The organism is Pseudomonas vancouverensis, from assembly GCF_004348895.1.
Classification (GTDB): Bacteria; Pseudomonadota; Gammaproteobacteria; order Pseudomonadales; family Pseudomonadaceae; genus Aquipseudomonas; species Aquipseudomonas vancouverensis.
Genome location: NZ_RRZK01000017.1, coordinates 115343 through 172334, shown reverse-complemented (window position 1 = coordinate 172334; position 56992 = coordinate 115343). Strand labels below are relative to the sequence as shown.

Annotated in this window: 53 protein-coding genes (2 of these 53 cut by a window edge); 27 read left to right on the top strand and 26 right to left on the bottom strand. The window is 59.5% G+C overall.

Features of this window, described 5'->3' with window-relative positions; genetic code table 11:
• Window positions 1–606 carry the 5' portion of a LysE family translocator gene (locus EIY72_RS13780; RefSeq protein ID WP_093216608.1) on the bottom strand. Its footprint begins 9 nt before the window's first position, so only the first 606 of its 615 coding nucleotides appear in the window; the start codon lies at window positions 604–606; the stop codon falls past the left edge of the window.
• Between the two features lie 101 nt (window positions 607–707).
• Entirely contained in the window at window positions 708–977 is a 270-nt protein-coding gene (locus EIY72_RS13775) for a hypothetical protein (protein ID WP_093216605.1), read from the bottom strand.
• 235 nt (window positions 978–1212) lie between these two features.
• Here EIY72_RS13775 and EIY72_RS13770 point away from each other — a divergent pair, with 235 nt between their 5' ends.
• From EIY72_RS13770 to EIY72_RS13725, 10 genes are all read left to right on the top strand, one after another.
• The gene (locus tag EIY72_RS13770) at window positions 1213–1671 is read left to right on the top strand and encodes a VOC family protein (RefSeq protein ID WP_093216602.1); all 459 of its coding nucleotides are present in this window, start codon (window positions 1213–1215) and stop codon (window positions 1669–1671) included.
• A gap of 142 nt (window positions 1672–1813) precedes the next feature.
• Window positions 1814–2689, top strand: a complete 876-nt coding sequence (locus EIY72_RS13765) for an alpha/beta fold hydrolase (RefSeq protein ID WP_093216598.1) — start codon at window positions 1814–1816, stop codon at window positions 2687–2689.
• A gap of 186 nt (window positions 2690–2875) precedes the next feature.
• Window positions 2876–4078, top strand: a complete 1203-nt coding sequence (locus tag EIY72_RS13760) for a PepSY-associated TM helix domain-containing protein (protein ID WP_093216594.1) — start codon at window positions 2876–2878, stop codon at window positions 4076–4078.
• Entirely contained in the window at window positions 4075–4617 is a 543-nt protein-coding gene (locus EIY72_RS13755; RefSeq protein WP_093216591.1) for a thiamine pyrophosphate-binding protein, read from the top strand. The genes EIY72_RS13760 and EIY72_RS13755 overlap by 4 nt, the downstream gene beginning before the upstream one ends.
• Window positions 4614–4943 carry a hypothetical protein gene (locus tag EIY72_RS13750; RefSeq protein WP_093216588.1) on the top strand — a complete coding sequence of 110 codons (330 nt, stop codon included), beginning with the start codon at window positions 4614–4616 and terminating at the stop codon, window positions 4941–4943. Before EIY72_RS13755 ends, EIY72_RS13750 begins: the two co-directional genes overlap by 4 nt.
• Window positions 4940–5512 carry a DUF6162 family protein gene (locus EIY72_RS13745; protein ID WP_093216583.1) on the top strand — a complete coding sequence of 191 codons (573 nt, stop codon included), beginning with the start codon at window positions 4940–4942 and terminating at the stop codon, window positions 5510–5512. Before EIY72_RS13750 ends, EIY72_RS13745 begins: the two co-directional genes overlap by 4 nt.
• A gap of 35 nt (window positions 5513–5547) precedes the next feature.
• Window positions 5548–6474, top strand: a complete 927-nt coding sequence (locus EIY72_RS13740) for a metal ABC transporter substrate-binding protein (RefSeq protein ID WP_093216578.1) — start codon at window positions 5548–5550, stop codon at window positions 6472–6474.
• A complete protein-coding gene (locus EIY72_RS13735) occupies window positions 6471–7307 on the top strand; it encodes a metal ABC transporter ATP-binding protein (RefSeq protein ID WP_093216573.1) in 837 nt (278 codons plus the stop codon). Before EIY72_RS13740 ends, EIY72_RS13735 begins: the two co-directional genes overlap by 4 nt.
• The gene (locus EIY72_RS13730; RefSeq protein WP_093216567.1) at window positions 7307–8206 is read left to right on the top strand and encodes a metal ABC transporter permease; all 900 of its coding nucleotides are present in this window, start codon (window positions 7307–7309) and stop codon (window positions 8204–8206) included. Before EIY72_RS13735 ends, EIY72_RS13730 begins: the two co-directional genes overlap by 1 nt.
• The gene (locus tag EIY72_RS13725; protein ID WP_093216562.1) at window positions 8207–9106 is read left to right on the top strand and encodes a metal ABC transporter substrate-binding protein; all 900 of its coding nucleotides are present in this window, start codon (window positions 8207–8209) and stop codon (window positions 9104–9106) included.
• 24 nt (window positions 9107–9130) lie between these two features.
• On the opposite strand, the gene EIY72_RS13720 is transcribed toward EIY72_RS13725, so the two are convergent.
• The 4 genes from EIY72_RS13720 to EIY72_RS13705 form a co-directional block, all read right to left on the bottom strand.
• Window positions 9131–10549 carry an efflux transporter outer membrane subunit gene (locus EIY72_RS13720; RefSeq protein ID WP_231985589.1) on the bottom strand — a complete coding sequence of 473 codons (1419 nt, stop codon included), beginning with the start codon at window positions 10547–10549 and terminating at the stop codon, window positions 9131–9133.
• Window positions 10550–10665: 116 nt separating this feature from the next.
• Window positions 10666–13788, bottom strand: a complete 3123-nt coding sequence (locus tag EIY72_RS13715) for an efflux RND transporter permease subunit (RefSeq protein ID WP_093216551.1) — start codon at window positions 13786–13788, stop codon at window positions 10666–10668.
• Window positions 13778–16858 (bottom strand): efflux RND transporter permease subunit, encoded by a 3081-nt coding sequence (locus tag EIY72_RS13710; RefSeq protein ID WP_093216545.1) that lies wholly within the window; start codon window positions 16856–16858, stop codon window positions 13778–13780. The genes EIY72_RS13715 and EIY72_RS13710 overlap by 11 nt, the downstream gene beginning before the upstream one ends.
• Before the next feature lie 13 nt (window positions 16859–16871).
• Window positions 16872–18005: an efflux RND transporter periplasmic adaptor subunit gene (locus tag EIY72_RS13705; RefSeq protein WP_093216542.1), complete on the bottom strand. Its 1134-nt coding sequence runs from the start codon at window positions 18003–18005 to the stop codon at window positions 16872–16874.
• Between the two features lie 257 nt (window positions 18006–18262).
• Between EIY72_RS13705 and EIY72_RS13700 the strand changes: the two genes are divergently transcribed.
• Window positions 18263–18874, top strand: coding sequence for a TetR/AcrR family transcriptional regulator (locus tag EIY72_RS13700; protein ID WP_093216538.1), 612 nt, complete (start codon window positions 18263–18265; stop codon window positions 18872–18874).
• Between the two features lie 102 nt (window positions 18875–18976).
• On the opposite strand, the gene EIY72_RS13695 is transcribed toward EIY72_RS13700, so the two are convergent.
• On the bottom strand, window positions 18977–19270 hold the full coding sequence (locus tag EIY72_RS13695; RefSeq protein WP_003226812.1) for a hypothetical protein: 294 nt from the start codon (window positions 19268–19270) through the stop codon (window positions 18977–18979).
• A 56-nt stretch (window positions 19271–19326) separates the two neighbouring features.
• On the bottom strand, window positions 19327–19932 hold the full coding sequence (locus EIY72_RS13690; RefSeq protein ID WP_093216533.1) for an arylesterase: 606 nt from the start codon (window positions 19930–19932) through the stop codon (window positions 19327–19329).
• Window positions 19933–19942: 10 nt separating this feature from the next.
• Here EIY72_RS13690 and EIY72_RS13685 point away from each other — a divergent pair, with 10 nt between their 5' ends.
• Genes EIY72_RS13685 through greB form a run of 3 tightly spaced genes read left to right on the top strand, consistent with a single transcriptional unit; the run spans window position 19943 to window position 23662 of the window.
• A complete protein-coding gene (locus EIY72_RS13685; RefSeq protein WP_093216528.1) occupies window positions 19943–20626 on the top strand; it encodes an ABC transporter ATP-binding protein in 684 nt (227 codons plus the stop codon).
• Window positions 20626–23130: an ABC transporter permease gene (locus EIY72_RS13680; protein WP_093216523.1), complete on the top strand. Its 2505-nt coding sequence runs from the start codon at window positions 20626–20628 to the stop codon at window positions 23128–23130. Before EIY72_RS13685 ends, EIY72_RS13680 begins: the two co-directional genes overlap by 1 nt.
• A 34-nt stretch (window positions 23131–23164) precedes the next feature.
• On the top strand, window positions 23165–23662 hold the full coding sequence (greB, locus tag EIY72_RS13675) for a transcription elongation factor GreB (protein ID WP_007973570.1): 498 nt from the start codon (window positions 23165–23167) through the stop codon (window positions 23660–23662).
• A 3-nt stretch (window positions 23663–23665) separates the two neighbouring features.
• On the opposite strand, the gene EIY72_RS13670 is transcribed toward greB, so the two are convergent.
• The 3 genes from EIY72_RS13670 to EIY72_RS13660 form a co-directional block, all read right to left on the bottom strand.
• Window positions 23666–23974 carry a hypothetical protein gene (locus EIY72_RS13670; RefSeq protein ID WP_093216517.1) on the bottom strand — a complete coding sequence of 103 codons (309 nt, stop codon included), beginning with the start codon at window positions 23972–23974 and terminating at the stop codon, window positions 23666–23668.
• A 248-nt stretch (window positions 23975–24222) separates the two neighbouring features.
• Entirely contained in the window at window positions 24223–24657 is a 435-nt protein-coding gene (locus EIY72_RS13665; RefSeq protein ID WP_093216514.1) for a DoxX family protein, read from the bottom strand.
• A gap of 104 nt (window positions 24658–24761) precedes the next feature.
• A complete protein-coding gene (locus EIY72_RS13660; protein ID WP_093216508.1) occupies window positions 24762–26183 on the bottom strand; it encodes an MltF family protein in 1422 nt (473 codons plus the stop codon).
• Between the two features lie 236 nt (window positions 26184–26419).
• Between EIY72_RS13660 and EIY72_RS13655 the strand changes: the two genes are divergently transcribed.
• From EIY72_RS13655 to EIY72_RS13645, 3 genes are all read left to right on the top strand, one after another.
• On the top strand, window positions 26420–27229 hold the full coding sequence (locus tag EIY72_RS13655; protein ID WP_093216504.1) for a TatD family hydrolase: 810 nt from the start codon (window positions 26420–26422) through the stop codon (window positions 27227–27229).
• 178 nt (window positions 27230–27407) lie between these two features.
• Window positions 27408–28889: a methyl-accepting chemotaxis protein gene (locus tag EIY72_RS13650; RefSeq protein WP_093216499.1), complete on the top strand. Its 1482-nt coding sequence runs from the start codon at window positions 27408–27410 to the stop codon at window positions 28887–28889.
• A gap of 200 nt (window positions 28890–29089) precedes the next feature.
• Window positions 29090–29455, top strand: coding sequence for an Mpo1-like protein (locus EIY72_RS13645; RefSeq protein ID WP_093216495.1), 366 nt, complete (start codon window positions 29090–29092; stop codon window positions 29453–29455).
• Here the strand turns inward: EIY72_RS13645 and EIY72_RS13640 are convergent, their stop codons facing one another.
• The 3 genes from EIY72_RS13640 to EIY72_RS13630 all read right to left on the bottom strand — a co-directional run bounded on the left by EIY72_RS13640 (window position 29456) and on the right by EIY72_RS13630 (window position 31588).
• Window positions 29456–30253: an acyl-CoA thioesterase gene (locus EIY72_RS13640; protein WP_093216490.1), complete on the bottom strand. Its 798-nt coding sequence runs from the start codon at window positions 30251–30253 to the stop codon at window positions 29456–29458. It lies immediately after the preceding gene.
• A gap of 167 nt (window positions 30254–30420) precedes the next feature.
• The gene (locus EIY72_RS13635; RefSeq protein WP_093216485.1) at window positions 30421–31179 is read right to left on the bottom strand and encodes a CHAD domain-containing protein; all 759 of its coding nucleotides are present in this window, start codon (window positions 31177–31179) and stop codon (window positions 30421–30423) included.
• Between the two features lie 130 nt (window positions 31180–31309).
• The gene (locus EIY72_RS13630) at window positions 31310–31588 is read right to left on the bottom strand and encodes a hypothetical protein (protein ID WP_025113117.1); all 279 of its coding nucleotides are present in this window, start codon (window positions 31586–31588) and stop codon (window positions 31310–31312) included.
• Window positions 31589–31805: 217 nt separating this feature from the next.
• Between EIY72_RS13630 and EIY72_RS13625 the strand changes: the two genes are divergently transcribed.
• Entirely contained in the window at window positions 31806–32843 is a 1038-nt protein-coding gene (locus EIY72_RS13625; protein ID WP_093216481.1) for a patatin-like phospholipase family protein, read from the top strand.
• A gap of 42 nt (window positions 32844–32885) precedes the next feature.
• Here the strand turns inward: EIY72_RS13625 and EIY72_RS13620 are convergent, their stop codons facing one another.
• From EIY72_RS13620 to kdpF, 6 genes are all read right to left on the bottom strand, one after another.
• A complete protein-coding gene (locus tag EIY72_RS13620) occupies window positions 32886–33584 on the bottom strand; it encodes a response regulator (protein ID WP_093216476.1) in 699 nt (232 codons plus the stop codon).
• 48 nt (window positions 33585–33632) lie between these two features.
• On the bottom strand, window positions 33633–36284 hold the full coding sequence (locus tag EIY72_RS13615) for a sensor histidine kinase (RefSeq protein ID WP_093216470.1): 2652 nt from the start codon (window positions 36282–36284) through the stop codon (window positions 33633–33635).
• Between the two features lie 75 nt (window positions 36285–36359).
• Window positions 36360–36905 carry a potassium-transporting ATPase subunit KdpC gene (gene kdpC, locus EIY72_RS13610; protein ID WP_093216465.1) on the bottom strand — a complete coding sequence of 182 codons (546 nt, stop codon included), beginning with the start codon at window positions 36903–36905 and terminating at the stop codon, window positions 36360–36362.
• A gap of 111 nt (window positions 36906–37016) precedes the next feature.
• Window positions 37017–39083 carry a potassium-transporting ATPase subunit KdpB gene (kdpB, locus tag EIY72_RS13605; RefSeq protein ID WP_093216460.1) on the bottom strand — a complete coding sequence of 689 codons (2067 nt, stop codon included), beginning with the start codon at window positions 39081–39083 and terminating at the stop codon, window positions 37017–37019.
• A 10-nt stretch (window positions 39084–39093) separates the two neighbouring features.
• Window positions 39094–40788, bottom strand: a complete 1695-nt coding sequence (kdpA, locus tag EIY72_RS13600; protein ID WP_093216456.1) for a potassium-transporting ATPase subunit KdpA — start codon at window positions 40786–40788, stop codon at window positions 39094–39096.
• Between the two features lie 8 nt (window positions 40789–40796).
• A complete protein-coding gene (gene kdpF, locus EIY72_RS13595; RefSeq protein ID WP_007899818.1) occupies window positions 40797–40886 on the bottom strand; it encodes a K(+)-transporting ATPase subunit F in 90 nt (29 codons plus the stop codon).
• 459 nt (window positions 40887–41345) lie between these two features.
• Between kdpF and eat the strand changes: the two genes are divergently transcribed.
• The 3 genes from eat to EIY72_RS13580 all read left to right on the top strand — a co-directional run bounded on the left by eat (window position 41346) and on the right by EIY72_RS13580 (window position 43736).
• The gene (gene eat, locus EIY72_RS13590) at window positions 41346–42710 is read left to right on the top strand and encodes an ethanolamine permease (RefSeq protein ID WP_093216451.1); all 1365 of its coding nucleotides are present in this window, start codon (window positions 41346–41348) and stop codon (window positions 42708–42710) included.
• Window positions 42711–42849: 139 nt separating this feature from the next.
• Window positions 42850–43017: a DUF2897 family protein gene (locus EIY72_RS13585; RefSeq protein WP_093216447.1), complete on the top strand. Its 168-nt coding sequence runs from the start codon at window positions 42850–42852 to the stop codon at window positions 43015–43017.
• 161 nt (window positions 43018–43178) lie between these two features.
• Window positions 43179–43736: a TetR/AcrR family transcriptional regulator gene (locus EIY72_RS13580; protein ID WP_093216442.1), complete on the top strand. Its 558-nt coding sequence runs from the start codon at window positions 43179–43181 to the stop codon at window positions 43734–43736.
• Here the strand turns inward: EIY72_RS13580 and fabF are convergent.
• The 6 genes from fabF to EIY72_RS13550 all read right to left on the bottom strand — a co-directional run bounded on the left by fabF (window position 43733) and on the right by EIY72_RS13550 (window position 50643).
• On the bottom strand, window positions 43733–45007 hold the full coding sequence (gene fabF, locus EIY72_RS13575) for a beta-ketoacyl-ACP synthase II (protein WP_093216438.1): 1275 nt from the start codon (window positions 45005–45007) through the stop codon (window positions 43733–43735). The genes EIY72_RS13580 and fabF overlap by 4 nt on opposite strands.
• Before the next feature lie 33 nt (window positions 45008–45040).
• Window positions 45041–45835: an SDR family NAD(P)-dependent oxidoreductase gene (locus tag EIY72_RS13570; protein ID WP_093216433.1), complete on the bottom strand. Its 795-nt coding sequence runs from the start codon at window positions 45833–45835 to the stop codon at window positions 45041–45043.
• A 230-nt stretch (window positions 45836–46065) separates the two neighbouring features.
• Window positions 46066–46392: a ComEA family DNA-binding protein gene (locus tag EIY72_RS13565; RefSeq protein ID WP_093216429.1), complete on the bottom strand. Its 327-nt coding sequence runs from the start codon at window positions 46390–46392 to the stop codon at window positions 46066–46068.
• Between the two features lie 112 nt (window positions 46393–46504).
• Window positions 46505–48499 (bottom strand): polysaccharide biosynthesis protein, encoded by a 1995-nt coding sequence (locus EIY72_RS13560; protein WP_093216425.1) that lies wholly within the window; start codon window positions 48497–48499, stop codon window positions 46505–46507.
• A 108-nt stretch (window positions 48500–48607) separates the two neighbouring features.
• Window positions 48608–49636, bottom strand: coding sequence for an MraY family glycosyltransferase (locus EIY72_RS13555; RefSeq protein ID WP_093216421.1), 1029 nt, complete (start codon window positions 49634–49636; stop codon window positions 48608–48610).
• A complete protein-coding gene (locus EIY72_RS13550) occupies window positions 49633–50643 on the bottom strand; it encodes a UDP-glucose 4-epimerase family protein (protein ID WP_093216417.1) in 1011 nt (336 codons plus the stop codon). The genes EIY72_RS13555 and EIY72_RS13550 overlap by 4 nt, the downstream gene beginning before the upstream one ends.
• 258 nt (window positions 50644–50901) lie before the next feature.
• On the opposite strand from EIY72_RS13550, the gene EIY72_RS13545 reads away from it, so the two are divergent.
• The 6 genes in view from EIY72_RS13545 to EIY72_RS29925 are tightly spaced (at most 28 nt apart) and all read left to right on the top strand, a layout consistent with a single transcriptional unit that may run on beyond the window.
• Window positions 50902–51999, top strand: coding sequence for a DegT/DnrJ/EryC1/StrS family aminotransferase (locus EIY72_RS13545; protein ID WP_093216412.1), 1098 nt, complete (start codon window positions 50902–50904; stop codon window positions 51997–51999).
• Window positions 51996–52943: a glycosyltransferase family 2 protein gene (locus EIY72_RS13540; RefSeq protein WP_093216407.1), complete on the top strand. Its 948-nt coding sequence runs from the start codon at window positions 51996–51998 to the stop codon at window positions 52941–52943. The genes EIY72_RS13545 and EIY72_RS13540 overlap by 4 nt, the downstream gene beginning before the upstream one ends.
• The gene (locus EIY72_RS30210; RefSeq protein WP_093216402.1) at window positions 52936–53889 is read left to right on the top strand and encodes a WxcM-like domain-containing protein; all 954 of its coding nucleotides are present in this window, start codon (window positions 52936–52938) and stop codon (window positions 53887–53889) included. Before EIY72_RS13540 ends, EIY72_RS30210 begins: the two co-directional genes overlap by 8 nt.
• The gene (locus EIY72_RS13530) at window positions 53889–54281 is read left to right on the top strand and encodes a GtrA family protein (protein ID WP_231985526.1); all 393 of its coding nucleotides are present in this window, start codon (window positions 53889–53891) and stop codon (window positions 54279–54281) included. Before EIY72_RS30210 ends, EIY72_RS13530 begins: the two co-directional genes overlap by 1 nt.
• Before the next feature lie 24 nt (window positions 54282–54305).
• Window positions 54306–56516 carry a glucosyltransferase domain-containing protein gene (locus EIY72_RS13525; RefSeq protein WP_093216397.1) on the top strand — a complete coding sequence of 737 codons (2211 nt, stop codon included), beginning with the start codon at window positions 54306–54308 and terminating at the stop codon, window positions 56514–56516.
• 28 nt (window positions 56517–56544) lie between these two features.
• On the top strand, window positions 56545–56992 hold the 5' end (the start) of the coding sequence (locus EIY72_RS29925; RefSeq protein WP_170290046.1) for a hypothetical protein. 932 nt of this gene lie beyond the right edge of the window; only the first 448 of its 1380 coding nucleotides appear in the window; the start codon lies at window positions 56545–56547; the stop codon falls past the right edge of the window.

The following is a 56992-nucleotide window of genomic DNA, read 5'->3' as shown; positions in this document are numbered from 1 at the left end:
GCTCTCAAGCAACAGCGGATAGAGCGAAACCACCAGCAGCAACGCCATGCCCCAGTTGAACAGGCGCAACCAGCGCGGGTCCTTCAGAACATTGCGTAACAAAGTGCCACAACCGACCCAGAGGCCGACGCTCGGCAGGTTGATGATGGCGAACACGGCGGCAATCACCACCACGTTGGTGAAATAACCCTGCATCGGCGTGTAGGTACTGATGGCACCAATAGCCATGATCCAGGCCTTGGGGTTGACCCACTGAAAAGCCGCGGCGCCGAGATAACTGATCGGTTTGGCTTCACTCTGTACGCCATCGGAGACCGGCCCGGAATGAGCTATTTTCCACGCCAGATACAGCAGGTAAGCGGCGCCGGCGTAACGCAGGACCGAATAGAGCAGCGGATAGGCCTTGAACACTGCACCCAAGCCAAAACCGACGGCCACCACCAGCACGAAGAAGCCGCAGGTCACGCCGAGCATGTGGGGGATGGTGCGGTTGAAGCCGAAGTTGACGCCGGAAGCCAGCAACATGGTGTTGTTCGGACCGGGCGTGATCGAGGTGACGAAGGCAAACAGGGCAAAGCCCAGCAGCAGGTCGAGTGAGAGCGTCATGGGTGGCAGTCCATCAGGGTCGGTCAGGTATCGACCCTATCTCAGGCCCTGCGCAAAACCCATGGACAGTTGCGCAAAACTTCGGGCAGTACAGTTCTCGATCAGCTTGGACGACCGTGCAGCTGTACGGTGCGTTCGGCGTTCATTTCGCCCTGGTTGTCGAACTTGAACGACTTCTGCGGCACGCCCAGCAGTTGTGCTTTTCTGGCGTGGTACTCATCGAAAGACAGCCCGCGACGATTGAGCTCCTCCAGCGCCAGTTCCTTGCTTTCCTCGGCGCTGTAGGGCCGCAGCTCCGGTGAAACATGAGTGGCACATCCGGCGAGTACGGACACAGCGAGTAACAGCAAAGTGGCGATCAATGGTTTCATGTCTGGCATCCTGGCATCTGGGTTCGGGGCAATGAACACAGGCTACTCGTGCCTCCCAAGCGGCAGAAATCAACGCTTTCAATAGTGGCTATCAGTATTTGATGATCCATGCCGCGTGAAGGGCGCTGCTGCTCGTCGGCCACTCGGTGGCAGAAAAGTGACTGGCCTATATTTATCCGGCCAGTGAAAGGCACGGACCTTTTCCACTCACGAGACAAGAACAGGGAGATCCATCATGAGCGTCAAACCCATTCCAGAGGGTTATCACAGCATCACTCCGTACCTGGGGATCAAGCAGGCCGTCGAGGCCATCGACTTCTACAAGAAAGCCTTTGGCGCCATCGAAGTCATGCGCCTGAGCACACCCGACGGCGGCATCGGCCACGCCGAACTGCGCATTGGCGATTGCCCGATCATGCTCGGCACACCGTGCGAGCAAGGGCCGTTGCGTAATCCGGACAGCGCCCAGTCCGTGGGCCTGCACCTGTACGTGACGGATGTCGACAAGTCGTTCAAGCAAGCCGTTGATGCCGGTGCGACGGTGGTGTCCGAGGTCAAGGATCAGTTTTACGGCGACCGTTCGGGAAGCCTGAAAGACCCCTATGGCCATTTGTGGTTCCTGGCAACGCGCAAGGAAGACCTCACTCAGGAACAAATCGAACAGCGGGCTCGGGAACTGTTCGCCCAAAGCTAAGCATTACCCGTATGGCGAGGGCCTTCCCCCTCGCCATGGAGCTCTTTAAACACGATTCATGAACAGTGGTTCCACACTTTACCGCTTGCCCTGAACGCGCCGTGATTTCACGATGGCGGCATTCATCGCCAGGAGTCACCCCATGTTCGCCGGATTCAGCAAAGACCAGCGTCACGTCAATGGTGTCGACATTGCCTACCGCATCGGCGGCAAAGGACCGGGCCTGCTGTTGCTGCACGGGCACCCGCAGACCCATGTGATCTGGCACAAGATTGCCGAACAATTGGCGCAGCACTTCACGGTGGTGGCCGCCGACCTGCGCGGTTATGGCGACAGCAGCAAGCCAACCGCTGACGATCAACATGCCGCTTACAGCAAAAGGCAAATGGCCCGTGATGGCGTCGAGCTGATGGCGGCGCTGGGCTTCGCACAGTTCTCGATTCTGGCCCACGACCGTGGCGCCCGGGTGGCTCATCGCCTGGCACTGGACCATCCGGCCGCCGTGCAACGCATGGTGTTGCTGGACATCGCCCCGACCCTGTCGATGTACACCCAGACCAACGAAGCCTTCGCCCGCGCCTACTGGCACTGGTTTTTCCTGATTCGCCCGGCGCCGTTGCCGGAAACCCTGATCGAAGCGGACCCCGAAGCCTATCTGCGCAGTGTCATGGGCAGTCGCAGCGCCGGGCTCAAACCCTTTACCGATGAAGCCTTCGCTGAGTACTTGCGCTGCCTGAAATTACCGGGGGCTGCCCGTGGCATTTGCGAGGACTACCGCGCCAGCGCCAGCATCGACCTGGAGCACGACCGCGCTGACATCGACGCAGGCCATCATCTGCAATTGCCGTTGTTGGTGCTGTGGGGTGCCGAAGGCACGGTCGGTCGCTGTTTCGAGCCGTTGAAAGAATGGCAGCAGATTGCCAGCGATGTGCGCGGCAAGGCTTTACCGGCTGGGCATTACATCGCCGAAGAGGTTCCGGACCTGCTGCTAGATGAAGCGCTCAGCTTCTTGCGCTGAGTCTTCAGCGGTCTCCAGTCGTCAGATCTGCCGCTGAAACATTTTCTTTCATATACCCCTTCGGGATTTCTGATTCTCATTCGTCCTATCTAGATGCAGTCCTGTCGCGTCGGCAAAAGCCACGACCGGACCTTCACCGCCCTTGTTCCTGCGATAAGGGCTCTCATCCAGATAAGACGTTCCATCATGTCGAAGAAATCCCGTTCAAAAATCTGGTTCCTGGTGCACAGCTGGCTGGCCTTGCCCATCTGGTTTTTCGTCCTGATCGTCTGCGTCACCGGCACGCTCGCGGTGGTCAGCCAGGAAATCGTCTGGCTGGCCACGCCCTCGATGCGCGCCAATCAGCCTTCAGAGGATGCACCGCTGCTCAGCTACCAGCAGGTCCTGACGGCGGTGAACAAAGCCGAACCCCAGCTCGTGGTCGAAAGCATCAGCCGTCCTGACGAGTCGCACTTTGCCCTCGATGTCGAAGTCAGCTACCCCGACGGGCGCTCGGTGGTGATTTACGTCAATCCGTACACCGGCGTCATTCAGGGCGTCGCCCCTGAGTTCAATTTCCGCGCCTTCACCCGCGCGCTGCACGGCTGGTGGCTGGTGCCGTTCACCAATGGCTACAGTTGGGGCTGGTACCTGGTGTCGCTGCTCGGTTTGCCATTGTTGGCGTCGCTGATCACTGGACTGGTGGTCTACAAACGGTTCTGGAAGGGCTTCTTCAGCCCTACCCTGCGTTTTCGTCACGGCGCGCGGATTTTTTGGGGAGACTTTCATCGCCTCAGCGGCATCTGGTCGATCTGGTTCATTGCGGTCATTTCCGTCACGGGCACCTGGTTCCTGATCCAGGCCCTGCTGTTCGATAACCAGATATCCATCTCTACCGAGAAAATCATTCCGGCGATGTCCCGTGAGGCCGTGCCGATCTCGGCCGATGGTTCGCCGCCCCCGCGCATTGATCTTGACCGTGCCATCGACATCGCCACGCAACGGATCACCGGCCTGGAGGCGAGCTTCGTCAGCCTGCCCGGCAATGCCTACAGCCACCTGGATGTGGGGGGACGCGGCTGGTATCCGCTGATGTTCCAGACCGCCACCCTCAACCCGTACAACGGTGAAGTCGCCGCCTCGCGCCTGATCAGCGACCGCTCGGCGCTGGAGTTCGTCACCGAGTCCATGCGTCCGTTACACACCGGGGATTTCGGTGGGTTGTGGATCAAGCTGATCTGGGCCTTCTTCGGGCTGCTGCTGAGCATGATGGTGCTGAGCGGTCTGCTGATCTGGACCAAACGCACGGCATTGGCCACCGCCAACGCCCTGAAACGCAGCCACAAGAAACAGCAAGGCGTCCAGGTGCCAGTGAGCATGAGCAATCAAACGTCGGAGGCCAACCTGTGAGCAACCTCGCCACCGCCCCGTCACCCTCGCGTCTGCGTCAGTTCTGGCACAAATGGCGTTTCCATCTGAACGTTCTGCTGTTGCTGATTCCCCTCGGCTTCATGCCCAAGTACTTCGCCGACGAGGCGCTGATGCGTGGCGACAGCGGCCTCGGCGAGCGGGAAGTCGGCGAAGTCCAGGTCGGCCCCTGGAGCCTGCGCCTGGCAGAGTTGCGCAACGCTGCGCCGACTCTCGATGGCCCGGCCGGCTACATGAAGGGCTTCAATGCCGCGCTCTGCGAAAGCTGCATCGACCAGGTCAAGGCCACTTACCTGCGCGTCGGCAAACCTCGCAGTCTGCGCGCCGCCGGAGTGATTTTCTTCGGCACGCCGTACCGCATGGGCGCCTCGTTGCCGGTCCCGGAAAAGACCCGGGCGGACGCCGACCTGTGGATCACCATGGAAGGCTGGGACGGCGCCATGCATCAGGCATCCATCCCGTTGAGCCAGGCCTCTCCGGCCACCATCGCCTGGTTGAACAAACAAGGAGGCAAACCATGAACAACGCTTTTCGCCCTATGCACGCCGCGTTGCTGGTGCTGTGCGTCGGCTTCAGCGCCAGCGCCCTGGCCCACAACCCGATGTGCGAATGCAAGGCCATCGATGCCGAGCAGATCAAGTGTACCGGCGGCTTCTCCGACGGCAGCGGTGCGCCCGGCGTGACCCTGGATGTAATCGGCTACGACGAAACCATTCTGCTGCCCGGCAAACTGGGGGCTGACTCGACCGTGACCTTCAAGAAGCCCGGCTCGGAGTTCTACGTGCTGTTCGATGCTGGCCCCGGTCACGTAGTGGAAATCGACCAGGCGGACATTGAGGCCCCATGAGTACGCCAACCACGCAAATCGTCCGCCCGGCAGGCGCCGGCCACGAAACCCTCTACGTCCTGTTGCTGTGCCTGATGATTCTTGCCGTTGCCGGCTCGGTGGTGCTGTGGCACGGCGAGCCCAAGGAAGTGAGCCAGATCGGCAGCCATCAGCTGGATGCCCGGCGCGACCTCAGCGCCGCCGAGCAAGGCATCTATGCCGACTTGCGCGTGACGCTGGACGAGATCCACTTGCTGCGACAGGCCCAACAAATGCTGCCGTCACCCCAGACGCTCGCCGAAGAAGGTTTTGCGCCGTTCGCCCAGGATGCCAGTTCCGTCAGCCGTGGCGGTCATGCCTGGCAGTTGCTTGAGGCCGGGGCTTACTTCGGCCAAAGCCAATCGCCAACGGTTGCCGGTTCCTTTTTGATGCGAACGACCACAGCCAACGACGTGCCGGACATCTGGCTCAACCGTGGCCAGCCGCTCGCAGTGCCGGGCGATCTCAGCGACGCGGCGCTTGAAGGCACCGGCTGGAAGCAGATCGTTGCGCAATTCGATGCCGGTGTGACCCGCCAACATCGGCACTGAACCCTCGCCTTTTCCCGAGAGAAGACCGCTACCCCATGCCTATTCCATCTCCACGTTCTTCAATGCGCCTGCTGCTGATCGGCCTGCTCGCCTGTCTGTTGCCGACGCTGGCCAACGCCGATGTAGACAAGCGCCTGCGTATCGGCATCACCCTGCACCCCTATTACAGCTACGTGGCCAACATCGTCGGCGACAAGGCCGATGTGGTGCCGCTGATTCCGGCCGGCTTCAACCCACACGCCTACGAGCCCCGCGCCGAAGACATCAAGCGCATCAGCGGACTCGATGTGGTGGTGCTCAACGGCGTCGGCCACGACGACTTCGCCGACCGCATGATCGCCGCCAGCGAAAACCCGCAGGTGCCGGTGATCGAGGCCAACGAAAACGTGCCGCTGCTGGCCGCCACCGGTGTCGCCGCGCGAGGTGCCGGCAAGGTGGTGAACCCGCACACCTTCCTGTCGATCAGCGCTTCGATTGCCCAGGTCAACAACATTGCCCGGGCACTGGGCAAACTCGACCCGGACAACGCCAAGGCCTACACCGACAACGCCCGCGCCTACGGTAAACGCCTGCGCACGATGCGTGCCGCCGCCCTGGCCAAACTGACCCAGGCGCCGAATGCCGAACTGCGCGTGGCCACGGTGCACGCCGCCTACGACTACCTGCTGCGTGAATTCGGCCTGGAGGTGACCGCCGTGGTCGAGCCAGCCCATGGCATCGAACCCAGCCCCAGCCAGTTGAAAAAGACCATCGATCAACTGCGAGAACTGGACGTAAAGGTGATCTTCTCGGAGATGGATTTCCCCTCCACCTACGTCGAGACCATCCAGCGTGAATCCGGTGTGAAGCTGTACCCGCTCTCGCACATTTCCTACGGCGAATACAGCGCCGACAAGTACGAAAAAGAAATGACCGGCAACCTCGACACCGTGGTCCGGGCGATACAGGAGTCGGGGGCATGACTTCCAGAGAAGCAATCAGAGCACACCCTGTGGAAGCGAGCCTGCTCGCGATGACGGAGTGTCCTTCAACGGTGATGTCGACTGATCAAGCGCAATCGCGAGCAAGCTCGCTCCCACAGGTTTCGGGGCCGGCGCTGGATTTTGATGAGGTCTGTTTGACCCTCGGCCGCACCACGATCCTCGACAAGGTGACCTTCACGGTCCAACCCGGCAACGTCCACGCCCTGGTCGGTCCCAACGGCGGCGGCAAGAGTTCGCTGATCAAGACCCTGCTCGGGCAAATGCCTCATCAGGGTCGCTTGAGCCTGCACTGGCCCGGCGCCCCCGGGACCATCGGCTACGTGCCACAGGCGCTGGAATTCGACCGCGGCCTGCCGATGACGGTCGACGACTTCATGGCCGCCATGTGCCAACGGCGCCCGGCCTTTCTCGGTGTGAGCAAACACTTCGCGACGGCCATCGGTGAAGCGCTGGAGCGCGTCGGCATGCAGGACAAGCGCAAACGGCGCATGGGCGCGCTGTCCGGCGGCGAACGTCAGCGCGTGCTGCTGGCGCAAGGGCTGATTCCGCCACCGCAACTGCTGGTGCTCGATGAACCGATGTCGGCCCTCGATGAAGCCGGCATCCAGGTGTTCGAACGTTTGCTCGGCGACTGGCGCGCTGCGGGGATCACCGTGCTGTGGATCGAGCACGACCTGGAAGCGGTCGGGCGCCTGGCGGATCGGGTCACCGGGCTCAATCGCCGGGTGCTGTTCGATGCCACGCCGCAACAGGCGCTGACACCCGAGCGCTTGCTGAGCCTGTTTTCGACCCATCCACGGAGCCCGGTCTGATGAGTTACGACGCTTTTCGCCTGCTGGTCCAGGGTTGGGCCTCGGCGGGTTATCTGCCCGAGGCGCTGGCCTATGGTTTTGTGGTCAACGCCTTGCTCGCCGGACTGCTGATCGGCCCGGTGCTGGGTGGGCTGGGCACGCTGGTGGTGGTGAAGCGCTTCGCGTTTTTCTCCGAAGCGGTGGGCCACGCGGCCCTGACCGGTGTCGCCATCGGCATCCTGCTTGGTGAGCCCTACACCGGTCCTTACGGCGCGCTGTTCGGCTACTGCCTGCTGTTCGGCATCTTGCTCAACTTCCTGCGCAACCGTACCGGTCTGGCGCCGGACACCTTGATCGGCGTGTTCCTCTCGGTATCCCTGGCCTTGGGCGCGAGCCTGCTGCTGGTATTGGCCGGCAAGATCAACGTGCACATTCTGGAAAACGTGTTGTTCGGTTCGGTGCTGACGGTCAATGGCAATGACCTGCTGGTGCTGGCCGTGGTCGGCTCGCTGGTGATGGCCCTGGCCCTACCGCTGTACAACCGCATCATGCTGGCCAGCTTCAACCCGCAACTGGCGGCGGTGCGTGGCGTGGCGGTGAAGTCGCTGGATTACCTGTTCGTGATTCTGGTGACGCTGATCACCGTCGCCGCGGTGAAAGTCATTGGTGCGATTCTGGTCGGTGCCTTGCTGGTGATTCCGGCGGCAGCGGCGCGTCTGCTCAGTCAATCGTTGAAGGGCTTTTTCTGGTGTTCAGTGCTGATCGCCACCGTCAGCACCCTGTGCGGGATTCTGGCGCCGATCGTCTTCGACCTGCCGATCCCGTCCGGTGCCGCGATCATTCTGGTCGCCGGCATCGCCTTCGCCCTGGCCGCCATCGCGCGCGGCGTCGTCCCCAGCCTGAAAGGGAACCTCGGATAAATGTCATTTTCTCTGCGTCAACTGAGCCTGGCGATTGCCCTGTGCGCGCTCACCACCACAGGCGTTGCCGCCGACAGCAAGCCCTTGCGTGTCCTGGCGTCGCTGCCGATCACCTACGGTCTCGGTGAGGTGTTGCTCAAAGGCACCGATGTCCGCCTCGAACGCGCCGCACCCGCCAATCTGCCGGGCAGCCGTCAGACCGCCTACTTCACCGGCCGAGGTGCTCCGGCACTGGCCAGATTGGCGACCGACGCCGATGCCGTGATCGGCCTGCGTTCGCTGTGGCCGGACGATCCGCTGTATCCGATCTCACGGCGCAGCAACATCCGCATCGTCGAAGTCGACGCCGCGCGGCCGGTGGACGGCGCCCTGCCCGGCATTGCCGTGCAGCCCGGCAACAAGGTCGATGGTTTGAGCAGCCAGCCATGGTTGTCCAGCAACAACATGGGGCGCATGGCCGATGTGATGGCGGCGGATCTGGTGCGCCTGGCCCCGGACGCCAAGGCAACAATCGACAGCAACCTGGCAACGCTGAAACAGCGTTTGCTCAAGCTCAGCGCCGCCAGCGAGGCGCGATTGGCCAGCGCCGACAACCTCAGTGTGATGAGCCTGAGCGATCACTTCGGCTACCTGATCGGCAGCCTCAACCTGGAGCTGATCGGCGTCGATACACGGCCGGATGCCGAGTGGACACCTGAAGCCCTCAAACAACTGACCGCGACCCTCAAGGACAACAACATTGCAGTGGTGCTGCACCATCGGCAACCGTCGGATGCGCTCAAGGCGGCGGTGGCGGAATCGGGCAGCAGCCTGTTGGTGTTAAGTACCGATGGCGAAGAACCGGTCGCCGAACTGGAAGGTTACGTGGACCTGCTGATCAAGGGCTTGAGCGGCGCTTGAGCTTTCCAGCGCATGACAGCGACCTCAGCGCCCGGCCTGAGCGGCGCTGTGTTCTTGCCAGCCTCCGCCCAGGCTCTGGAACAACGCAACGCTGCCCTGACTGAGCAAACCCTGGGTGTCGCGCCAGTTCTGCTCGGCTTGCAGCAACACCAGTTGCTGGGTCAATACCGATTGCTGGCTGACTGTCCCCGCGTGCTTTTGCGCCTGCGTACTGCCAAACAACTGCTGATTGCGCTGGTACATCTGCTCGTAGGCACTGGCCTGGGCGTGCAGGTGATTGATCGCAGACAGATTGTCTTCAACGTTCTGCAAGGCCCCCAGCACCGTTCCCCGATAATTGGCCACGTCTTGATCGTAGCTGGCCTGGGCCTGCTGTTTCGCCGCTTCCCGGGCACCGCCGTCGAAAATGGTTTCCGCCAGCGCCGGGCCCAGGGTCCAGATACGGTTGGGCAAGGCGAACAGGCCACCGAACGCACTGCCGCGATAGCCGCCCTCGGCCGTCAGGTTCAGGGTGGGAAAGAACGCCGCTTCAGCCACGCCAATACGGGCATTGGCTGCGGCCGCCAGACGCTCGGCCGAGACCACGTCCGGACGGCGCAGCAACAGACTCGACGGCAGCGTTGGTGGCGGCATCGGCAGGGTAAAACGGTAATCCGCCGTGGCCGGCAGATTGAACTGCGCCGGCGCCACGCCCACCAGCACTGCCAGGGCATGTTCGAATTGCTCCCGCGAGCGCTGTGCCGTTTGCAGGTTGGTGATCACGCTGCTCAATTGGTCCTGGGCCACCAGCAATTGATCGTTGGTGGCCGTGCCTTGAACGGTTTGTGCCTGAACCATCTCCAACAACTGTTGATTGATGGTCTGCTGCTGTTGCAACAGGTCGATGTCGATGTCCAGTTGCCGCAGCCCCAGGTAATTGGTCGCCACACTCGCACCGATGGACAGACGCACCCCGGCCAGCAGTGCATCGGACGATTGCAGGGAGGCCTGGCTCGATTCGATGCCACGCCGCACCTGGCCCCACAGATCCGGTTCCCAACTGGCGCTCAGGGTGGCGCTGACCGTTTGTTCGATGGTGCCGCTGCTGTTGCCGGTCAAGCCACTGGTGGTACTGCCACTGGCGCCGCCGCCCTCACCCCGCGCGGCGGACAGACCAACACCCACGGTCGGCCACAGCCCGGCGCGACTCGACGCCACTTGCGCCTGCGCCAGGCGATAGGCCGCTTCGGCGGCAATGATCGACTGGTTGGCGCTGGCTGAACGCTGGATCAGCTCATTGAGAATCGGGTCCTGATAGGCCAGCCACCATTGGCTGTCCAGTGCACCCTGAGGATTAGCCTGCGCCCGTTGCCACTGACTGCCCTCCTTGAAAGTTTGCGGCAGTTCGATGTCCGGTTTCTGGTAGTCGGGGCCGACCATGCAGCTGCTCAACATGAGGCCCATCAGGAGCAACTGCAGCAGCGAGCCGGCTCGGGAAAGCAACAGGTCAGTCACTATCCTGGTTGAATGACACAGCGAAATCGCGAGCATGCTCGCTCCTACAGGAGGTTTGTGTTGTTTCATGCTGTTCTCCTGCGCAAGCGCCCGGACGCCCGGTCGAGCCAGAGGTAGATCACCGGGGTTGTGTAAAGCGTGAGCAACTGACTGAAGGCCAGGCCGCCGATGATCGAGATACCCAGCGGCCGGCGCAGCTCCGAGCCATAACCGCTGCCCAGTACCAGCGGCAAGGCGCCGAGGATCGCCGCCAGGGTGGTCATCATGATCGGCCGGAAACGAATCAGGCAGGCGCGATGAATCGCTTCCTTGGCACTCAGGCCGAACTCGCGGCGCTCGGTGATGGCGAAGTCGATCATCATGATGGCGTTCTTCTTGACGATACCGATCAGCAAAATCACCCCGACCAAGGCGATGATCGACAGCTCGGTGCCGGTCAGCAGCAAGGCGATCAAGGCGCCGACGCCGGCGGATGGCAAGGTCGACAGGATCGTCAACGGGTGCACCAGGCTTTCGTAGAGCATGCCCAGTACAACGTACACCGACAGCAGCGCCGCAACGATCAGCAGCGGCTCGTTGGCCACCGACGACTGGAATACCTGCGCCGTGCCGGCAAACTGGCCGACGATACTGGCCGGCATGCGCAACTGCGCCACCGCGTTGTCCACCAGTGCCGTGGCCTGGCCGATGGACACACCGGGGGCCAGGTTGAACGAGGCCGTCACCGCCGGAAAAGTGCCTTGGTGGCTGATGGAAATCGCCGTGCGTCCCACTGAAAAATCGGCCACTGCCGACAGCGGTACCAGCGTCTGATTGGCCCTGGCGCCGAGATCGGGCTTCGCCCCGGCACCCTTGGCGGTGGCGGCCAGAGCGCCCACCGGCAGGTAAATCCCCTTGAGTGCCCCGGGGTCGGACCAGTACGACGGCGCCACTTCCATGACCACGTGATACTGGTTGGCAGCACGGTAGATCGTCGACACCTGGCGCTGGCCGAATGCGTCGTACAGCGTCTGGTCAATGGCCGACATGCTCACCCCCAGACGCGCCGCTTCGTCGCGATTGACCGTCACGCTGGCCATCAGGCTGTTGTCCTGCTGATCGGTGTTGATGTCGGTCAGCTGCGGCAAGGTGTGCAACACGTCCACCACCTTGGGCACCCATTCGTCCAGCGTGCTCTGGTCGTCGGCGGTCATGGTGTACTGGTACTGCGCCCCGCTCTGCCGACCGCCGACAGTGATGTCCTGGGCCGATTGCAAATACAGGCGGGTGCCCGGCATGTCACCCAGGGTCTTGCGCACCTGGGCCATGACCTGATCGGCGCCGTCCTTGCGCTCCGCCAACGGCTTGAGGGTAATGAACAGTTGCGCACTGTTGACCGCGCCGCCGATCCCGCCGCCACCGCCGACAAAACCGCCGACCGTCTGCACATTCGGGTTGCCCAGGACCTTGCGGTTGATCTCGCTGAAGTTCGTCTGGATCGCGCCGAAGGAAATGCTCTGGGCGGCGATGATGCTGCCGGACATGCGCCCGGTGTCTTCCTGCGGGAAGAAGCCCTTGGGCACCAGCACGTACAGCACGCACGCCAGCACGATCACCAGCAAGGTGGTCAGGCCCATCAGGAACGAATGCTCGATGACCCAGCTCAAGGTGCGGTCGTAGAATCGGTGAAAACGCGAGTCCGGGTGTTCTTCGGCGCTGGCGGCCTGCTCTTTGGTGCGCAGCAGCACACTGGACAACATCGGTGTCACGGTCAACGACACCACCATCGAGATCACGATCGCCACCGACAGCGAAATGGAAAACTCACGGAACAGCCGCCCCACTATCCCGCCCATCAGCAACAGCGGGATGAACACCGCCACCAACGAGACACTGATGGTCATCACCGTGAAACCGACTTCCCGCGCCCCGGCCAGCGCCGCTTGCAAACGACTTTCACCCTTCTCCAGATGGCGCATGATGTTTTCGACCACCACTATCGCGTCGTCCACGACAAAACCGGTGGAAATGGTCAGCGCCATCAACGACAGGTTGTTCAGGCTGTAGCCGAGAAAATACATCGCGCCAAAGGTGCCAAGCAGCGACAACGGCACGACGATGGCCGGCACCAGAGTGCTGCGCCAGTCGCGGAAAAACGCAAAGGTCACCAGGGTCACCAGCAGGATCGAGATCACCAGCGTCAGCTCGACATCCCGTAGCGATGCGCGAATGGTGGTGGTGCGGTCCATCAGCGTGTTGATCCTGATCGAGGAGGGGATCGAGCTTTGCAGGAACGGCAGGTCGGCCTTCACCGCATCCACGGTGTCGATGACATTGGCCCCCGGTTGCTTGAATACCACCAGCAGCACCGCCGGCTTGCCGTTGGACAGGCCAAAGTTGCGCAGGTCCTCGACGTCCTCGGTGACGTCGCCCAGGTCGGCAATCCGCACCAGATCGCCGTTGTTCTGCTTGACCACCAGCGGGCCGTAGTCCGCGCCCTCATAGAGCATGTCGTTGGCTTTCAGGCCATAGGACTGATCGCCCAGGGACACCGTGCCTTTGGGCAGGTTGACGTTGGACGCCTGAATCACCTGACGCACCTGCTCCAGGCTGGTGTTGTAGCGATTGAGGCGGTCCGGGTTGAGTTCAACTCGCACCGCCGGCAACGCCGCGCCGCCGACCGTCACGTCACCGACCCCGGAGGTCTGCAACAGCCGCTGCTCCAGCAGGGTCGAGGCCACGTCGTACATTTGCCCACGGGTGGCGGTGTCGGAGGTCAGGCTGAGGATCAGGATCGGTGAGTCCGCCGGGTTGACCTTGCGGTAGGTCGGGTTACCGGACAGGTCGCTGGGCAGGTTGCTGCGCGCCGCGTTGATGGCGGCCTGTACGTCCCGGGCGGCGCCGTCGATGTCGCGGTTGAGGTCGAACTGCAGGGTGATGCGCGTCGCGCCGAGGGAGCTGGACGAGGTCATCTCGGTGACCCCGGCGATTTGCCCGAACTGACGTTCCAGGGGCGTTGCCACCGATGACGCCACAGTGCTCGGATCGGCCCCCGGCAAAGAAGCGCGCACGCTGATGGTCGGGAAATCCACCTCAGGCAGCGGCGCCACCGGCAGCAGGTTGAAGGCCAGCACGCCGAACAGCGCCACCCCGACCGCCAGCAAGGTGGTCGCAATGGGACGCTGGATGAACGGCGCGCTAAGGTTCATCGCGGTACGCCTCGAGCACCGGCTCGCGCCGGCTGAACCGCTGCTCCAGACCGTGCATGGCGAGGAAAATCACCGGTGTCGAAAACAACGTGAGCAACTGGCTCAACATCAGCCCGCCGATGATCGCGATACCCAGCGGGTGCCTTAACTCAGAGCCGATCCCCGTCCCCAGCGCCAAGGGCACCGCGCCAAACAGCGACGCCATGCTCGTCATCAGGATCGGCCGGAAGCGCAACTCGGCGGCCTGACGAATCGCGGTCACCGGGTCCATGCCGCCCTTGCGCTCCAGTTCCAGAGCGAAGTCGACCATCATGATGCCGTTCTTCATCACGATGCCAATCAGCAGCACGATACCGATCAGGCCGATGATGTCGAACTGCGTACCGGTGATCAGCAACGCCAGCAATGCGCCGAGTGCGGCGGACAGCAGCGTCGACAAAATCGTCACCGGATGCACGAAGCTCTCGTAGAGAATCCCCAGCATCAGGTAGACCACGACCACCGCCGCCAACACCAGGAACACCTGATTGGACAACGACGCCTCGAACGTTGCCGCCGCACCCTCGAGGTTGGCCTGCACCGACAGCGGCAGCCCGGCCTGGGCTTCGATGTCCTTGAGCCGGGTCACGGCGGCACCGAGGGTCTGGCCGGGGGCGAGGTTGAACGAGACGTCGGCATAGGGGAACTGCCCCAGCCGATTGAGGGTGACCGGCGCGCGAATCACCTGCAGGGTGGCCATGCTCGACAAGGGCGCAACACCGCCGGCTGGAATATTGACGTAGAGCCCGGTCAGCAGATCAGCAAGGTTGTGCGGTGGATGATCGGTGGCAATGACCACGTGATACTGGTTGAGCTGGGTGTAGATGGTCGACACCTGGCGCTGGCCAAAGGCGTCGTACAGCACGTCATCAATGGCCTGTGGGGTGACGCCCAGGCGCGAAGCGGTGGCGCGGTCGAAGGTGAGCTGGATCTGATTGCCGAACTGCATCGCCTGACTCTGCACATCGGTGAACATCGGGTCCTGCTTGATCGCCGCGAGCAGTTTGGTGGTCCACTTTTCCAGCTCATCAGGGTCGGTAGCCTGCAAGCCGAGGCGGTAACTGGTGGTCGACACCGTGGCGTCGAGGGTCAAATCCTGCACGCTGTGCAGGTACAGGCGAATCCCGGCGTCGTCGGCATTGGCATCGGACAAGCGGCGAATCACCACGGCACTGCTGTCACGTTCGCCATGGGGTTTGAGGTTGATCAGCAGATTGCCCTGGTTGATCGTCGGGTTGGTCTGGTCGATGCCGACAAAGGACGACAGGCTCGCCACCGCCGGGTCCTTGAGGATGCGCGCGGCCAGCCGCTGCTGTTCAATCTGCATCTGCTGGAAGGAGATTGTCGGCGCCGCCTGGGAGATGCCCTGGATCAACCCCGTATCCTGCTCGGGAAAAAAGCCCTTGGGCATGATCACGATGATCAGCAGGGTCAGGGCCGCGGTCAGCACCACCGAGATCAGGGTCAGGCCACGGTGCAGCAACACCCAGTCGAGGCCTTTGACGTAGTAGCGGTTGATGCGGTCGAAAAAGTCGACGCGGCGCTCGGCCTGTTTCGGCTTGAGCATGCGCGAACACATCATCGGCGTCAGCGTCAGGGAAATCAGTGCGGAGATGACGATGGTCACCGCCACCGTCATGGCGAATTCACGAAACAGCCGCCCGACCACATCGCCCATGAACAAGAGCGGGATCATCACCGCGATCAAGGCAATCGACAGCGAGATGATGGTGAAGCCGATCTGTTCAGAGCCCTTGAGTGCGGCCTCCATCGGCGAATCACCGGCCTCGATGTAGCGGGTGATGTTTTCGATCATGACAATGGCGTCATCGACCACGAAGCCGATGGCGATGGTCAGCGCCATCAGCGTCAGGTTGTTCAGGGAAAACCCCAGCCCATAGGCCACTGCCAGGGTGCCGATCAGCGTCAGCGGCACGGTCACCGCCGGGATGATGGTGGCGGCGATGTTGCGCAGGAACAGGAAAATCACGATCACCACCAGCAGCACCGCCACGCCCAGCTCGAACTGCACATCGACCACCGACGCGCGGATGGTCTGGGTGCGGTCGGTGAGCACAGCCACCTTGAGGGTGGCCGGCAGGCTGGCGCGCAAGGTGGGCAAGAGTTTTTGCACGCGGTCGACGACATCGATCACGTTGGCGCCGGGCTGGCGCTGAATGTTGAGGACAATCGACGGCGTGCTGTCGGTCCAGGCCGCCTGACGCGGATTCTCCGGGCCCTGGGTCGACGAGGCGATCTGCGCCAGGCGAATCGGTGCGCCGTTCTTGTAGGCAATCACCAGGTCGCGGTATTCCTCGGCCGACTGCAACTGATCGTTGCTGCCGATGGAATAGGCCTGGTACTTGCCGTCGATATTGCCCTTGGCCTGATTGACGTTGGCCGTGCCCAGGGATGCGCGCAAATCGTCCAGCGACAATCCCAGATTATTCAGCGCCGAGGTGTTGGCCTCGACCCGCACCGCCGGACGCTGGCCACCGCTGAGGGTGACCAGGCCAACGCCGGTGATCTGCGAGATTTTCTGCGCCAGCCGGGTATCGGCCAGGTCCTCGACCTTGGTCAGCGGCAACACGTCGGAGGTCAAAGACAGGGTCAGCACGGGCGCATCGGCCGGGTTGACCTTGCTGTACACCGGTGGGTACGGCAGGTTCGCCGGGAGAAAGGTGCCGGCCGCGTTGATCGCGGCCTGCACTTCCTGCTCGGCGACGTCCAGCGACAATGACAGATCGAATTGCAGGGTGACCACCGAGGCGCCATCGGAGCTGGTGGAGCTCATCGACTTCAGCCCCGGCATCTCGCCGAGCTGACGTTCAAGGGGTGCAGTGATCGACGAACTGATCACCTCGGGACTGGCGCCGGGGTACTGGGTGAACACCTGGATGGTCGGGTAATCGACTTCCGGCAGTGCCGACACTGACAGCAGGTGATAACCGAGCAGGCCCAGCAGCAATACCGCAATCATCAGCAGGCTGGTGGCCACGGGGCGTTCGATGAAGGGGCGCGAGACGTTCATGGCAGGCAGCTCCTTACTGGGCGACAACCTTCACCGATGAACCATCATTGAGCTTGTCCGCCCCCTCAGTCACCACCTGCTCCCCTTCTTTCACGCCATTGTCGAGAATCGCCGAGACATCGCCCGTGGCCGGACCGGTTTTCACGTTGCGCAAACTGACCTTGTTGCCGGGGCTCTGCACCACAAACAGGAAATCGCCCTTGCTCCCGTGCTGAATGGCCCGGGTCGGCACCACAGGGTTCTGCACCAGGGTATCGGCCTTGAGCCTGGCGTTGACGAACTGATTGGGGAACAGCGCCTTGCCCGAATCGTCGAACTGCGCCTTGACCTTGATCGTGCCGGTGCTGGTGTCGACCTGATTATCCAGGGCCAGCAGGCTGCCGCTGGCCAACAGGTCGCGCTTATTGCGGTCGTAGGCGAGCACCGTCACCACGCCCTTGCTCATGGCTCGGTTGATCGCGCCGAGATCATCCTCGGGCACCGCGAACACCACGGTCGCCGGGGTCATCTGGGTAATCACGGCGATGCCGGTGGTGCTGGCGGTGGTCACGTAGTTGCCTGGATCGACCTGGCGCAGCCCGACCACACCGTCGACCGGTGAGGTGATGGTGCAGTAGCTCAACTGGACTTCCAGATTCTGCACATTGCCCTGATCCGCGGCGACTGTGCCTTGCAGTTGCTGCACTAGGGAGGCCTGGGTATCGAGGGTTTGCTGGGTGGTGGAGCCGATCTTGATCAGCTCGCGATAACGCGCGAGGTCGCGTACCGCATTGCTCAACAGCGCCTGGTCATGGGCCAGGTTGCCCTTGGCCACGGCCAACTGAGCCTTGAATTCGCGGTCGTCGATCCGGGCGATGACTTGCCCCTTGCGCACCTGCTGACCTTCCTTGAACTCGACGGCAACCAGAATGCCGTTAACCTGGCTGATGACCGTGACACTGCGGGTCGGGGTGACGGTGCCCAGCGCATCGATGTACACCGGTACATCCTGCAACTTGACGCCAACAGCGGCCACCGGCTCGGCGGGCGGCGGCGGTTTGCCGGCATGACGGTTGGCCAGCAGGAAATACCCCCGCGCCACGGCGAGCAGCACCACCAGCAGCACGGCAAGCGCCTGAAAGACCTTTGCTCGTCCGGGTTTCTCCATGGGTTTTCACTCGAACACGCCGATAGCGATGTGCGGCAGAGAAAGGAGGCCCGGTCAACGCCTGACAAGCTGGCGAAAGGCCTGATCGCTGTCTTGAACTGTAGCAGCGCCCGGATCATTTACTTGTCTGGCTAACGATCTGTTCAGCCAGGCGACAGCCTGAAACGATGAACTACCCAGGTGGGCTTTCTTGAGCGCTGCGCGAGGCCGGTGATACCATGCGCAACCGCCAGAGCAGGCAAGGAATCACCGGGTTTATGAGCACTATCCGCGAGCGCAACAAACAACTGATCCTGCGTGCCGCCAGTGAAGAATTTGCCGACAAGGGCTTCGCGGCGACCAAGACCAGCGACATCGCCGCCAAGGCAGGGTTGCCCAAGCCCAACGTCTACTACTACTTCAAATCCAAGGAAAACCTCTATCGCGAGGTTCTGGAAAGCATCATCGAGCCGATCCTGCAGGCTTCGACGCCGTTCAACCCGGACGGTGAGCCGGCTGAAGTGCTCAGCGGCTACATCCGTTCGAAAATCCGCATCTCCCGCGACCTGCCCTTCGCCTCCAAGGTGTTCGCCAGCGAAATCATGCACGGTGCGCCGCACCTGAGCACCGATCTGGTGGAACAACTCAACAGCCAGGCCAAGCACAACATCGAATGCATCCAGACCTGGATCGACCGCGGCCAGATCGCCCCCATCGACCCCAATCACCTGATGTTCAGCATCTGGGCGGCCACCCAGACCTACGCCGATTTCGACTGGCAGATCACGGCCATTACCGGCAAGGAAAAGCTCGACGAGGCGGACTATGAAGCCGCGGCGCAGACGATTACCCGGTTGGTGCTCAAGGGGTGTGAGCCGGATTTGCAGTAGCGCGGTGCGCCCTGCGCGAGCAGGCCCTCTATAAGAGCGCAAGCATAAGCGGCCGTTACTGAAGGGCGGATACACACACCGGACTAAAAGCGCAAAACCAGATCAAAGCTCGAAGCGCAATTCCGGCCAGATCGGTGAGGTGCCGCGTTTCTGCGATTCCAGAATCGCCCGGCACAACGAACACAGGCGCTGGTCCTGGAATACCCGGCGATCGACGCTCGACCAGCGTGGTTGCGCCGGCAACAGACTGCCGCACAAGGTGCGATCGGCCGAGCCGCCCAACTCCAGCTGACGGGTCACCAGATGCACCCGCACTTCCTGGCAGGCGAACAGATCCAGCTGTTCGTCAGGCTCGATCAGTTGATAGGCAAAGAGTGACCAGGCGGGACGCGGCATCGGGGGCTCCAAATCGGGGGCGCCACCTTAGCCGAAAGCCCGCGCCTAGAAAAGAGTCATAACAGCGGTTTTAAGGTAGGCCAGACATTCTCCAGCAACTTGTCCTGAGCCCCGGCCGCCGGGTGTATGCCATCAGCCTGCATCAAATCGGGATGCCCACCCACGCCGTCGAGGAAAAACGGCACCAGGGGGATCTTTTTCTCCTCGGCCAGGTTGCTGTAAACCTGCGCAAAGGCCTTGGTGTAGCGCACACCATAATTGGGCGGCAGTTGCATGCCGAGCAGCAGCACCTTGGCACCGCTGATTCGAGCGCTGTCGATCATTGAAGCAAGATTTTGTTGCAATTGCGTAGGCAGCAGTCCGCGCAGGCCATCGTTGCCACCCAACTCCAGGACCACCACCTCAGGTTTATGCTCTGCAAGCAGCGCCGGCAGGCGTGCCTGGCCTCCCGCACTGGTGTCGCCACTGATGGAAGCATTGATCACTTTGTCGTCGAAACCTTCGTGCTTGAGCCGTTGCTCAAGCAGCGATACCCATCCCAAGCGGGTATCCAGTCCGAAACCGGCGCTGATACTATCGCCAACGATCAGGACTGTACCCGCCGCTGCGTTTTGGGCCATGCACATCAAGGCCAGGCCAGCACTCAAAAACCACACACGCATCGGATTCTCCATGGGCGCAAGCATTCTCATCGCGAAGGACCTTAGCAAAGTGGTCCCCAGCGCGGAAGGTGATCTGACCATCCTGCACGAACTCAGCCTGGAACTGAACAAGGGCGACAGCCTGGCCATCGTCGGCGCGTCCGGTTCCGGCAAATCCACGCTGCTCGGCCTGCTGGCCGGCCTCGACCTGCCCAGCAGCGGCGAAGTCACCCTCGCCGGCCAGGCCTTGAGCCATCTCGACGAAGACCAGCGCGCACGTATCCGTGCCGAACATGTCGGTTTCGTCTTTCAATCGTTCCAGTTGCTCGACAGCCTCAACGCCCTGGAAAACGTCATGCTGCCGCTGGAGCTCGAGGGTCGCAAAGACGCCCGCGAACGTGCCACGCAACTGCTGCAACGGGTAGGCCTGGGCCAACGCCTGACCCACTCGCCGCGCCAGCTATCCGGTGGAGAACAGCAGCGCGTGGCGATTGCCCGCGCTTTTGCCGCCGAGCCTGACGTCTTGTTCGCCGACGAACCGACCGGCAACCTCGACAGTCACACCGGCGAACGCATCAGCGATCTGCTCTTCGAACTGAACAAGGAGCGCGGCACCACCTTGGTGCTGGTCACCCACGATGAACGCCTGGCCCATCGCTGCCGGCGCCTGATCCGTCTTGAAGCCGGCCTGCTGGTCGCCCCCCTGGAGCCTTGATGGCACGTCTGCCGCTGTTGCGCCTGTTCAGCCTCGCCATTCGCCAACTGCTGCGCGATGCCCGTGCCGGTGAATTACGCGTGTTGTTCTTCGCCTTGCTGGTAGCGGTGGCCGCCAGCACCGCCATCGGCTATTTCGGCGCCCGCCTCAATGGCGCCATGATGTTGCGGGCCACTGAATTTCTCGGCGCCGACCTGCTGCTCGAAGGCAGTTCACCGGCACGTCCCGAGCAAATCAGAAGCGGTACCGAGCTGGGCCTTGAACATGCGCAGGTGGTGGAGTTTTCCAGCGTCATTGCTACCGACAACGGCATCCAGCTGTCCAGCATCAAGGCGGCAGACGCCGTCTACCCCTTGCGGGGCGAACTGAAGAGCGCGCCCGCGCCCTTCGCCCCGGAAGTCGCAGGCGGCGGGCCGAAGCCCGGCGAAGCCTGGGTCGAGGGACGCCTGTTGACCGCGCTGGACCTGAAGATCGGCGACAGCATCGATGTCGGCATGAAATCCCTGAAACTGGCGCGGGTGCTGACTTACGAACCGGACCGCGCCGGCAACTTCTATAGCCTGACACCGCGAGTGCTGATCAATCTCGAAGATCTGGCGGCGACCGGTGTGGTGCAGCCTGGCAGCCGGGTCAGTTACCGCGAACTGTGGCGCGGCAATGCCCAGGCGCTGGAAACCTATCGACAATTGATCAAACCGGGGTTGGCCGCCAACCAGCGCATTCAGGACGCCCGTGACGGCAACCGGCAGATTGGCGGTGCGCTGGGCAAGGCCGAGCGCTACCTGAACATGGCCAGTCTGGTGGCGGTGTTGCTCTCCGGCGTCGCCGTGGCCCTGTCAGCCACCCGCTTCGCCACCCGCCGCTTTGACGCCAGTGCCTTGCTGCGTTGCCTCGGTTTGTCGCGCCGGGAAACCCTGGTGCTGTTCAGCCTGCAACTGACGGTGCTCGGTTTGCTCGCCAGCCTCAGCGGCGCCCTGCTCGGCTGGATCGCCCAGCTTGGCCTGTTTGCCCTGCTCCATGACCTGTTGCCGGCGGACGTCCCGCCAGGCGGCCTGTTTCCCGCTGTCGCCGGGATCGGCACAGGCCTGGTCGCGCTGGCCGGTTTCGCGTTACCGCCCTTGGCGGCGCTGGGCCGCGTGCCGCCCTTGCGCGTGCTGCGCCGGGACATGCTGCCGATTCCGTCGAGCACCTGGATGGTCTACGGCGCCGCGCTGGGTGCGCTCGGCTTGATCATGTGGCGCCTGAGCCTGGACCTGGTGCTGACCTTCGCCCTGCTCGGTGGTGGAGTGGTCGCAGCACTGATTCTCGGAGATTTGCTGTTGCTGCTGTTGAAGAGCCTGCGGCGCATGCTCGCGCGCGCCTCCTTGCCGTGGCGCCTCGGGCTGGGGCAACTGTTGCGTCATCCGTTGGCCGCCGCTGGCCAGTCGCTGGCTTTCGGATTGATCCTGCTGTCGATGGCGTTGATCGCCCTGTTGCGTGGCGAACTGCTCGACACCTGGCAAAACCAGTTACCGAAAAACGCGCCCAACTACTTCGCCCTGAACATCCTCCCGGCGGATAAACAGGCCTTCACCGATCACTTGATCGCCGTCTCGGCACAATCGGCGCCGCTGTACCCGGTGGTGCCGGGGCGTCTGATCAGCATCAACGGCGAGCCCGTGCAGCAAGTGGTCACCAAGGAGTCGGCCGGTGACCGCGCCATCCAGCGTGACTTGAGCCTGACCTGGGCCGCCGACCTACCGGCGGGCAACAAACTCACTGCCGGCACTTGGTGGAACGAGCAAGTGCCCGACGATGTGCCCGGCGTCTCGGTGGAAGGCAAGGTCGCCGAAAGCCTGAAGCTCAAGCTCGGCGATCACCTGATCTTCAGCGTTGGCGGGGTCAATCGCGAGGCGAAAGTCACCAGCCTGCGGGAGATCAACTGGGACAACTTCCAGCCGAACTTCTTCATGATCTTCCAACCCGGCACCTTGAAGGATCTGCCGGCGACCTACCTGACCAGCTTCTATCTGGCACCCGGTCACGATCAGCAAGTGGTCGAACTGTCCCGCGCCTTTCCAGCGGTGACCATCCTGCAAGTCGAGGCATTGCTGGAACAACTGCGCAGCATCCTCGCCCAGGTCACCCTGGCGGTGGAATACGTGTTGCTGTTTGTACTGGCGGCGGGGATGGCGGTGCTGTTTTCCGGCCTGCAGGCCACCCTGGACGAGCGTATTCGTCAGGGCGCCCTGCTGCGAGCGCTGGGCGCGGAAAGGCAATTGCTGGTCAAGGCGCGACGCATCGAGTTCGGTTTGCTCGGCGCGGTCAGCGGTTTACTCGCCGCGATGGGCTCGGAGCTGGTCAGTTGGGTGCTGTATCGCTATGCGTTCGACCTGCCCTGGCACCCGCACCCGTGGCTGTTACTGCTGCCATTGGTTGGCGCCGTATTGATCGGCGGCGCCGGAGTGTTCGGCACTCGCCGGGCGTTGAACGCCAGCCCACTGACAGTTCTGCGTGAGGGTTGATAGACTCCGACCATCCTTGCCACAAGAAGCTGTCATGAGCCGTTACCGACCTCCCCGCACTGCGGGCACCGCACTGATCACCCCCGAAGGTGAAGCGCGGATGCGCGCCGAGTTCCATGAGTTGTGGCATGTACGTCGGCCCCAGGTCACCCAGGCTGTCAGCGAAGCGGCGGCCCAGGGCGATCGTTCGGAGAACGCCGAATACACCTATGGCAAAAAGATGCTGCGCGAGATCGACAGTCGCGTACGTTTTCTCACCAAACGCCTGGAGGCGCTCAAGGTCGTCAGCGAAAAGCCCAGCGATCCGAACAAGGTCTATTTCGGTGCCTGGGTCACGATCGAGGATGAGGACGGTAAAGAGTCGCGCTACCGCATTGTCGGGCCGGATGAGCTGGACCTCAAACAAGGTCTGATCAGCATTGACTCACCCCTGGCCCGTGCGCTGATCGGCAAGGCACTGGACGCCGAAGTTCGTGTCCAGACACCGACCGGTGAACAGTGTGTCTACATCGTGGCGATCGACTACCCGTGACACTCAACGGCGAGTGATCAACCCCTGGCGGGCGACACGGGTCAGTTGGCGGATGACTTCGGGGGCGTCTTCGAGACTGGGGGATTGAATCACCGCCAGGTCGAAGCTGTCGTTGGCAAAACGCGCCAGGGATTCACCGTCTTCGACAAACTGGATAAGGAACGCTGCCGGGCCGCCGGTACGGCGTGGCCAGCCATCGAGATAACGCAGAAGCGTCGGTTGATGTTTGCCGCCAAGCAGGATTTTTGGATTGCGCTGGGTCAAATGTGCCGTGATCGGCGCGGGACGTACAACAGGGTTTAGTGCATTCATTGTGTCGTGTCTCTGCCTCAAAGGTCTGCGTGGCAGGTGAGAGGCAACACCGAACCAGCGCTTTAGCGGAATTTCGAAGCCTGTTCCAGGCTTCTGTCGGTGACTGATCGAGTCACCTGGCGCCCCGCAAGTAGCTGTTTAAATCGGCGCATGGCAAACATCCTAGAGAAGCGGACCGGACAGTGTCAAGAATCTCGCACAACAAAAAAGGCCCGCGCAATGCGGGCCTTTTGCTTGAGCCAGAGCGGTCAGCCGGCGATGACGCGATCGGCCGAAAGCTTGCCGGCACCTTCGATCAGCACCGCGATGCTGCCACCGAGCAAGGCCAGGGCAAATTCATAGCCGTTGTTGGCCATGAACAGACCATTAGGCAGGTGCACGGAGAAGATCGCCACCACAGAAAGGAACGCCAGGCCCAATGCCGCCGGGCGCACCAGCAAACCGACGATCAGTGCCAGGCCTGCGAAAAACTCGGTACCGCCCGCCAGCGTCGCCATCAGGTAACCGGGGGTCAGGCCAAGGCTTTCCATGTATTGCGCGGTGCCGGCCAGACCGTAGCCGCCGAATGCTCCGAAGAGTTTCTGCGATCCGTGGGCGGCGAAGATGACGCCGACGACAATGCGCAAAACCGTCAGGCCGTAGCCGGCGCGGGTGAACAATACCTTGTTGATCATTGAGTTCATGCTGTGTCATTCCTTGGAATGTGTGTTGGGAGTGGTCGCCATATTAATCAATTAAATTAATGCTAAAAGCGCAAATATTGCCTAATAACAATCAGTTTATTCGATTATTTGCGTAAGACCACTTTCTGTCCCTGGGGCTCCAGCGACTCACGCTCCCGATCGAAGGCGAGGTAATACTTGTTCACGCTATTAACATAGCTGACGGGGCCCATTCCCACTTGCTCCATGGCAATGCGCTCGACCTGGAAAAACCACTGATTAGGATTCAGCCCGCGTCGTTTGGCCTCGGCACGCATGGCCTGAACCCGTTCCGGGCCAATGTTGTAGGCGGCCAGGACGAACGCCATGCGTTCGCGCTCGTTGAGTTTCGGACTGGCGAAAAACTTGCGGCGGATCATCGCCAGATACTTGGCCCCCGCCTGCACGTTGGCGTCCAGCTCCTGAACATTGCTGACCCCCACCCGTTGGGCAGCCTCCGGCGTGATCTGCATCAGCCCGGTAGGCCCCCCGCCACTGCGCGCCGTGGGTTGCAGGGCACTCTCCTTGAAGGCCAGCGCTGCCAGGTTCAGCCAGTCCATGCTTTGCGCATCAGCGTGTTTTTGCAGCACCGGTCGAAGCTTTTCCAGGCGTTGGCGGTCAGCCTTGGCCAGCGGATAGTGCACCTGATACAGACGTCGGTAGATACGCAGGAACGCGACGTCCTGATCCGACGGTTTTTTGTAGACAGTGAGGAAGCGGTCAATACTGGCGCGCAGCATCGAGGCATCGCGACGCACGAACCAGTATTCCTCCCCCGGATCACTGATGAGTACCTGCTTGTCGAAACGCAGGTTGGGCAGGATCTTGCCCCAGCGCTCGGCAATCGGTTGCTCGACGATGGTCAGATGGAAGATCCCGCCCTGCACCATCTCCAGCACGTCCTCGACAGCCAGGCTGGGATCAACCCACTCCACCTTCACCGGCGGTAGCTTGTGCAGTGCCAGTTTCTGATTGATCTGGCTGATGGCATCCCCGGCGGCGCTGCCAGCGGGCAATGCCAGGGTTTTGCCGGAAAGCTGTTCGAGACGGGTGTAGCGGCGTTCGCCCTTGATCCCTACCAGCACCAGCGGAATGTTGCTCGCTATCGGCTCGCTGGTACTGACGGCAAAGCCCGGCTGCAGATCGAGCAGTTCGCCGGGCGCAACCAGGTCACCCTCCCCGCGCTGCAAGGCACCGAGCAGTTGATCCTTGGCTTTGGGAATGATCTTGAGGGTGATTTCCTGACCGTCACGGGCGTGGCCATTGAGGTATTGCTCGAAGGCGCGCAGGCGATGGTATTCGACGCCGATGGCCTGCCCCTGGACTTCACCGGAGCTGTTGCGACTCTGATTGACCAGGACGCGCAGCACGCGACTGCTGCGGATGTCCTCAAGGTCGCGCACCTTGCTCGCCGGCACTGCTTGCAGTGGGCCAGGCAGGCGCGCAACCGCCGACATCGGCAGCAACAGCGAACAGCACAGCAGGAGCAAAACCGAGGGACGAAGCATCCACTCTCCGGAAAGAACTCGCGGCCGATTTCATGACGAATGGCATCATGCACGGCGACAAAAACAGAGCGCCTGAGGCGCTGGAAAAGTACGAAAGACTGGCACAATGATGGCAAACTCGCCAACCTGCGCCGTCTTGCGGCTCAAGAGACAGCGTTAACCCGTTGTAGTTCTTGGCTTTTCTGATAAATCCACGGCTCTGGTATGCTTTCCGGCCTTCGGCCCGAGGTAGCACCATGCAACTCATCGATATCGGCGTCAACCTGACCAACCCCAGTTTTGCCGACAAACACCAGGCCGTGCTCGAGCGCGCCTATGCCGCCGGCGTCTGCCAATTGGTGCTCACCGGAACCAACGTCGAAGGCAGTGAACAGGCCCTGGAACTGTGCCGACAACTGGACGACAGCGCCCAGCGCCTGTTTGCCACCGCCGGTATCCATCCTCATGCAGCCAGTGACTGGAACGCCGACAGCGCCCGCCGCCTGCGCGATTTGCTCAAGGAGCCGAACGTGGTCGCCGTGGGTGAATGCGGCCTGGACTTCAACCGTGATTTCTCGCCGCGCCCGCAGCAGGAGAAAGTCCTCGAAGAACATCTGGCCCTGGCCGTGGAGTTGCAGATGCCAGTGTTCCTCCACGAACGTGATGCCAGCCAGCGCCTGCTGGAGATCCTGCGCGACTTCCGCGATCAGCTGCCGGCGGCGGTGGTGCATTGCTTTACCGGCGAGCAAAAAGCGCTGTTCAGTTACCTCGACATGGACTTGCACATCGGCATTACCGGCTGGATCTGCGACGAGCGCCGGGGCACGCACCTGCATCCGCTGGTCAAGGAGATCAAGCGCGGACGCCTGATGCTGGAAAGCGATGCACCGTATCTGCTACCGCGTACGCTGCGGCCGAAGCCGAAGAATGGGCGTAATGAGCCGGCGTACCTGACTGAGGTATTGCGTGAAGTGGCACTGCATCGTGGGGAAAGTCAGGAAGATCTCGCGGCACACACTACCGCTTGCGCCCGGGCGTTCTACGACCTGCCTGCGATTGCACATTAAGCCCGGGTCGGTGTCAGAACGAGCTTTTTCGTTGATTGCTAATCCGCCATCGCAAGCAAGCTCGCTCCCACAAGAGCAGCAGGGGCGTGCATTGATCTGCATCAAGAATCAGTCGACTGCGTAGCGGCACAATGCTGGCACCTTGCCAATACTGTTTCCGCTATCAGAGAAGACCTCCATGGGTGCCTGGCTTAGCAACATCTCGCTGAAGTACAAATTCTGGGCGGTGAACGCCGTCGCCTTTGTCACCACCCTCATGCTGGTGCTGTACGCGGTACAGCTCGAACAGCAGGCCCGCAACGATGCCGCCCAGGCATCGGCGCAGGCTCAGGCGCGCCTGCTCAGGGCCTGGCCCGCCGGGCAGCCATTGCCCAAGGCGGATAACCTGCTGAACTTCAGCCGCGGACAGTCCCCTTCACTCAATGGTCATGCCTTGCCGGAGCTGGCTAACGCCAACGGCTGGGTCGCGATCAACGCAATGCCGCTGTTCGGGGACAATCCTTTGCTGGGCGCTGAAGTGTTCACCGGCGCAGACGACCAGCGTTACGCGGTCATCACCCATGGCCCGAGCCTGAGCCAGGTGTTCAGTGAGCGTTTCGCCAACTATGCCGTGGCGGTGTTCATCCTGATGCTAGCGATGCTCGGCGCCTCGCAACTGTTGATCCGTTTCCTGCTCAGCCAGCTCAACACCCTGAAAGATGTGATGCTGCACGTCGAGAAAACCGGCGACCTGTCGGCCCGCGTCCCGCTGGCCTGCAACGACGAAGTCGGACAGATGGCCAACGCCTTCAATGCCATGCAGGCCGGCTATCAACGCGTGGTCAACACCGTCGCCAGCACCGCCCGGCAACTGGACGTCGGTGCCGCGCAGTTGGCCGCGAGCATGAACGAAGTCCGCCACGGCATGCTCGGTCAGCAGAGTGAGACCGATCAGGCCGCCACCGCCATCAATGAAATGACCGCCACCGTCTACCACATCGCCCAACACGCCGGCGCCACCCGAGACCTCTCGCAATCGGCCGACACCCTCGCCGGCAGTGGCCAGGAGGTGGTGAGTCGCGTGCAGAAGTCGATTGCCGGGTTATCCACTGGCGTGCAGCAGACCGCCGAAATGATCCAGCGCCTGGCCGAAGACAGCCAGAAGATCAACGGCGTGGTCAACGTGATTCACAGCATCGCCGAACAGACCAACCTGCTGGCGCTGAATGCCGCCATCGAAGCGGCCCGCGCCGGTGAAATGGGCCGTGGTTTTGCCGTAGTGGCCGACGAAGTGCGCAACCTGGCCAAACGGGTCCAGGCCTCGACCGATGAAATCACCCTCATGGTCTCGGCACTACAGGCCGGAACTCGGGATGCAGTGGACTTTATGCAGGAGAGCTCGTTCAAGGCCGATGATTGCGTGCAGCAGGCGCAGGAAGCTGGCGCGGCTCTGGCCGAGATCACCAGTGCCGTGGCGCAGATGCGCGAAAGCAATACGCAGATCGCTGTCGCGGCGGAGCAGCAAAGCCAGGTCGCAGAGGAAATGAACCGCTCGGTCGTGAGTATTCGCGACGTGACCGAGAATACGGTACAGCAGACGGTGACCTCGGCGACCACCAGTAATGAGCTGGCCGCGTTGGCTGGGGAATTGAGCAAGGCGATTGGTCAATTGAAACTCTGAAGACACCATCGCTAGCACGCTCGCTCCCAAAGGGGATCGCGGGCAACTGCGGGAGCGAACTTGCTCGCGATGGCGTCATAACAGACAACAACAATTCCAGCCCAATCACTATCAAGCCCATAGCCAGCCTTGATTCGCCGCCCGCATAAACCGGGCCTATCCTTGATTCATATGTTCAACATGGATCGAGGATCAGCATCATGGGCAAACGTCATCCCAACCTGCCCGCCTGGCAATGGCGCGCGTACCCGAACAATCATCAGCATCCGACCAATCTGGTGCTGCACCTGATTGCGGTGCCGTTGTTCATCGTTGCGTTTCTGCTGATTGTGTCCGGCGTGTTCAGCCTGAGCCTGGCCAACGTTGCCATTGGCGTGGTCGGCGTCATAGCCGCGCTGGGCCTGCAACGCCACGGTCATGGCCTGGAGGAACAGGCCGCCGAACCGTTCAGTGATCGCAAAGATGCCATATCGCGCTTGCTGGTCGAGCAGTTCCTGACCTTTCCGCGGTTCTTCCTCAGCGGTGGCTGGTGGCGCGCCTGGCGTGAGCGCCACCGTCGTCACTGATCAGGCAAATACGGTTACGGTCTGCCGGCTCATGGCGATCAATTGACCGTCTGCGCTCCACATCTTCGCCGCCGCGTGGCCGTAACCATCGGCGGCGTATTCTGTTTCGACCAGGTACTTGCACCAGTCGAGGGTGGTCAGCTTGTGCAGTGGCTGCACGAACTCGATGGTCCAGGTCAATGTGCTGCCCATGGCCGGTTTCTTCAGAAAGGGCATCAGGGCCGGTGGCCAGGCGTCCACCAGTGCCAGGATATGTGCCTCACTCAAGGCCTCTTCCTTCACATCACCGCGCAAGCGCACCCAGCCGCCCATCTGGCGCGAAGTGCTGCCGCTGAAAGGCAGGCCGCCGACGCTCCAGCGCATCGCCAGGTGCCGCATGAACTCCGGAATGACGCCTTCGATGAAAGGCAGTTCCTGACATTCCTCCCAATGCTTCATTTCGGGCGCCGGCTCTGCCGCCACTGCCACTTCCGAAGGACGCGAGGCACCGAAGCTGCCCTGAATCAGCGTCACCACCTGGCCTTTCTGCATGACACGGCCGAGCACCTGACTGACCGCCTTGCCTTCACGCAGCACGTCAACTTCAAAACTGACCGGGACTTCGGGCTCGACCGGGCCGACGAAAGTGATCGCCAACGAGCGTACCGGGCGCTCCGCCGGCACCCGGGCACGCATGGCTTCATACTGCATGGCTGCCACCAGGCCGCCGAAACTGGCACGGCCCTGAGCCCAGGAGGCCGGAATAGACAGCTCCGTCGGCGAATGGCGGACGACGTCAAGCAGGTCGGAGAAACGCATGAAAACCTCGGGTACTGGAAAAAGGATGAGGGGATCTTAACCAGTCACCGGGATGCAGACAGTACCCATTCCTGCCAAATTGACTGACAGATAAGCCGCATGGGATTCCGGCGCCACACATCATCAACTGCAAGAGCAGACTCGCTCTTGCAGAGAAAGTGTTGATCTCAGGATTTGAAGCAATCCCGGTCGAGTTTTTCCAGCACCCGGTCAGCGCGGCGCTCTGCATCGGCCATGGTGGTTTTCCAGGTGGCAACACAAGGTTGCAGATCCGCTTCCTCTTGCGCGCGTGCCAGCCACTGCCAGCAATCATGCCAGTCACCCAGAGCGCCCTGCGCCGCTTTCAACCGGGGCATGGCCGCCTTCGGCAAACGGTCCAGCTCGGGGTAGGCGTCGATGCCATAGCGCACACGCTTGATCAGCAGGCGCAAACGGTGACGATCATGGGCGGGGTCGTGCAGTGCCTCTTCAAGATGCTTCCATTGCTTGCCCAGGCGCTTTTCGATGCGTTTGCTCAGGCCCTTGAGCAACCCTTGGCGCTGAGCGGCACGCAAGAAACGCGGGAAGGCATCGAGGATAATCAGCAACTGGTCGAGTTCCGGACTGGCCGAGACAGCCGGATAGGCCTCGGCCATTTGCGCCATGCGCCGCTGTGCGGCTTCAGGTTGATGGTGCTCGAACAAATACGCCGCCAATACTTCACGGTCGCGCAGCGGTGTGGTCAGCTCGCCCACCCGAGCGGCGGCTACTTCGAGTTGTTCGACCCCGGGCAAACCGCGCAACGGCCGCAACAGGCTGCGCAATCGGCGAACCGTGGTGCGCAGGTCGTGCAGCGCTTCAGGGTCGGTGCGCGCGGTCAAGCGCGCCTGACAGGCCAACAGGCGAACTTCAATGCCTAGAACATGAGCCACTAACCGGTCGATCATGGGGTTACTCCGTTAACAACACCCGACACCATCAGTAGGAATTGGCCTGCTGGCGATGGCGATGTCAAGAACGCCGTGATTCACCAGTCGTTTTCGCCAGCAAGCCAGCGGCCGCAGAATCCGCTGTGCTTTAGCGACCGGCGCGGGATTCACGGATATAGAAACGCGCTTTCTCGGCTTTGTTACTGCAACCTTCAAACCCTTCGAATTGTTGCTGGGTCTTGGCTGCGGTCAACAGTGACAAGGCTTTGGAGTAGCTGACGGTGCCGGCGAAACCCTCGGCCTTGGCCAGGTCCAGTTCATGCCAGGCGGCATCGAGCTGGGTGCCACAGCTGTCGCGGTAGGCGGTTTTACCGGCACAACCGGCAAGCGCCAGGGCAATCAACGGCACACAAATCCAGGCTTTCATCACTCACTCCTCAAACATGGGTAAACAGTCGTGCAGGTATGACGGTACGGCGCGTAAAAAGTGCCTGAACCTGCCCGGCAAACTATAGCGCTGCCCGAACGATCTGCCGCCATGGTCAGTCGAAAAAACGACCTCTTTGCTCCATCAAGCGACCTTGGCGATTGAACCACGCACCTTTATGGGTGCATTGTTGGCTCTGGTCAGACGAGGGCGATTGATGAAAAAGCGTGTCGCACTGGTACTGGGCTCGGGTGGTGCCCGAGGTTACGCACACATTGGTGTCATTGAAGAAATAGAACGACGCGGCTACGACATTGCCTGCATCGCCGGTTGCTCCATGGGCGCGGTGGTCGGCGGGATCTACGCCGCCGGCAAGCTCAATGTCTATCGCGACTGGATCGAGAGCCTGGATTACCTCGATGTATTGCGCCTGGTCGACGTCAGTTTTCGCCTCGGCGCGATCCGTGGCGAAAAAGTCTTCGGACAGATCCGCAAGATCGTTGGCGAGATCAACATCGAAGACTTGCGCATCCCTTATACGGCGGTGGCCGCCGACCTGACCAACCAGCAAGAAATCTGGTTCCAGGAAGGTTGCCTGCATCAAGCCATGCGCGCTTCGGCGGCGATTCCCAGCCTGTTCACGCCGGTGATGCAAGGCAATCGCATGCTGGTGGACGGTGGCATTCTCAATCCGTTGCCGATCGTGCCGGTGGTGTCGAGCCATTGCGATCTGATCATCGCCGTCAACCTCAACTCCACCAACCAGCGTCACTACAAACTGCCGGTGATCCAGCGCCCCGCCGCGTTCAAGACGCGCTTCGACAGCCTGATCAGTTCGGTGGGGTCGAAACTGCCTTTCCGCCGCAAACAGGCCGAGCAACTGTTGATTCTCGAGCAGGAAGCTCTGAAAGCCGAAAGCGCGGAACTCAACCCGTGGATCGAATCCGCCGAACCCGAAGCGCAACAACCGGCCGCCGCGCCACAATCCCAGGGTGCGCCGCGTTCCGCCACGGGCTCGTTCATCATCGACAACGTCGGGCCTGCGTCCTTGCTGGATCTGATCAACCAGAGTTTCGAGGTGATGCAGACGTCACTGGCGCAGTACAAGATCGCCGGCTATCCACCGGATATCCTGATCAACGTGCCGAAGCGGGTGTGCCGGTTTTTCGAGTTCTACAAGGCGCCGGAGCTGATCGCACTGGGACGGGAGATTGCGCGCGATACGCTGGATCGGTATGAGAATGAGCAGAACTGATTGCCTGAAAGTTCTCGAGGGACGGTACCGGCCCCTCGATAACTAAACATTACCTTCGCTCAACAACCGATACCCCACCCCCGCCTCGGTCACGATGAACCGCGGCCGGGTCGGGTCATCCGCCAGTTTCTGACGCAAGTGCCCGACCACGATCCGCAGGTAATGCGTGTCTTCGGTATGGGTCGGCCCCCAGATGTCCTTGAGCAGTTGCTGCTGGGTGATCACCCGCCCAGGATGCCGCGCCAGCTGCGCCAGCACCGCGTACTCCTTGCGTGTCAGCGCCACCTCGACGCCATCGAGCAGCACCCGACGGTAGGCCAGGTCCACGGTCAACGGTCCGAACGCCAGCGCCGCCGGTTGCGCTTCGCCCGCGGGCGCCTGACGCAACAGCGCGCGAATCCGTGCGAGGAATTCCTGTATGCCGAAGGGCTTGGTCACATAGTCATTGGCGCCGCCATCCAGCGCCTCGACTTTCTGCCCCTCGCTGGCGCGCACCGAGAGCACCAGCACCGGCACCCGGGACCACTCGCGAAACTCGCGCAGGACCTGCTGGCCGTCCATGTCCGGTAAACCCAGGTCGAGTACCAGCAGGTCCGGTTTGTTCAAGGCTGCGTGCGCCAGACCTTCGGCACCGGTGCCGGCCTCCAGCACTTTGTAGCCCTGGGAGGCAAGGCTGATGCGCAGGAACTTGCGGATCTGCGGTTCGTCGTCGATGACCAAGATGGTCGCGATCTGGCTCATGAGTTCATATCAACGCAAAGAAGTGGCAAAAGAGTAACCCATGCGCGATCAGGCTTCACTTTCATACCCCGGTTGCGCCTGCAACGGCAGGTGCAAGGTGATGCAGGTGCCGCGCCCTTCGATGCCATCGGCCACGCTGATCCGCCCGCCATGGGCACCGATCATGCCCTGACAGATCGCCAGCCCCAGGCCTGTGCCCTGCCCGCCCCGATCGCCGCGGGCGGCGGTGTAGAACATGTCGAAGATCTTCGCCCGATCTTCCTCGGGTATGCCCGGTCCTTCATCACTCACCGAGAAAAACAGCTCGTTGTCTTCGGCCCCTGCACTCAATTGCAAGCGTCCATGGGCGGGGGAAAAACGTGCAGCGTTTTCCAGCACATTGACCAACGCCTGCTCAATCAGCGCCGCATGCACAAACAGCAGCGGCAACTCGGCGCGGACCTCAGTGCTCACTTGCAGCGGCGCGAGTACCGCACGCAGTCGATTGAGCGCGCTGCCGACGATATCGGCCGGCGACACCCAATCGCGGGCCAGCTTCAGGGCACCGTGACCGAGGCGCGTCATGTCGAGCAGGTTCTGGATATAACGGTCGAGGCGCTCGGCTTCATCGCGGGTGCCTTCCAGCAACTCGCGACGATCCTCCAGCGGGATCGCTTCACCGAGGGCCAGCAAGCTGTCGATGCTGCCACGCATGGACGTCAGTGGTGTGCGCAGGTCATGGGACACGGACGCCAGCAAGGCACTGCGCAGTTGTTCGGTTTCGCCGTGCAACCGCGCCGCTTCCAGATCATCCGCCAGTTGCGCCCGCGCCAGGGCCTGGGCCAGTGGCTGGCTCAACGCAGTGAGCAAACGACGCCGTTGGCCGCTCAGGGTCTGCCCCTCTTTCGCGCAAACGCCGAGCAGCGCCAATGGGCCATCCTCCACCGACAATGGCCACCACCACCAGCGCCCGAAGGGCAAGGTACCGGTACCGGCACCCGCCGGCTGATCGTGCTGCCAGGCCCAATCGGCGGCAGCGCGCTCGGCTTCGGTCAACTCCAGCGGAGCACCGGTTTCGACCTTCCAGCCACTCTGGCCGTCACGATTGAGCAGGCACAGTTGCAGGTCGCTCCAGCCATTGAGGTGCTGGGCGGCGGCGCTGATGACCGCCTGACGATCCGTGGCGGCCGTCAGCTTGCGCGACAGGTCGAGCAGCTCGGTGGTCTCTTCCTGGGTATCGCGCAAGGCTTGCAACTGTCGCCGCTGGCGTGCGGCGAGGTTGCCGGTCAGGGCCGCCATCAGCAGGAAAAACAGCAAGGTCAGCACATCTTCTTCACGCTGAATGGCGAAGGAGAAATTCGGTGGGATGAATAGAAAGTCATAGGTCAGGAAGGACAACGCCGCACAAGCCAAAGCTGGCCCAAGGCTGCTGCGCACCGCCACCAGCAACACCGCCGCGAGGAACACCAGCGAGATGTTCGGCAGCGGCAGAACGCTCGACACGGCCCACGCCAGCGCACTGGCCAACAGGGTCGCCACCAGCGCGAGCAAGTAGTCGAACCAGACCAACTGCTGCGGGGATCGTTGCCGGGGCTGATGCTCTTCGTGATCGTTATCGAGGACGTTGATTTCCAGCCCGCGCGCGTTACGCAGCAAGCGTGCCGCCAGGCCGCCACCGAACAGGCGTCGGCGCAATCGTGGCCGCGACTGCCCCACCAGCACCAGACTCGCGCGACGTTCGGCGGCATGCTGGATCAGGGTCTTGGCCACCTCACCGGCGCGCAGCAACACCACTTCGCCACCCAGACGCTCGGCCAGTTGCTGGGCACTTTGCAGGCGCAGACGCGATTGCTCGTCACGCACGCTGCCGTTGTCCACGTGCACCAGACTCCACGGCAAATGTCGGCGCTGGGCCACTCGGCTGGCATGCCGCACCAGTCGTTCAGCCTGGGCATCGCCATCGACGCCCACCAGCAAGCGTCCGCGTACCGCCGGGGCGGCCTGGCCGAGCTGGCGGTAGCCCTGGGCCAGATCGTTATCCACCTGCGCCGCCGCGGTCTGCATCGCCAACTCGCGCAAGGCCGTGAGATTGGTCTGGGAGAAAAATGCGTCGATGGCGGCGCGCGCCTGCTCCGGCACATAGACCTTGCCATCGCGCAGGCGCTCCAACAATTCCCGGGGCGGCAGGTCGATCAGCAGCAGTTCATAGGCTTCCTGCAGCACCCAGTCCGGCAGGGTTTCACGCACCTGCACGCCGGTAATCCCACGCACCTGATCGTTGAGGCTCTCCAGGTGCTGGACGTTGACCGTGGTGTAGACATCGATGCCGGCAGCGAGCAGTTCCTGAATGTCCTGCCAGCGTTTTTCATGGCGGCTGCCGGGTGCGTTGGTGTGGGCCAGTTCATCGACCAACACCAGTTTCGGCTTGGCTGCCAGCAAGCCGTCGAGGTCCATTTCCTCAAGCTTCACGCCGCGGTATTCCGAGCGCACCAACGCCTGCTGCGGCAAGCCGCTGAGCAGTGCTTCAGTTTCGGCGCGGCCGTGGGTTTCGACCACCCCGGCAATGACTTTTACTCCGTGGCGCAGTTGCGTGTGGGCGGCCTGCAGCATGGCGTAAGTCTTGCCGACACCTGGCGCGGCACCGAGGAAAACCTTGAGCCGGCCACGGCCATCGCGGGGCAGGTCTGCTAACAGCGCGTCGGCGCGGCCGGAGTCGCTCATGCTTGGGGATCTCTTCTTTCTGATGTTGATGAGGTGTCTGTGCAGCCGCCTTCGTCGGAACGCCGCGCCGCCGATCTACAGTTTTTCCAGCGCCAGGTTCAACTCAAGCACATTGACCACCGGCGGTCCTACCAACGGTTGCTCGATGTGCGCATCGAGCAGTTGCTGCAAGGTCGATACCGGCAGATTGCGCGCCGCCGCCACACGCGCCAGTTGATAGGCAATCGCCGCCGGTGGCAAGTGCGGATCGAGGCCACTGCCGGAGGTGGTCACCAGCGCCAAAGGCACCGGTCCCTGACTCGCGATGTACTGTTTGCCGGCATCCTCGATCACCCGTGTGGCCAGCGCCGGGTTGCTTGGCGAAAGGTTGCTGGCGCTGCTCGACACGGTGGCAAAGGCACCGGCTGAAGGGCGTGGATGGAACCAGGCATCACCGACAAAATCCTGGGCGATCAGTGAGGAGCCGCGCACCTTGCCCTCAGCGTCGCGCACCAGGCTGCCGTTGGCCTGATCCGGGAAGGCGACCTGAGCGACACCGGTGACGACCAGTGGATAGGCGACGCCGGTGATCAGGGTCATCAGCACCAGCAGGCTCAGGGCCGGACGTATCATTGTGGACATTTCAAGATCCTCGAATTCGTAAGGCGCCCCCTCTGGGGCACCGTGTTACCTTCATCACGAGCAAGCTCGCTCCCACAGGGGTAGGCGGTGTGCCTGGCACACCGCTCAAGCTCAAACCAGGTGCAACGCCGTCAACAGCATGTCGATCGCCTTGATGCCCACGAATGGCACCAGGATCCCGCCCAAGCCATAGATCAGCAGGTTGCGCCGCAACAAGGCCGCCGCGCTCGCCGCCTGCACGCGCACACCGCGCAACGCCAGCGGAATCAGCACCACGATGATCAAGGCGTTGAAGACGATGGCCGAGAGAATCGCACTCTGCGGACTGCTCAAGTGCATGACATTGAGCACGCCCAGTTGCGGATAGATCGCCGCGAACAACGCCGGCAGAATTGCGAAGTACTTGGCCACGTCGTTGGCGATGGAAAAGGTCGTCAACGCGCCGCGAGTCACCAGCAACTCCTTGCCGATCTGCACCACGTCCAGCAGCTTGGTCGGGTCGCTGTCGAGGTCGACCATGTTGGCCGCTTCCCGCGCTGCCTGGGTGCCATCGTTCATCGCCATGCCGACGTCCGCCTGGGCCAGAGCCGGCGCATCGTTGGCACCGTCGCCACACATCGCCACCAGGCGACCGTCGTTTTGCTCCTGGCGAATGCGTGCGAGTTTTTTCTCCGGTGTGGCTTCGGCCAACACATCATCCACACCCGCCTCGGCGGCGATTGCGGCGGCGGTCAACGGGTTGTCGCCGGTGACCATCACGGTGCGGATGCCCAGTTTGCGCAACTCGGCAAAACGCTCACGGATGCCGGGCTTGACCACGTCCTTGAGGTGGATCGCGCCAAGCAACTTGCCGTCGGCGCAAACCAGCAATGGCGTGCCACCGCTCTGGGCAATCTTGTCGATTTCGCGGGACAGGGCCGGCGCCAGATCCGTGCGTTTAAGGCCAACGAACGTCAGTAGCGAATCCACTGCGCCTTTGCGATAGACGCGACCCTGATAGTCAACACCGGACAGACGTGTCTCGGCGCTGAATGGAACAGCCGTGAGCAGTTCAGTGGCGGGTTCAGGTTGCGGCTGGCTGCCGCGCAGGTACTCGACAATCGACTTGCCCTCAGCGGTGTCGTCGGCCAGCGAGGCAAACAACGCACCCTCAGCCAACTCTTTGACTGTGACGCCCGGCGCTGCATAGACCGCCGTGCAGCGACGGTTACCGAAGGTGATGGTGCCGGTCTTGTCCAGCAGCAGGACGTGCACGTCCCCCGCCGCTTCCACCGCACGCCCGGACTTGGCGATCACGTTCAGACGCACAAGGCGATCCATCCCGGCGATACCGATGGCCGACAACAGGCCGCCGATGGTGGTCGGGATCAGCGTGACCAATAACGCCACCAGGAACACCAGCGGCAGGCTGCCGTTGGCGAAGTGGGCAAACGGTTGCAGCGTGACCACCACCAGCAGGAAGATCAGGGTCAGGCCGATCAGCAGGATGTCGAGCGCCACTTCGTTCGGTGTTTTCTGACGCTTGGCGCCTTCGACCAGGGCGATCATGCGGTCCAGGGTTGATTCACCCGGGTTGGCGGTGATCTTCACCAGCAGCCAGTCGGACACCAGTCGCGTGTTACCGGTGACGGCGGAACGGTCGCCGCCGGACTCGCGGATCACCGGTGCGGACTCACCGGTAATCGCCGCTTCGTTGACCGCCGCAATGCCTTCGATCACCTCGCCGTCACCGGGAATCATCTCCCCGGCTTCGACCCTGACCACGTCACCCTTGCGCAGGCTGGTGGCGGGCACGACCTGGAAGCTGCCGTTACTGGTTTTGCGCCGGGCGCTGAGGCCTTCGCTGCCAGCCTTGAGGCTGTCGGCCCGGGCCTTGCCGCGCCCCTCGGCCAGGGCTTCGGCGAAGTTGGCGAACAGCACGGTGAACCACAGCCATACGGCAATCTGCGCAGCAACGAAGGTCGGGACCGCCGTGTCTGGAACCAAGCACAATACCGTAGTCAGGATCGCGGTCAGCTCGACCACCAACATCACCGGGGCACGCTGCAGTTGCCGTGGGTCGAGCTTGACGAAGGCTTGCAGCAGCGCCGGACGCCAGAGGGCCGAGAACGCGGTTTTCGGTGCTTCGGCAGATTGGGCCTGTGCTGCAGGTTTTGAAGCGGGAACATGCATATTCATGATCGATTCCTTAGAAGCCCATGCTCAGGTGTTCTGCAATCGGGCCCAGCGCCAGCGTCGGCAGGAAGGTCAAACCACCCACCAGCAAAATGGTCACGGTCAGCAGGGTCACGAACAGCGGACCGTGGGTCGGGAAGCTGTTCTGGCCAACCGGCGCGGTCTTCTTCATCGCCAGGCTGCCAGCCAATGCCAGCACCGGAAGGATGTAACCAAAGCGGCCGATCAACATGCCAAGACCGAGCATCAGGTTGTGGAATGCGGTATTGGCGGTCAGCCCACCGAACGCCGAACCGTTGTTGGCGCTGGCCGAGGTGTAGGCGTAGAGCAACTGGCTGAAACCATGCGGACCGGGATTGCTGATGGTCGCCGCAGGGCCGGGCAGGACAGCGGCAATCGCACCGAGTACCAGCACGCCGACCGGCATGACCATCAGGGTCACCACCAGCAACTGCACCTCTTTGGCCTGTAGTTTCTTGCCGAGGTATTCCGGGGTACGGCCAATCATCAGACCGGCGAGGAACACCGCGATCAACACGTTGAGCAACATGCCGTAGAGTCCGGCACCAACACCGCCGAAAATCACTTCACCGACCATCATGTTGACCAGCGCGACCATGCCGCTCAACGGGTTGAGGCTGTCGTGCATGCCATTGACCGAGCCGTTCGACGCCGCTGTGGTCGTCACCGACCAGAGCACGGTGGCGGTGGTGCCGAAGCGGGCTTCCTTGCCTTCCAGCGGCGCAGTCTGCTCGACGGCCACGTTGTTCAGCGCCGGGTTCGGTTGGTACTCGGCCCACAGCGACGTCGCGCCACCGATCAGGAACAACGCAAGCATGCAGGCGATGATTGCGCGGCTCTGCCGCAGATCCTTCACGTAATGGCCGAAGGTGAACACCAGCGCCACCGGGATCAGGATGATCGACGCCAGTTCGAACAGGTTGCTCCAGGCCGTTGGGTTCTCGAACGGATGCGCCGAGTTCACCCCAAAGAAACCACCACCGTTGGTACCCAGTTGTTTGATCGCAATCTGACTGGCGGCCGGGCCGAGCGGGATCACCTGATCAACGCCCTGCACCGTCACGGCATTCACATACTGCGCGAAGGTTTGCGGCACGCCCTGCCAGACCAGGTACAGAGCGAGCAACAGGCACAACGGCAACAAGCCGTAGAGGGTGGCGCGGGTCATGTCGACCCAGAAATTGCCGAGGTTCTGGGTGGACTTGCGGCCGATGCCACGGCACAACGCGACCAACACCGCCAGACCGGTGGCGGCGCTGACAAAGTTCTGCACGGTGAGGCCGACCATCTGGCTCAGGTAGCTCAGGGAAGCCTCACCGCTGTAGGCCTGCCAGTTGGTGTTGGTCATGAAACTGACGGCGGTGTTGAAGGCCAGCGTCCACTCCTGACCCGGCAGGTTCTGCGGGTTCAGCGGCAAGTGGTCCTGGAACAGCAGGATGACGAACAGCAGCAGGAAACCTGCGAGGTTGAAGGCGAGCAAGGCCAGGGTGTACTTCTGCCAGGTCTGCTCGGACTGCGGATCGACACCCGCCAGTCGATAGCAACCCCGTTCGACCGGGCCGAGGATCGGCGTCAACCAGGTGCGTTGACCTTCCATGACCTTGTAGTAGAAGCGCCCGAGAAACGGCGCCGGGACCAGAACCAATGCGAAAAAGGCAAGGATCAGCCAATAGTCATAACTGTGCATAGCCGCTCCTAGTTCCGGTCCGCGCGCAACAGCGCAACCAACAGATAAATGAACAGTCCCACTGCCAGCAGCAGCGACACTCCGTCCAGAACGCTCATGGAAGTTCTCCGTGTTACGGCGCATTGCCGCGTGTGGAGTCATTGTCGGAAAGGAGGCTGTAAAGGAACGAGACCGAGGGTGTGGGCGGGGCATAAAGAAAGCGTAAAGAGTGGGTTTACACCGGCATTACAGGGGTGTTTGGGTGGACGCTTTCGCGAGCAAGCTCGCTCCCACAGGGGGTCGGTGCAGTGAGATTTATTGCATTTCAATTGTGGGAATGAGCCTGCTCGCAAAGGCTGCACGGCAAGTCGAGTGCAGTCCATTGTGGGAGCGAGCTTGCTCGCGATAGCGGCAGAACAGACACCAACGCCTCCAACTGATGCAGCAAAATACGCACATCAAGCGTCAAATATCCCCGATACGACGCCTTTTCCCACTTTACGACCTCAGTCGCAACACTGGCACGCCCACTGCACACGCCCTCCCCGAGCTTTCCAAACCGTTCAGGGAGCAAACGCATGAATACACAACTCAAACCCACGCTAGGTACCTTGCACCTGTGGGGCATTGCGGTCGGGCTGGTGATTTCCGGTGAATATTTCGGCTGGAGCTACGGCTGGGGTGTGGCCGGTACCCTGGGTTTTCTGGTGACTTCGTTCATGGTCGCGACCATGTACACCTGCTTCATCTTCAGCTTCACCGAACTGACCACCGCCATTCCGCATGCCGGCGGGCCATTCGCCTACAGTCGGCGCGCATTTGGTGAGAAAGGTGGTTTGATTGCCGGGCTGGCAACACTGATCGAGTTCGTCTTCGCTCCGCCAGCCATTGCCCTGGCCATTGGTGCCTATCTGAACGTGCAGTTTCCCGCCCTGGACCCGAAACACGCAGCGGTGGGTGCCTACCTTGTGTTCATGGGGCTGAACATCCTCGGGGTGAAACTGGCTGCTACCTTCGAACTGGTGGTCTGCGTACTGGCGGTCGCTGAATTGCTGGTATTCATGGGGGTGGTGGCGCCGGCGTTCAGCTTCAGCAACTTTGCACTCAATGGCTGGGCCGGTTCCGATGTGTTCGGCGCACCGGCCATCGCCGGCATGTTCGCGGCGATTCCCTTTGCCATCTGGTTCTTCCTGGCTATCGAGGGCGCCGCCATGGCAGCCGAGGAAGCCAAGGACCCGAAACGCACAATCCCCAAGGCCTATATCAGTGGCATTCTGACTCTGGTACTACTGGCCATGGGCGTGATGTTCTTTGCCGGTGGTGTCGGCGATTGGCGTACGTTGGCGAACATCAATGATCCGTTGCCACAAGCGATGAAAACCGTGGTGGGGGAAAGCTCCGGCTGGCTGCACATGCTCGTCTGGATTGGCCTGTTCGGTCTGGTGGCAAGCTTCCACGGGATCATTCTCGGCTACTCGCGACAGTTCTTCGCCCTCGCCCGGGCCGGGTATTTGCCAGCGTCCCTGGCCAGGCTCTCGCGATTTCAAACTCCGCACCGGGCGATCATCGCCGGTGGCGTGATCGGCATCGCGGCCATCTACAGCGATAGCTTGATCAATCTGGGTGGCATGACGCTGACCGCAGCCATGATCACCATGGCGGTATTCGGCGCTATCGTCATGTACATCATGAGCATGCTCAGCCTGTTCAAACTGCGTAAAAGCGAACCGAACCTGGAACGCACCTTCCGCGCGCCGTGCTACCCGCTAATCCCGTTCATCGCACTGTTGCTGGCAGTGGTCTGCCTGGTCGCGATGGCCTGGTTCAACGCGCTGATCGGGCTGATTTTTCTCGGGTTCATGCTGGCAGGTTTCGTGTACTTCATGCTGACCGGGCAACTGCGTGCCAACGCTCCCGCAGATGCCATGTTGACCGGACTTTGAAGACAGGCAGGTGATCAGGCCTGAACAGGCATAGAATGGGCCGATAGCGATGGAACTGCGGCCAAGCCCCATCACTCAAAGTGATATGCACGATTGGTTGACGACCCCGTCAACCCGCCTGCTTTCAAGGAGAGCCCCTATGCCCTGGTATGCCTGGTTGATTCTGATCGTTGCCATTGGCTCGATCGTGGGTGGTTTGATGATGCTGCGCGACACCGCCAACAAGGTCGAACTGACCGAGGAGCAACGCAAACGCGTGGATGAACGCAATGCGGAAATGGACGCCAAGGAAGCACAGGACCGCTGAACGAAAAACCCGCCGTCATTGGCGGGTTTTGTTTAAACAGGCTGCGTTAAAGCTGAATCTTTGTAGCGAATTCGCAGAATTAGCGTGTTTTTTAGAAGTAGAAGTACAGTCACCATTCAATTTCATTTGGTTAATATGGCGCATCGATGTGGAGAGATCAGATGCGTTACTCGCAGGACCATAAAGCCCAGACCCACCAACGCATCATCAAGGAAGCATCGGCCCGATTCCGACGTGACGGTATCGGTGCGACCGGCTTGCAACCGCTGATGAAAGCACTGGGCCTGACCCATGGCGGTTTTTACTCCCACTTCAAGTCCAAGGACGAACTGGTCGAGAAAGCCCTGCAAGAGGCGGGTCATCAGGTTGACGGGTTGTGTGCGCAGCTTTTCTCCGAAGAGCACCCTCTCCACGCGTTCATCGACACCTATCTTTCCGAGTGGCATCTGACCTCCCCTCACGAAGGTTGCCCCCTGCTGACCATTTCGTCGGAATTAGGATTGCGTGGTCAGGCAAGCCCGACCACCGATACCGTACTCAAGGCTCGCCTCGACCAGATCGAGCAAACCCTTGAAGATGAAAACGCCGCCGACCGGAGCATCGTCATCATGTCGACGCTGGTCGGCGCCCTGTTGCTGTCGCGCAGTGTTGCAGACGCCGACTTTTCGCAACGGATACTCGACGTCGTACGCGATCATCTCAAACAGCCAGAAGACTAATCCTGCCAGCGTTTGAACAGCACGCTGGCATTCACGCCGCCAAAGCCGAAACCGTTGGATAGCGCATACTCGATTGCCATTGGTCGCGCCTGGCCGTGAACGATGTCCACGCCTTCGGCCGCCGGGTCCGGATTTTCCAGGTTGAGCGTGGCAGGCACGACCTGATCGCGAATCGCCAACAACGTGAAGATGGCCTCGATCCCGCCAGCTGCGCCCAACAAATGCCCGGTCGCCGACTTGGTAGATGTCACCGCAATTGCGTTGCGGGTACCGAACACTGCCTTGATGGCCGCCAGCTCGCCAAGATCCCCCACGGGTGTCGAGGTGGCATGAGCGTTCAAGTGCTGGACCTGATCCGGGGTGATGCCTGCCTGGGCCAACGCCAACGACATCGCCCGTTGCGCACCGCTGCCATCCTCCGGGCCTGCGGTCAGGTGATAAGCATCGGCACTGGTGCCATAGCCGACCAGTTCTGCCAACGGCTGCGCGCCCCGCGCCAACGCATGCTCCAGGGATTCGATGACCAGCAATCCCGCGCCCTCGCCCATGACAAAGCCGTCCCGATCCCGGTCGAACGGACGTGAAGCACGCTCCGGCATGTCGTTGAAACCGCTGGACAAGGCGCGAGCAGCGGCAAACCCGGCGAGGCTGACGCGATCGATTGCCGCTTCCGCACCGCCACACACCGCGATGTCTGCCTCGCCGCAGCGAATCAGCCGCGCGGCATCACCAATGGCCTGGACACCGGCTGCGCAAGCGGTAACCGGTGCACCCAACGGTCCCTTGAAACCGTGCTGGATGGATACGTGCCCGGCGGCAAGATTGACCAGAAATGAAGGGATGGTGAATGGCGACAAACGTCGCGGGCCTCGACTGTCCGTGGTGCGAACCGCATCGGCAATCGCGCCGAAGCCGCCGACCCCGGAACCGATGATGGTCGCTGTCCGCTCTTGAGCCTTGGCATCCTGCGCCTGCCAGCCCGCCTGCTCCAGCGCCTGTCGAGCCGCCTCCATCGCAAAGATGATGAAGCGGTCCATCTTTTTCTGCTCTTTGGGCGGCGTGGCCCGGTCAGGATCGAAACCCGCTTCAGGATCCTCCACCAGCGTCTGCACATTGCCGCCGACCTTGGCCGGTAAATCGGCAACCACCGCTTCCGGCAAATGACGCAGTCCTGAACGACCGGCCAGCAGACGCTTCCAGACGGCCTCGACCCCCGTGCCCAAAGGCGACACCAGGCCCATGCCCGTGACTACAATTCGACGTTCACTCATACCGCACATCCCTCAAGCCGTGAAATTGATGCCTCACTTGTACCGTGCGGCAGCCGTGCTTCTGGAAAGATTAGGCGCCATGACATGTCGCGCAGCAACAAAGGCTTTCCATTCACCGGCGTCTGGAAGAGAAGGAATGGTGACCAGCTCACCCTGGTCCAGGCCCGACAACGCTGCATCGACCATTTCCCCAGCCTCCATGACCATCTCCGCCGGAATTTGCGAAGCATCGATACCTGAACGCTCCCAGATTTCAGTACGGGTCACGCCAGGCAACACGGCCTGAACCTGCACACCGCTGCCTTGCAGTTCCGCATTCAACGACTGGGTCAGACTCAACACATACGCCTTGCTGGCGCTGTAGGTCGCGTTGAAACGCTCTGGAAACAGCGCCACCACGGACGCAATGTTGATAATCGTGCCGCGGCCAGCCTTGGCAAAATTGTCAGCGGCGGCGGATGCCAATCGCGTGACCGCGGTGATGTTCAACTGGATCATTCGCTCCAATTGCTCGGTATCGGCCTTGGCCAACTGCCCTTCGGCCGCAACACCCGCGTTGTTGAGCAGCAAACTGATGCTCGCATCACTGCGCAACCGTTGCTCGATCTTGAGTACGTCCTGCTTCTGGGTCAGATCTGCCTTGAGTACTTCCACCTGCACACCATGTTCGGCGCGTAGCTTGCTGGCGGCTGTCTCCAACCGGACCAGATCGCGGGCAACCAACAACAGGTCAAAACCACGCTCAGCCAGGCGCTCAGCGTAAATTGCGCCGATACCGGACGAAGCTCCGGTGACGAGGGCCGTACCTTTGGATTGCACAGAATTCATGGCGATGCTCCTGAAACATGAAAGGGAAACCCGCGCCGTTGATTCACCAAGCGACGCCGAGCGACGAATTTATTATAGGCATAATTTTAATCTAATATGATAGTGGTAATTTATTTTCTGCTGACCAAAGGCCCACGTTCCATGTTTGAGTTCGGCCACGCTGATGATTTCTCGCAGGCCAAAATGCAAAAAGGCCGGTCAATGACCGGCCTCGGGGCAGATTTACAAGCTTAGTTCACCTCAAGTATCTCGCGATTTTTATCCAGAATGGCTTTACCGATCCCCTTGACCTCCAACAACTCATCGACAGATGCGAAGGGGCCATTGGTTTCACGATACGCAACAATCGCCTTGGCCTTGGCCTCACCAACGCCAGACAAATCCCTTTGCAGGGTGACTGCATCAGCGCTGTTGAGGGCTACCTTTCCGGACTCTGAGGTCTCTACTGTCGCAGCGGCGTTGACTGCCTCGGCTTTCACCGCAGGCGCCGCGAAAGCCGTTGTGGAAATGCTGGTGAGCAGGGCAAAAATCAGAGAGTTGAATAAGCCAGTACGCATAAATGACGCTCCATGACATCCATTGAGAAAGCAGCTTTTCCGAAGCTGCTTCCCAAACCTAGGCGATGTATGGAGCCTGTCAAAAATGTGTCTATTGCAGGATATGAAGCAATCAGGGCTCGAGACGGCGTTGCTGGTAGATCCAGTCGACGATTTCGCCGTCGGGGGCGTAGCCACTGACGGTTTCGCGCAGGAGTTGGCGGACGCGGGAGTAGTCGTCATGCTCGACTGCTGCAAGCAGTTCGCTGAGACGGCTCTTCAAGACATCCCAGGGCAGGTGGTCTTCGTTGGCGCTCATGATCATCGGGTGATCAGTGGCCGCCACGTTATCGCCAATCAACAGTTCTTCGTACAACTTTTCGCCAGGACGCAAACCTGTGAACTCGATGGAAATGTCGCCCTGCAGGTTCTTTTCCGAACGAACACTCAAACCGGACAGGTGAATCATTTTTTCAGCCAATTCGACAATCTTCACCGGCTCGCCCATATCGAGCACAAACACGTCACCGCCCTGCCCCATTGAGCCCGCCTGAATCACCAATTGCGCAGCTTCGGGGATGGTCATGAAATAGCGGGTAATCTTTGGATGGGTGACCGTTAGCGGGCCGCCCGCTTTTATCTGCTTGTGAAACAGCGGTATCACAGACCCAGAAGATCCAAGGACATTGCCAAAGCGCACCATGGTAAACCGTGTCTTGTTGACTCTCGACACATTGGCTTTGTCACCAAACAAGACCGGTGCTATCTCGCGACTCAAGGCCTGCAGGCTCAGTTCCGCAAGCCGCTTCGTACTGCCCATTACATTAGTGGGACGCACAGCTTTATCGGTCGAAATCAATACGAAATTGGCAACCCCGGCCTGCAATGCCGCCTGGGCCGTGTTAAGCGTGCCAATGACATTGTTCAGCACGCCCTCGGCGATGTTGTGCTCAACCATGGGCACGTGTTTATAGGCCGCAGCGTGGTAGACCGTATCCACACCCCAGGTTTTCATCACATCCAGCAACTTATGCGAGTGACGGATCGAGCCAAGGATTGGAAGCAACTGAACAGAAGTAGACTCCCGACTCCCACGCTGTTCCAGTTCCGACAAGATGCTGTATAGATTGAACTCGCTATGGTCGAACAGAATCAATGCAGCGGGTGCGAGCGCGAATATCTGCCGACAAAGCTCCGATCCGATCGACCCACCCGCCCCCGTTACCATGACAACCTTGCCTTTGACGCAACGCTCAAGCAGCTCAGGTTGTGCGGGTACCGAATCACGTCCCAGCAGGTCAGCGATATCCACTTCCTGAATGTCTTCAACCTTGACTCGACCGCTGGCCAGATCGGTGAAGTTGGGAACGCTACGAATGTGCAGCGGAAAACGCTCCAGCAAGGACAGAATTTCCCGGCGTCGCGCTCGTGTCGAAGACGGCAGGGCCAGGAGGATTTCCTTGGCACCCGTCTCATCGATCATCTGTTGGATATGTTTGGGCTTGTAGACCTGCAGGCCGGCGATTGCACGATCGGCGATGCTGGAATCATCGTCGATAAAGGCCACCGGGCGCATGACACGGCCCATGCGAAGCGCCGCAACCAGCTGGTTACCCGCAACTCCGGCACCGTAAATCGCCACTTTTGTCAGACCGTCATCGCGGTTGATGAACGGCATGTGCTGACCACCGGCAAACCAGTCGCCCATGAAATAGTGGCGCATGCACAGGCGCAAACCACCAATGATGACCAGGCTGAGCCACCAGTAATTGAAAACGATGGAGCGTGGTACGACGGCTTCGTGATTGCTGTACCAGTAAACAGCCAGCGCCAGGGTCAATGAAGAGAGGCTGACCGCCTTGATAATGGCGACAAGCGCATCATTACCGAAGTAACGCATCACCGCCCGGTACATGCCGAATCGAATGAAAAGAGGTATGGCGATGACCGGAGCACAGACAAACAGCCAGAAATGCACTTTCAAGGGGTTGTACATTTCGTCCAGCCCCAATCGCACGATAAACGCCAACCACAAGGCAACCCAAACGAGCACGACGTCAGTCGCCACTTGAATCAACCTTTTCCGGCGTCGTGGCAGTCCTACCAGGTACCCTCGGATTTTATCCATAAACTCTTCAAACACCTCAGCCACCCTGTTTCAGCAGCCCTTCATTGTGACAATCTATCAAGGGCGCCCGGCGATCACTCTAAACCTAAATGACACGCTAGTTACTGCTTAGTTCTTTATCGTCGAAACTTCCAGATCACCAGCACGAAACTTTATCGCGAGGATGATCAGCGGTACGTAAGCCAGAATCAATCCGAGAACCCCGTCCAACCCGAAATGGGTCACACCCAGGGCTATCGGCAGCAACCAGAACAGATTTATTGCTCCGACAGCCAGCGTCACCGGCAAATGTTTGCCAAAGCGTCGCGAAGCGAATTGATAAGCATGGCTGCGATGCGCTTCGTAGACCTTGTCCCCCCGCAACAAACGACGTAGCAGCGTAAACGTGGCATCGACTATGAATACGCCCAACAGGATCAACCAGGCCCAGAACATCGGTGCGCTTGCCCAGGCGGCCTGGATGGACAGTCCACCCAGGACGATGCCTAGGAAACCACTGCCTGCATCCCCCATGAAAATTCGTGCGGGCGGAAAATTCCAGTACAGAAACCCCGACACTGCGGCGGCAAGCAACAACGGCGCCCAGATCAGATTCTCCAGTCCGGATATCCAGTAGAGCAGACAGGCGCCCAGGCAGGCACAAATGGCTTCCACGCTGGCGATGCCGTCGATCCCGTCCATGAAGTTGTAGAGATTGAGCAGCCATACCAGGTAAACAGCAGCGAGCAGGTGGCCGGCCCAGCTTAGATTGATGTCCAATCCAAGCAAACTGACAGGAGGGAATCCCCCCAACCACACCAGCAACCAGATTGCTGCGCAAAAGTGGCCCAGCAAACGCCAACGTGCGGCGATATGGCCGTGGTCGTCCATGAAGCCGATCAAGGCGATCACCGCTCCAGCGCCGGCAATGGCCAAAAAAGCCGTAACAGACATCGACCCGGTGGCGCTAAGAAATACCATCGAGAGGATAAAAGCCACGACTATGGCGACGCCACCGCCCCGAGGCGTTGCAACCACGTGGGAGCTGCGGGCATTAGGAACATCCATCAGACTTCGCGAAATTGCATATTTACGCAGCGAAGCGGTGAGCAAATACGAAACACCAATAACCACGGGAATGATCCACGCGTAACTCATCGCTTGTGAAACTCCAGAAAATGCTGCGCGGTCCGTTTCAGTCCATCGTCTAGGCTATTGGGCGGACGCCAGCCCAGTAACTCCCGGTTTTTTGTGATATCGACCTGCAATGACCCGAACAGCCGCTGGGCCACGGCGCCGCGTCCAAGCAACCCCGCCAGGAAAACCAGCAATCCGGCAGGAACCGGGACGAGCCAGGTTCTCGCCCCCAGAAAAACGAGAAGGCGACGCATCAGCTGTGTCGTTGAAACATCCTCGCCATCACTCACCAAAAAAATCTGGTTAGAGGCACGAGGGTGTTCAATACACACACTGATCAGATCAATGATGTTTTCCAGGGAGACAAGACTGCGAAAATTCTTCACCGCGCCAAAAGGCAAGGGAATGCCCTTCACCAACCATCGCATCATCTGCTGAAAATTCGCAGCGACTCCAGCACCGTAAATAAGTACAGGCCGGATGATAACGACATCAATGAGCCCGGCGCGGGAAAGTTCCAGAAGTTTCTGTTCAGCTTCGTACTTGGAAATGCCATAGGGATCAACAGGGCGTGGAGGGTCTTCCGCCGAGAAAGCCGCGCCTTCTAAAGTACTTTCGCCATTGACCTTGATCGAACTGATAAAGATAAATCGTTCAACCCCTGCGTCAATGGCTTGCCGTGCAAGGTTAAGTGTCCCCTCAACATTGACCGATCTGAATTTTTGCAGTGATTGCACCGAATCCTCGTGCATGATGTGTACGCGACCGGCGGAATGCACGATCACATCGACACCGGCAAGAGACTCGGCCCAGTCAGTTGTCCCATCAATGTTTGTTATACGGGTCTTTTTAACGGAGTCGGGCAGGTTGCTATTGTCTTTTCTGAGCGGAGTAACAATCGAAGCGCCTGGAATCTTGGAGAGATGCAACACCAGCGCATTTCCGAGAAAGCCTCCGGCGCCGGTGACAAGTATTTTTTTTGACATCTCAACCGATCGACAATAGATAGCAATGGAATAATCTATCACGATGGGTGGTCTATTGACGTCGTTTTTTGCTCCTCCCCCTCCTGGTCAAAGCTACGCAGCCCTCTTTGATTCACACCTCGAAACGATTTAGCCTCGGCCAGTTGGAGCAGATGGCAGAGCGGGATAGAATCCCTCCAATTTTGACCACAAAGCTCAACTGCAGAATCGGGGCACCTCGCGAAGACTGGACGTATCGCGCCCCTGGTTCAATGCAACACAGCACAATCCAGTGAGCCAGGCCTCGTAGGGAGCATGTCGATGCAGCAAATCAATAATCTCAGCGCAAAAATTGCAAAATTCCGGGATCAGATCGACGCATCCATTCAGCGCGTGGTCTCCAGCGGGTGGGTCGTCCTGGGCCCTGAAGTAAAGCGCTTTGAAGCCTCTTTTGCCCAATACCTGGGTGCTGAACACTGCATCACCGTTGCCAATGGAACCGACGCAATCGAATTGGCCTTGAAAGCACTGGGTGTCAAAAAAGGCGATCTTGTTGCAACCATCGCCAACGCCGGCATGTATACCACCACCTCGGTGCTGGCCATCGGCGCAACTCCTGCTTTCATGGATATCGACCCTGTTACTCAAGTGGTGACGCTTGCAGAAGTCAAACGTGTCGTTGAGGCTGGCGCCAAAGTCGTCGTCGTCACCCACCTTTATGGTTTAGCGATCCCTGAAATCCAGGAAATTGCCCATTTCTGCGCTGACAACGGCATCCCTTTGCTGGAGGACTGCGCGCAGGCTCACGGGGCGCGGATGCATGGGAAACGAGTGGGGACCTTTGGTGATGCTGCCAGCTTCAGCTTCTACCCGACAAAAAACCTCGGCGCGCTGGGTGACGGTGGTGCTGTCGTCACCAACTCCGCTGCCATTGCACAGCAAGTGGCACAGCTGCGTCAGTACGGCTGGTCTTCGAAATATTGCGTAGAGCTGGACGGCGCCAGAAACAGTCGCCTGGATGAAATGCAGGCCGCTATCCTCTCTGAGTTCCTACCCCACCTTGATGAGGGCAACGCGCGTCGCCATCAGATCGCTGAGCGCTACCGCAACGAGATCAATCAACCCGACATCGAACATCCACAAGGCAATAGCGATGCCTGGGTTGCTCACCTTTATGTGCTCAAGAGCGTCAAACGTGACTCTCTGCAACAGCACCTGCGTGCACAACAAATCGCGTCCGAAGTTCACTACCCGATTCCTGACTACAAGCAACCTGTCTTCGGCAACACCTACGCCGACATTCACCTGGCAAACACCGAACACCTGGCAAAAGAAATACTGACTCTGCCCTGCTATCCGGAGATGTCTGAAGACCAGGTCAGCGCAGTGATCCAGGCCGTGAATGGATGGGCTGCATGAAGTACTCGATCATCGTCCCCGTTTATAAAAACGCTGAATCCATCCCTCGTTTGATTCAAGCCATCAGTGGAATCAACGAGAGTTTGAATAATGAAGTGGAAGCAGTGTTTGTCGTTGACGGGAGCCCCGATGCATCTTTTGCGTTGATCAAGAAAGAACTGGCAAACCTGCCGTTCGCCGCCCAGTTGATCGCTCACTCGAGAAACTTTGGCTCATTCCCGGCGATTCGAACGGGATTGATGGCCGCAAATGGCGATTACTTCGGGGTCATGGCAGCTGACTTGCAGGAGCCTCCGGAACTGCTGATCAGCTTCTTCCGCTCACTGGCCAATGATGAATGCGATGTCGCCATCGGGACACGCAACGCTCGCAAGGACCCCCTCTTCAGCCGATTGGCTTCTACTATGTTCTGGGGCCTCTACAGGAAACTGGTTGTCCATGACATGCCCAAGGGTGGCGTTGACATCTTCGGCTGCAACAATGCCTTCAAGGAGCAACTGCTGAAGCTGGAAGAGTCCAGATCATCATTGATCGCCCTGATTTTCTGGCTCGGCTTCCGCAGAAAGTTTGTCGACTATGATCGCCAGATTCGCCAGGAAGGAAAATCAGCCTGGACATTCAAGAAGAAGCTGGAATACATGATGGACAGCGTCTTCGCGTTCACCGACTACCCAATTCGCCTGCTGATCAAAATGGGCGCCATAGGCTCATTGATGTCCGCGGCCATAGGCTTGTTGGTGATCATTGCAAGAATTCACGGCACGATTGCCGTGCCTGGGTACGCCGCGACCATGGTCGTAGTGTTGCTGTTGGGCACCCTGAATCTTCTAGGCCTTGGCCTCGTCGGCACCTACGCCTGGCGAGCCTATGAAAATACCAAACAGCGACCGCTGGCTGTCGTGAGCATCCAACTGAACAACAGGGAGCAAGCTGACCATGTCTAACCCGACCATCCATCCAAGTGCAGATGTCAAAAGTACCCACATCGGGCAAAACACCCGTGTATGGCAATACGTTGTCATTTTCCCGGAAGCAGTGATCGGCGAGGACGTGAACATCTGCTCCCATTGCCTGATCGAGAATGACGTCGTTATCGGCGACAGAACCACTATCAAGTCTGGCGTCTATGTCTGGGACGGTTTGCGTATTGGCAACGATGTGTTTGTCGGACCTAACGTAACATTCACCAACGACAAATTTCCTCGCTCGAAAATCTACCCTGAAACATTCTTGCCGACCGTCATTCACGACAAAGCCTCGATTGGCGGTGGAGCAGTCATCCTCCCTGGCGTCACTATCGGCACAGGTGCGATGGTCGGTGCAGGCGCAGTCGTGACGAAATCAGTACCGCCGTACGCGATCGTGACAGGATCCCCGGCGCGTATCACCGGATATGTTGAAAACACCCAATCCAGCACAGCCAGCAACAAGCCAAAGCTTCTCACCGACACGAAATCCGTAGAAGGCACCACGCGAGTTGGCGTAGGCGACGTGACCTTCCACAACTTCAAATACGTCGCGGACATGCGCGGCGACCTATCGGTTGGCGAGTTCGAGAAAGAAATACCCTTTATACCGAAACGCTACTTCCTGGTTTTCAACGTCCCAAGCCAAAAGACCCGAGGCGAGCACGCACATCATAACTGCCATCAATTTTTGATTTGTGTGAAAGGCAGCTGCGCTGTTGTGGTTGATGACGGGAAGAATCGCGCTGAAGTGATGCTTGATGCACCCAACAAAGGTATTTATCTGCCGCCCAAGATTTGGGGTATTCAGTATAAGTATTCTGAAGATGCGGTTCTCTTGGTATTTACTTCTGACTATTATGATGCGGCGGATTATATTCGGGATTATTCTGATTTTGTCAAGATCACGGACATAAAAAAATAGTGGACACCAATATATCCAAGGAAACCGTTCGGCGATGGCTATATTTTTTAGCAGGAGGGGGGTTAAACACCCTTCTGACTTACGGAATATATTTATTACTGGCACAATTTATCAGCTATCAAAAATCCTACGTCATCGCGTACATAAGCGGAATTATATTTTCCTATATATTTAATTCGCAAGTTGTTTTCAATGTTAAAAAATCCTGGAAGGGCGTACTTGCCTACCCGTTAGTTTATTTACTTCAATACATACTAGGCGCACTACTACTAAACCTATTAGTAGAGCGATTAGGAATACCAAAAGAAGTAGCCCCGATTTTGATTATTATTGCACTGCTGCCTGCAACTTATTTACTAAGCAAAAAAATACTCAATTCAACATCCGCCTAAACAGGAACGGACAAGCAATACACGATGACAAACATTACAGAACAAACGTTATCTGACGAATCGTTTGCCTCAACTTCTGGCAAAGTAAATGTCTGGGTGGCACACATCGTCCCCTCAGCGATTTTAATCTTCGCACTGTGGCTACCTTTCGGCTTTTCTCTGACGGGACTGATCGAAGAATGGGGGATACTAGGATTATTCACTAGCCATGGGCTGTTCTATATCAGTGATACATCAAGCCCTTTGGCTGCGCACGCACTAAGACCACTAACAATTTTCCCACAAGCTGTCGCTTATTACCTGGATCCCTACTCATTTAAATACTGGAACCTTCTGCTCGCACTATCACTTCTTATAAAAGGAGTGTGCATGAGCTATATAACAAAATACATCACAAAATCTACAAAGTTGGGAGTAATCGCAGGAATTCTTATTATTATATACCCAGCTGACACGATGCAACTCGCCTTTAGAGCCTTACATATTAACTGGGCATTAAGTATTCTGTTGCTGAGCACTGCTCTTTTCATTGGTTCACTACATCAAAAATCAACCCCTGCCTCTTATATTCAAGGAATTGTATCGGCCTCACTGCTATTCGCCGCCTGTGCAATGTATGAATCCTCACTGCTTTTTATTGTTCTTCCTACCCTGATTATACTTGCCAAATCTGGGGTAAGATCGAGCATCCACCAGATTCGAAAAAAGGCTTTTAAGCATACAATATGGCTTGCCGGCGCGCTCTCTTACATCGCATATGTAATCCATACCGCACCGTTAATCAACAGCTATCAAAGCGCATTATCTGGCAGCAACTCACTCGACACGCTTTTACACTCTCTTCCAAATCTTTTTTCGATCGGATTGCTAAGAACACTACTCGGGGGTTGGTATGATGCAGCCAAAATAACCAATTCCGAATTTCATACATACTGGTACATCACCTTTTCATTGACGGTGATTACCGCTGCATCAGCCTTAACAATATTCATTACAAAAAAAGAAAAAAAACCCAACGCTAAAAAACCACTCAGCTCTGCACTTCTCCTCTTCGCAAGTGGATTTACCCTGGTACTGCTTGGATATTTCCCATACCTATTATCGCCAGCCCATCAATCCATCAGCCAACGCACTTTTCTCTTCGCATCCCCAGGAGGTGTTTTGGCACTAATTGCTATATTGATTGCAGCTAGAAAGGCGAATAAATATATAGCCAATGGGCTAATCGCTTTCTTGGTGCTCATTGGATTCTCGACCCAACTTTACCAATTTCATCACTACGTTAAAATCTCCGATAGACAACGCATGATATTGAAAAACATTGTCGAACAGTTTGATGGAGAAATCGGAGACAAAACCCTGGTAGTCATTGATAAAACAAATCAACTTAACCATACCTGGATGTTTCTAAATGGGAACCTGCAGGCAGCCCTAAACTACGTTTATGGGCATCCTTTCAACAAAATTGAAGTGTGTCATGAACGTGGTAACGAATGGCAGATGAGCGACAGCGTCGAACGAAAAGGCAAGTGTGAAGAAACTGCCAATGAGTGGATTTTTCATTACCCAACGCCCATCAGCGGCCCTGGCGTCCCCCTTACCCCAGCGATCGAAGACAAAGCGATCTCGAAATCCCAAGTTGTTAGCATCACAGTAGATCCTGATGAAGCTGATTCTAACGCTACACCTCGAACAAACCTTTTACGTAATGACCCAGGCCGCACGGGTTTGATTTATCGTGGTTTTATAGACCAACTCAAGTACCACAATTCTCTAGTGGACTTCGAGGATCAAAACAATAGCGACCATTATTTCTGGGGGTTTGGTAAATGGTGGAGTATGGAGCTGCCCACGGCAGGCTCCGGTTGGCGTGAAAGCGTATGGTCAGTTAACAAACTTAATCATACGTCTGCTGCTTGGAAAACCAGCGAAAGTGCTTTCCTGAACTTTGAATTTAAGCCCAAGGAAGACAGCTACCATTTAAAAGGACAGTTTGACATATTTGCAAATCCCACAATAAAAAATAGCATGAGAATACAAATCAATGATATCAATCTCCCTTTTAAATGGAGAGACGAACAGTATTTCGAAGCCGAAATATCGAAGATTCAACTAAAAAACGGGGTCAACACCATCACTTTTACAAGTGATACCGACGATAAATATTATGGACTTTCCGCAAGATTGGATTGGGTTGAAATAGTCAAACACCGTACATCGTCAAAAAACAAATAACCCAGAAACCAAATCAGGCTGCAATACCATGGATACAGTACGAATGCGTCAATCAATGCTCTCGACATCAACTCCAAGTGTCAGATCAAATGTATACTCATTCCTGATTGTTTTCATTTCCCTATTCACAGCACATCATTTTTTTGGCATTACCGACTTCCCCTACGATTCAAAATTGTACTGGAGCCTAAGCACCCCTGAGGCCATCGCAAACTTCCCTGACAATGTTAGGGGTTACGTCTATGCATACTTGTTATTACCCATTCACTTTTTAACTGATGCCGTGAGCGATTCAGGACAGTTTATATTCCGGCTTAGCTCTTCCTTATTATATGCCTATCTTCTAACAGGTCCCGTAGCATCCTTCTTCCGCCAATGCTTTGGAGGATCTCTAACGACGATTCGACGCACGGTATTTGCCCTGCTAACAGTTTCAGTTTTTCCAGGGCTATTTCTATATCCTCTTTCTGATATGC

Excerpts from the sequence above, each read along its gene's own strand:
- EIY72_RS13670 (WP_093216517.1), bottom strand. The coding sequence starts at position 23,974 with ATGAATGCACTAAACCCTGTTGTACGTCCCGCGCCGATCACGGCACAT.
- fabF (WP_093216438.1), bottom strand. The coding sequence starts at position 45,007 with ATGAGTGAACGTCGAATTGTAGTCACGGGCATGGGCCTGGTGTCGCCT.
- EIY72_RS13555 (WP_093216421.1), bottom strand. The coding sequence starts at position 49,636 with ATGAGTTACGCGTGGATCATTCCCGTGGTTATTGGTGTTTCGTATTTG.
- EIY72_RS13640 (WP_093216490.1), bottom strand. The coding sequence starts at position 30,253 with ATGCGTTTCTCCGACCTGCTTGACGTCGTCCGCCATTCGCCGACGGAG.
- EIY72_RS13565 (WP_093216429.1), bottom strand. The coding sequence starts at position 46,392 with ATGCGTACTGGCTTATTCAACTCTCTGATTTTTGCCCTGCTCACCAGC.
- EIY72_RS13765 (WP_093216598.1), top strand. The coding sequence starts at position 1,814 with ATGTTCGCCGGATTCAGCAAAGACCAGCGTCACGTCAATGGTGTCGAC.
- EIY72_RS13615 (WP_093216470.1), bottom strand. The coding sequence starts at position 36,284 with ATGAGCGACTCCGGCCGCGCCGACGCGCTGTTAGCAGACCTGCCCCGC.
- EIY72_RS13540 (WP_093216407.1), top strand. The coding sequence starts at position 51,996 with ATGAAGTACTCGATCATCGTCCCCGTTTATAAAAACGCTGAATCCATC.
- EIY72_RS13665 (WP_093216514.1), bottom strand. The coding sequence starts at position 24,657 with ATGAACTCAATGATCAACAAGGTATTGTTCACCCGCGCCGGCTACGGC.
- EIY72_RS13750 (WP_093216588.1), top strand. The coding sequence starts at position 4,614 with ATGAACAACGCTTTTCGCCCTATGCACGCCGCGTTGCTGGTGCTGTGC.
- EIY72_RS13645 (WP_093216495.1), top strand. The coding sequence starts at position 29,090 with ATGGGCAAACGTCATCCCAACCTGCCCGCCTGGCAATGGCGCGCGTAC.
- EIY72_RS13730 (WP_093216567.1), top strand. The coding sequence starts at position 7,307 with ATGAGTTACGACGCTTTTCGCCTGCTGGTCCAGGGTTGGGCCTCGGCG.
- EIY72_RS13680 (WP_093216523.1), top strand. The coding sequence starts at position 20,626 with ATGGCACGTCTGCCGCTGTTGCGCCTGTTCAGCCTCGCCATTCGCCAA.
- kdpA (WP_093216456.1), bottom strand. The coding sequence starts at position 40,788 with ATGCACAGTTATGACTATTGGCTGATCCTTGCCTTTTTCGCATTGGTT.
- EIY72_RS13715 (WP_093216551.1), bottom strand. The coding sequence starts at position 13,788 with ATGAACCTTAGCGCGCCGTTCATCCAGCGTCCCATTGCGACCACCTTG.
- EIY72_RS13525 (WP_093216397.1), top strand. The coding sequence starts at position 54,306 with ATGACAAACATTACAGAACAAACGTTATCTGACGAATCGTTTGCCTCA.
- EIY72_RS30210 (WP_093216402.1), top strand. The coding sequence starts at position 52,936 with ATGTCTAACCCGACCATCCATCCAAGTGCAGATGTCAAAAGTACCCAC.
- EIY72_RS13655 (WP_093216504.1), top strand. The coding sequence starts at position 26,420 with ATGCAACTCATCGATATCGGCGTCAACCTGACCAACCCCAGTTTTGCC.
- EIY72_RS13585 (WP_093216447.1), top strand. The coding sequence starts at position 42,850 with ATGCCCTGGTATGCCTGGTTGATTCTGATCGTTGCCATTGGCTCGATC.
- EIY72_RS13695 (WP_003226812.1), bottom strand. The coding sequence starts at position 19,270 with ATGCCGCGTCCCGCCTGGTCACTCTTTGCCTATCAACTGATCGAGCCT.
- kdpB (WP_093216460.1), bottom strand. The coding sequence starts at position 39,083 with ATGAATATGCATGTTCCCGCTTCAAAACCTGCAGCACAGGCCCAATCT.
- EIY72_RS13705 (WP_093216542.1), bottom strand. The coding sequence starts at position 18,005 with ATGGAGAAACCCGGACGAGCAAAGGTCTTTCAGGCGCTTGCCGTGCTG.
- EIY72_RS13685 (WP_093216528.1), top strand. The coding sequence starts at position 19,943 with ATGGGCGCAAGCATTCTCATCGCGAAGGACCTTAGCAAAGTGGTCCCC.
- EIY72_RS13635 (WP_093216485.1), bottom strand. The coding sequence starts at position 31,179 with ATGATCGACCGGTTAGTGGCTCATGTTCTAGGCATTGAAGTTCGCCTG.
- eat (WP_093216451.1), top strand. The coding sequence starts at position 41,346 with ATGAATACACAACTCAAACCCACGCTAGGTACCTTGCACCTGTGGGGC.
- EIY72_RS13775 (WP_093216605.1), bottom strand. The coding sequence starts at position 977 with ATGAAACCATTGATCGCCACTTTGCTGTTACTCGCTGTGTCCGTACTC.
- EIY72_RS13740 (WP_093216578.1), top strand. The coding sequence starts at position 5,548 with ATGCCTATTCCATCTCCACGTTCTTCAATGCGCCTGCTGCTGATCGGC.
- EIY72_RS13735 (WP_093216573.1), top strand. The coding sequence starts at position 6,471 with ATGACTTCCAGAGAAGCAATCAGAGCACACCCTGTGGAAGCGAGCCTG.
- EIY72_RS13710 (WP_093216545.1), bottom strand. The coding sequence starts at position 16,858 with ATGAACGTCTCGCGCCCCTTCATCGAACGCCCCGTGGCCACCAGCCTG.
- EIY72_RS13570 (WP_093216433.1), bottom strand. The coding sequence starts at position 45,835 with ATGAATTCTGTGCAATCCAAAGGTACGGCCCTCGTCACCGGAGCTTCG.
- EIY72_RS13580 (WP_093216442.1), top strand. The coding sequence starts at position 43,179 with ATGCGTTACTCGCAGGACCATAAAGCCCAGACCCACCAACGCATCATC.
- EIY72_RS13660 (WP_093216508.1), bottom strand. The coding sequence starts at position 26,183 with ATGCTTCGTCCCTCGGTTTTGCTCCTGCTGTGCTGTTCGCTGTTGCTG.
- kdpF (WP_007899818.1), bottom strand. The coding sequence starts at position 40,886 with ATGAGCGTTCTGGACGGAGTGTCGCTGCTGCTGGCAGTGGGACTGTTC.
- EIY72_RS13690 (WP_093216533.1), bottom strand. The coding sequence starts at position 19,932 with ATGCGTGTGTGGTTTTTGAGTGCTGGCCTGGCCTTGATGTGCATGGCC.
- greB (WP_007973570.1), top strand. The coding sequence starts at position 23,165 with ATGAGCCGTTACCGACCTCCCCGCACTGCGGGCACCGCACTGATCACC.
- EIY72_RS13745 (WP_093216583.1), top strand. The coding sequence starts at position 4,940 with ATGAGTACGCCAACCACGCAAATCGTCCGCCCGGCAGGCGCCGGCCAC.
- EIY72_RS13700 (WP_093216538.1), top strand. The coding sequence starts at position 18,263 with ATGAGCACTATCCGCGAGCGCAACAAACAACTGATCCTGCGTGCCGCC.
- EIY72_RS13620 (WP_093216476.1), bottom strand. The coding sequence starts at position 33,584 with ATGAGCCAGATCGCGACCATCTTGGTCATCGACGACGAACCGCAGATC.
- EIY72_RS13720 (WP_231985589.1), bottom strand. The coding sequence starts at position 10,549 with ATGGGCCTCATGTTGAGCAGCTGCATGGTCGGCCCCGACTACCAGAAA.
- EIY72_RS13545 (WP_093216412.1), top strand. The coding sequence starts at position 50,902 with ATGCAGCAAATCAATAATCTCAGCGCAAAAATTGCAAAATTCCGGGAT.
- EIY72_RS13760 (WP_093216594.1), top strand. The coding sequence starts at position 2,876 with ATGTCGAAGAAATCCCGTTCAAAAATCTGGTTCCTGGTGCACAGCTGG.
- kdpC (WP_093216465.1), bottom strand. The coding sequence starts at position 36,905 with ATGTCCACAATGATACGTCCGGCCCTGAGCCTGCTGGTGCTGATGACC.
- EIY72_RS13625 (WP_093216481.1), top strand. The coding sequence starts at position 31,806 with ATGAAAAAGCGTGTCGCACTGGTACTGGGCTCGGGTGGTGCCCGAGGT.
- EIY72_RS13560 (WP_093216425.1), bottom strand. The coding sequence starts at position 48,499 with ATGGATAAAATCCGAGGGTACCTGGTAGGACTGCCACGACGCCGGAAA.
- EIY72_RS13725 (WP_093216562.1), top strand. The coding sequence starts at position 8,207 with ATGTCATTTTCTCTGCGTCAACTGAGCCTGGCGATTGCCCTGTGCGCG.
- EIY72_RS13770 (WP_093216602.1), top strand. The coding sequence starts at position 1,213 with ATGAGCGTCAAACCCATTCCAGAGGGTTATCACAGCATCACTCCGTAC.
- EIY72_RS13650 (WP_093216499.1), top strand. The coding sequence starts at position 27,408 with ATGGGTGCCTGGCTTAGCAACATCTCGCTGAAGTACAAATTCTGGGCG.
- EIY72_RS13630 (WP_025113117.1), bottom strand. The coding sequence starts at position 31,588 with ATGAAAGCCTGGATTTGTGTGCCGTTGATTGCCCTGGCGCTTGCCGGT.